Raw genomic sequence first — 42,663 nt, 5'->3', positions numbered from 1 at the left:
CGCACGGATCTAAATGAGAGGTGCTGTGGATAATACCACACATCGACTCAACCAACTGTTACCAAGACACCATCCTTAATTGGTCTGGAGGATAATGGTAAATCTCTTGCAGGCACATTTTTCTTTCCGTTATTTTTGAGAATAAAAATCAATACACTTATCATATGTATACCTCCATGAAGATATTTCAACTTTAATATTTCTCTTAAAGGCTGATTCAAAAACAAATACGTAAGTCCTATTTAAGAAAACGCTTGAGCTAGGACTTATTTATATTTCAACAATAAAACAAAATAATGAGAAACTTGTGAAGAAAATGTCCGAGATTTAACAAAATTCAGCTTGTTCAATATTTGCGCGAAAAAAATTACTGTATTTGTCTGTACCAAACCACCAACCTGCACTTATTCGAGAAGGAATTGTAAATCCTGCAAATGTCTTTTCTTCTAAAACTTCTCCACCGAAGGGAATATAAGTATGGCTACCATCCTCTGTTTGATCTCCCCAACGCAGCACAAACATTTTTAACAGCTTACCGTTTGAGTCAATAGTAAAAGTTAAAGTTATAGGTTCACCATCAATTTTCATGCTGGCTTCGATATTATTATCATCAATCACTCGCCAATTAACACCATTTTGCGGCAATAAAGCCGAAGGTAGCCAGAAAGATTCTCCTGCAAATCTGCCAATACCTGAACGAGTAATATCTTGATTATGAGCATTTACAACTCGGATAATTCCCCATATTGAAAAACGCATTCGAGCAAAATTATTAAAGCAATAATCACCACCGATAAACTTCATCAAACCGCTACCAATTTTGGCTTTCCAGACAAATCCTTTGAATACTCTGATAATTTGTTCGGCTTGCATGGGTAGCCAAGGTTTATCTGGAGATAACCTAAAACTACCATTCATTTTTAATTTTACGGAATTTGCTAAGGAAGTCCCTGGTTCAATTGCGTGGAGAAAGTAACGCTGTACGGGTTGCGGTAATTCTGCAACCATTTCGGTGGTGAAAATAGAATTGCTTGGACTTGTTTCTAAGGAATGCCAAATTTTATTTACTTCCTTACGCTCCGTTAAAAATTTAAGATAAAGAGCAATCAATGAGAAAGCAATTAATGCAGCAATAATTGGTAAAATTTTGAGACGCATTTCAACCTCCCGAACTCAATTTAAATCAATTAAACAATAATTCGACGTAATATTCTGTCGATTGGTTTACCGAACATACGAACAACAATTCCACAAACTACGAACGATATGATAAATGTAACGAGCAGCAACATGACAAACATCTTTTTTACCTCTATTTTTTAGTTTAGCAATGGCCGCAACCGGCACATTTTCTTTGTCGGGAAGGCAAAACGGGGTGTGGATTTTCCTTTCCCGTTATTGCCGTTGCTGTGACACTTTGACTAATTTAAAAGGTAGTAATAGGGTTTGTAGTGTCACGCACCGGCCGAGTATTGTGACAATTGCGGCCATTCCTGTAGTTAAATAATGCAGTTTGTCACACAATTTTTTCTCTCTTAATTACCTAATATTTTTCTATTTGTATCGCCATTATTATCTAATAGCAAAAACAAAAATGCCCCAAAACCAAAAATATTTGCTACCGACATCATTAATCCCCCTAATAACGGAATTAAACCGATTAAACCTAAAATTAGCATTCCCATCAAAAATTGTTGTACGGGCGTTTTTTCTCTATCTTTCATATTTTTTTCTCCCAACCAAAGAGCTACTCCCAGAGTTCCGATGATGACTGCAACATAAGTCATCAAGCCAACTAAGGGTAATAGCGGAATTCCAATTAAGGTAATTGTGAGCAAAATTATTGATACAATTATGGCAAGTAAACCGCATAAACCCCATATTCCACTTTGTAAGGGATATTGATTAATAGTAGTTGCCAATTTATGTAGAAAATTCGGTCGCCACTTAATAATTAAAACACCGACAATAGCACCTAGAATCATTTTAAAAACATGAAAAGCACTACCAAAGAAATAGCGAACTAAAAAGCTATTAATTCCTCTTCTTTTAGTACCATAAACTCCCCATCCGCTCAGCGTACCGGAGGAACCAGCAATAGTAGCTCCCTCCTCCGCAATCACTTCACCTGCAACTGCATAAGCATCACCATCTACGCGGGCATTTTTTTGTAAAATCACATCCCCATCAATGGCGATCGCCGTTTGTCTGACTCTGGCACCTTCTTCAATCGTTACGTCTCCCCCGATAGCATGAGCGTTATCTACAACTGTATTTTTAGCAACCCTAACATCACCACCCAATCGAATAATATTTTCGTGATTGATATCAATATCAGCTTGTGCTAAAGCTATTGTGGAAAATATTGGTGCAAATAAAATAGCGCTAAAAATTGATATTAGCGGTAAAGTTAACCATTTTATTTTTGAATATTTCATAGCTTATTCCTGAGTCATTGCTGTTTGAATTTCTGTAAAGCCCCTTATGGGGAGATGGGGAGATGGGGAGATAAGGGGTAGTGAGGGTAGATAATTATCAACTACTCCCATGCCCCATGCCCAATTCAACCACTACACCAAGAATCATACATCCGAGTTTCCATAGCTTCTGGAAATTCTTCGCAGTATTCTTCAAAGGCAGTTTTAGGAATTCTCTTTGCTTCTTGATGGGCAATTTCCGCTTGCAGTTCATCAACAATATCCCAAGCAATAGCACACTCTTCCGAACGAGGAGAGGTTTCACTACAAGCAATGCGGGCTTTTTGGATTGCATCTTGAAGTTCTTGTTCTAATACTACTATCCGAGGTAATTCCAGAAACTTACTTTCATTAATGATATCGACGAGTGAAATTATACCCAGTAATTCTCCTTGAATCACGGGTGCCCTAAGTAAACGATATTGGGCAAACAACCGTGCTACATATTCCACGCCTAAATCGGGATTGACTACTATGCATGGTTTACTCATAACTTCGTACACGCGCACTAAAGAGGGATCTTTACCAAAGGCAATTACTTTGTAAACTATATCGGCTTCAGTAATAATGCCGTAAGCATCTTGTTCGTGACGACGTTCTACAATCAATGCGTGCCAATCTCTGGCTTGCATTAATTTAACTGCTTCTGCCACAGTTGCAGAACTACGAACGGTAGCAACATCTGTAGTCATAATGTCTGCTGCTCTCAACATAATCCACCTCCGTGGTATTTAGAATAATGTCTCAAACGTGGTTTTAATAGCCAAACCAAAACGATACCTGTAATCGAACTAATGACAATTCCCATTACTGCACCTGTAGCTACCGCAATCAAAGATGCATGAATGTTGAGTCCAAGTGGTTTATCAATTCCCGCACCGATAAAAGCGATTACCATGCCTAACCCGAAAGCCACAGCATTAGCAAATACCCACCAGATTGCTTGCTTATTTACAGTTTGGAAAATTAGCCATTGAGCATATCCGATTACTGTTCCGACAGCAGCACCTAGTAAAGCGACTTCTTCTATTAGCGTTACCATGTTCTGATGGAGATTGGCTGCATAAACAAGTCCGATAACAGCGCTTACCGTCAATCCCATGAACCAAGATATAAGCACTCCGGCTATTGTAAAGAAAATCCAGTAACTTGCGTGTCGGATGTAGCGACGTAAAACCAACCATTGAGCAAAGCCTAATAAAAATCCTTCCAAAGTCCCCAATAACAGCAAAACTTGGTATGTATTTTGATTACCGAACTTATCGATTGTTTGACTAAGATAAGCAGCCATAAACCAGCCTAGACTTTGAGCAATGGTATTTGCTATTACCCATGTTTCCCATAACTTCAAGCTGTTATTTTCTTTAAGTTGATAATACTTGTGCATGATATTTTCCATCCACCTTCGGTTTGCTGTAAGGGTAAAAAGTCAAAATTAGACTTTAGAAGGTTTGATTTATCTGTTTTAGCCCTCGTAAGCGATATTTTGGTTATATATGAATAATTTGAGGAACTTGTGAGTATCTGATTAAACAGCAACCCAAATTAAGAATCAGTAATTATTCCATCAAATTTCCACGAATGCAAAGCGCGTAATTGGGATGTTTTTTTCGATTGATGTTCCTGCATTCTTTTAAGCACATCATCTTTTATTTATAGGTAATAAATTTGAGAAACTTGTGAGGGGTGTTGATATCTCAATATGCTCACAAGTTCCTCATTTTTTTTATTTACAACGGAAGAATCGTGAAATATTTAAGGTGCTTCTGGATTTACGAGGTAAAAAGTCAGAAAAAGCCGAAAAACATTTACTTATAGCTACATCAATATTATTAAACTCACCATGAAAATTAAACAACAAAATCTCCAAGCTTATCTACAATTAGTTGAACAACTGCTAGGTTGTCCCCACGGTGAAGAGTGGACATTATTAGAACACAACGAACAATTGGTTACTCCCGAATTGGTACAAGTACTCGAACAACTTGCAGTACAAATGGCAGGAGAGGGGAAAGCAGATGCAGCCAAGTATTTACACCATTGGGCGAAACAAATAAATCACTTGTTTGAAGTAGCAGTTCATCATCAAGGTAGTGACGAAAAATCCCAAGCCTATCTAAAGTTAATTCAATCCTTGTTAGATTGTCCTAGTGGTTCGGAAGTAGATATATTAGCTGCAAACGAACAGTTAATAGACGCTAGTTTAGTAAAAATGATGAAGCAAGTAGCGGCTCAAATGGCGACACGTGATGAAGCAGAAGCCGCTCGTTTTTTGAGTAATCTAGCAGCAGAAATCGGTCGCAATTTGGTTCCAGTTGATAATTTCAAAGCCAACTTACAGAAAGATGTTTCCTTGACTGGTTTAGATAAAAACAACCGCTTTGTAAACTTTGAAAGATTCAACCAGCCGGTGACAAAAATTCCTCAACAAAAGCCAGAAACTACACCAGGAGAACCACAACTAGATGATTTAACCAAGCTCCCGATTGATGAAAGCCTTGCAGAAATATCCCAGTCATTGAGAAACCTTGAAGATATTGTTTTTTCAAGACTGCAACCGTCAAATCCTCTTTGGTATATGGATATATTAGAACGCGCTCAGGACAATGGTTGGGTGCTAACTACTGAAGAAGTAGAAGATTTGATTGGTGTAAAACCCAGATGTGAAGCGGGTAAAAATTCTTATCAACGCGGCTGCTGGGTATTTGTGAAAGCCGGTAAGATGGGTTCTCATACGGGTTGGAGGGTGATGAAGGAAGAGGTTGAGATGTCGGAAGAGGTTAGAGCATAATAGGTTCATAAACGAAGTTTGTGATAGAGGAGTTTAAGAATGGGGGTTAAAAGACAAGTTTTTGGCAGTTTAGCAGAAAGGAATTTTGATTATCAACTTAGTAAACAGTGGTCTAAAAACAATCATATCTATCATAATCTTCCGTTCTTAAATATTTTTTATATTGACGACCAGCTAATAAAAAAAATAGAAATTACAGATAACCAAATTGATTATCTAAAAAAAACAAGTATTGATTTTACTTTATGTAATAATCAAGATGAGCCTTTGATTTGTATAGAATTTGATGGAATGCAGCAAGGCTTCAATGTTGGGAATAAATACTATTGCAACAATAATATTAATAACTTAAGGAAAAAAAGTTTTGAATTAAAACTGAAAATAGCTCATAGTTTATCTTTTCCTTTTGTTGTTGTGAGCAGTAATGAATTTCAATATTTATCGAATGATATAAAACTATGTATAGTTGATGGAATTATTGTTCAGGCAATATCTTATCAAGTATTCGAGTCTGAGATGAAGCAGGTTTTTAATCCGCATAAATATGGCATGACTGAAGAAGAGTTTTTAGAATTACCTCTAAAAGAACAATATTATTTTGTTAAGAAAGATTGTCTTCATATAGAAGTAGATACTTACTTTAACAATAATCCAGTTTTCCAAAAGGCTTCCAAGCTTCACGAATCTTTAGGTGATCCTAGTTACTCATTAAAACCAGTAAAAGGCATTAATTTTCATATTTACCACGGAAGACAGTCTACTATTAACTTAAAAGAATATGGCATAGTAGAAGCAGAAATTATTTTACCCAAGTTTGATGTGCCTAAACTCTATATGGGGTCACTTGTTGATGAAATTTCTCGACTACTTGCTTGTAATAAAGCAATAAAATTTATGCAAAACTTTTAAGAATAAATTTTTATTTAATTAATTAAGCCAATTATTTAAACCGATTAATTTATCGAACCTATTTTTTTGTATGCAGATTACAATATCAAAGTGCGATTGACTTAAAGCCAATCGCACTTGTAATTCATTCATAAGCAAACACCAAACTAAACTAACTCATCATTTAGAACCGATAACCTAATCCTCCTTGCAAACTAACAGCATCAGCAGAGCTATTTTCATAGGCATCAATACCCCATTTTGCATCACCATAAACGATAAGGCGATCGCTAACTTCAGATTCTGCGCCAAGAGTAATTACAGCCGCATTCCTATTACCCAGAGGGGTGTTGTCGCCTTCGTCTGTAATCCAGGAATAACCAGCACCGAAGTAAAGGTTAGTATTGTCGGCAATAGGTGAATCGATAGTTAACATTGGCATAATTGCCGCAGCATCTCCACCGAATAAAAGCGCACCTCTTGCAGAAACTGGAGTTTCAGGAATTGCATAACGTCCTTGAACGTTACCACCAAATACTTCACCATCGTTTCCTTGTCCGCCGCTAGTAACACCTCCTGCGACACCAACACCGATATAACTACCATTCATACCCGTTTGAGCAGCAGCAATGGAGCCTGAAAGAATAACGGAGGTTGCAGCAAACAGGCTGATTGCTAAATTAAGAAATCTCATATTATCCTCCCGATATAAACTAAGTTAATTCTTAGCTATATCAATTAAAAGATTTATCTTGATGTAGGATTTGTTCTACATTTTCTTGATTCGATAGAAAGGAATATTTGCTCTTATCTACTTTTAAGATAACGAAAAAATATGAGAAACTTGTGAGTATATAAAACTGTTGCTTTTTGTAATCAGCACCTCAACGGCTACAAAATTGCTAACCCGACAATTTTGTCTCGTATTTCACACGAAGAAATAGAAAATTTATTTAAGGGCTATGGCTACACCCCTTATTTTGTTGAAGGTTCTGACTCAGAAAGTATGCACCAGGCAATGGCTGCTACGGTGGAACAGTGCGTTCAAAATATTAGAAATATTCAACGAGAAGCTCGTGTTTTGATGGTTTTAAAATCAATTCCCTAAGAAGTCTTATAAGTATTCATCACGTTGGAACAAATTGTGTAGCTTCTGAGATTTAATTTATATATTTTTTGTGAGTGAATAAATATACGCTTTCGCTTGAAGTTGAATTTTTATTATTTTTGATGATGTGTATTGATTAATTTAAACTTTGTATTCTAATACTGACCACTGTTACACAAGAAATAGTCATTCCCCGAACAAAAAAATTATCATAGTTCGCTATTAACAGAAAAATTCACACTCAAAGCTAATCTAATATTTAATAGAAAGAGCGCCGTCACTATGCAAATCGAAACCGATAAAGAATTTTGGACAAGGCAACTTGAAGAATGGCGCGAACTTGTGCGCCAAAGGGAATTAAAGAAACTCAATTCCTGTAACAATTCGCTTGTCAACAATAATGCGACGAACAAACCTGTTTAATATTCGCTTCTTATCATCTGGTGTCCTAGTCTCCCAAAATTCGCGATCGCAAAACATTTGGGATAATTCTTCTCTTACCAATAAGCTGTGTGTCGTTACCTTTTCATTTAAGCTAAGAATACTAGCGATTTGTTCGCGAATACCATCTTTCGCTTTTTCTACGAAGGGATTAACAGGTAATTTCTCTAATCCGGCTAAAGTTTCTCTAAGTTCTTTAACTTCTGTAGGTTCTTCCCGCTTCTCTTCCCCTAAATTCACCATCCCAGCAAGTCTGGTAGCTTCTTTTACCAGTAAATCTGCAACTTGTTCGTCAAGATGATCGCTGCGAATCATTTCTTTACGGTTGCATCTTCCCAAGGGAAAATAGCTGCACTGATAATAGTGGATTAATTTACCTCCCCTGTTAAGTTGTCCGGATGTGCGAGTTAATGCTCCCCCACAGTTAGAGCATTTTAATAAATTGGCGAAAGGGTTAACTTTCTTACTACCAACCCAACGATTATTAGCATTAGAGCGAATAGTCTTTTTAACTTGTTCGTGCTGCTCGCGGCTGATAATTCCTTCATGAGTATCCCAGTTACAATCCCATTTATCGAAATGGTTTAATTGCTTTCCCGATGGACTTTTGGTTGTCACGTTAAAAGGAGTTCCCCCAGCGTTAACTGGGTTAACCAAAAAATTCTTTAATCCGGATGGGGACCATTGTAAACTTCCCCAAGGGTATCTTTTGAAAGTATTCTTCTTATTTGATGAAAAATTAGCTTTATCTAAATTTTCTCTATCAATTACTTGTTTGTTAGTTTTCTTACTACTTCGGGCTTCAACTTTACTGGAAGTCCCAAACTTTTTATTAAGAGTATCGCAAGTTTTACGGACGCTACCACATTGATTCAATACCTCAAAAACGAATAAAGCTAATTCCCAAACTCGAAAACATCGCTTCTCCTCTAATAAACAAACGCACCAACTTTCATCTTTAACGTAACTATCGTTAACTACTTTCCACCCTAAAGGAGCGAACCTATGGCTTTTCCTCTGTGCCATTCTGTGCTTCCGTTCGGCACTGACGCGGCTAGACAACATTTTTATCTCAAATTTAGATGCTGCAAGTAAAATATCGACTGTTAATTCCCCACCCAAACTTTCGGTATCAATAGTTTGGTCGAGAGCTATTAACTTAATATCTTTACTCCGCAATACTTCCATTAAGCCGTAAAATAATTTTGACGAACTACCGATGCGGTCAATTCTGGTTACAATCAAATCGCTAACTGTACCTTTTGGAGCGGCTTTCAAATCGTGAATAAGTTGTTGTAGCCCGTCGCGAACTTCAGTAGTACGACTTTGGATATCCCAATAAAAACGCGCACATCCAGCATTTTTACCTCTTTCTAACTGCTTTTTAAGCGCATCTCGGTCTTCTTGCTGCTCAATACTAGATACTCGACCGTAAAACCATCTTTCGTTCATGGCATTTTAATTTCTGTTCTATAGAGAATATACCATGTCATTTCTAAACGCTGAAGAACCCACGGCAGTTGATTTAGTAACTGACTTTGGCGTTAACGTCCTATGGCATCCATCTTTAGGAATGGAGTTGGGTATTGATTTACAGACAATGTTATGGGAATGTCTTTTAGGTAAAAAACCTCTCGACATTCTAGTTTTTGAAGGTTCTGTAATCAATGCTCCCAACGGTACGGGAGAATGGAATAGATTCGCCGATCGCCCGATGAAAGATTGGTTGAGCGACCTTGCTCACGTTGCCAATTTTGTTGTAGCGGTGGGAGACTGTGCTTGCTGGGGAGGAATTCCCGCAATGGCTCCAAATCCCACCGATTCAACCGGATTGCAATATCTCAAACGAGAAGAAGGCGGATTTTTAGGTAAAGATTTTCGGTCAAAGTCTGGTTTACCCGTGATAAATATTCCCGGCTGCCCAGCCCACCCTGACTGGATAACTCAAATTTTGGTCGCGATCGCAACTGGCAGAATCGGCGATATTGTTCTTGATGACCTGCATCGTCCGCAAACTTTCTTCAACACATATACACAGACAGGTTGCACGAGAAACATACATTTTGCTTACAAAGCATCCACCACAGAATTTGGTCAGCGTAAAGGATGCCTATTTTATGATATTGGGTGTCGCGGACCCATGACTCATTCTTCCTGCAATCGCATCTTATGGAATCGCGTCTCATCAAAAACCCGCGCCGGAGTACCTTGTTTGGGATGCACCGAACCAGAATTTCCCTTTTACGATCTTAAACCGGGAACTGTATTCAAAACTCAAACTGTATTAGGAGTTCCTAAAGATTTACCAACAGGAGTAAATAAGAAAGACTACGCTGTTTTAACAATGGCAGCAAAAGACTCAATGCCAGCTTGGGCAGAAGAAGACTTTTTTACAGTCTAAAATTTGGGAATTGGGCATGGGAGATAATGATTAATTTTTAACTCCCTACTAACTACTAACTACCAACAAAATTATGACAGTAGAAACATTAGACATTTCGCCTCTCGGAAGAGTTGAAGGCGATTTAGATGTAAGAGTTGATATCGATGATGGACAAGTCGTCAACGCTTGGACGCACGCGGAATTATTTCGCGGATTTGAAGTGATTTTGCGGGGTAAAGATCCACAGGCTGGGTTAATCGTGACACCCCGTGTTTGCGGTATCTGCGGCGCTTCACATTTGACTAGTGGAGCTTGGGCTTTAGATACTGCATGGAAAACTGAAGTTCCGCGCAATGCTATTTTGGCGAGAAACATCGGTCAGATTGTCGAGACTATACAGAGTATTCCCCGCTATTTCTATGGACTTTTTGCGATCGATCTAACTAATAAAAAGTATCGGCACAGCCATTTCTATCAAGAAGCTTGTCGCCGTTTTGCACCGTTTACGGGTAAGTCTTATGAAATTGGCATCACCATTTCTAGCAAACCCGTGGAAATTTACGCTTTGTTTGGCGGACAATGGCCCCACAGCAGTTATATGGTGCCTGGTGGGGTGATGTGCGCTCCGACTTTAACTGACGTAACCCGTGCTTGGTCAATTCTGGAATATTTTCGTACTAATTGGCTCGAACCAGTTTGGTTGGGTTGTTCTTTGGAACGTTACGAAGAAATCCAAACCTATGAAGATTTTATGAATTGGCTCGATGAAAGTCCAAATCATGCTAATTCGGATTTGGGTTTTTATTGGCGGATGGGTTTGGATATCGGGTTGCATAAATATGGTGCGGGTTTGGGTAAATACGTTACTTGGGGATATTTACCTCATGAAGTCAAATACCAAAATCCCACCGTTGAAGGACGAAATGCCGCTATGATTATGAAGAGTGGGGTGTATGACAGCTACAGCGATACTCACACTCCGATGAATCACGGCTTCGTCCGCGAAAACACCACGCATTCCTGGTATGACGAAGGTACGGGGGACGTTCACCCTTACGATCGCAATACTCGACCTACTCAAAACAATAAGAAAGATTTTGAGAATGCCTATTCCTGGGGAACTGCGGTAACTCACATCGATTACGGACGCTTAGAAGCTGGCCCGTTAGCGCGTCAATTGGTAGCAGGTGGTACTCACGGGGAAACTTGGCAACATTATGATGGATTTATCCTTGATGCTTTTAAGCAAATGGGTGGTGCTAGTATCCATATACGTCAGCTAGCAAGAGTCCACGAAGTTGTTAAGCTTTACCGTCAAGCCGAGCGTTGTTTGAAAGAATTTCGTTTAAATGATTCTTGGTATATCAAGCCAAAAGAACAAGACGGACGCGGTTGGGGTGCTACCGAAGCATCGCGAGGAGCTTTGTGTCACTGGATAGATATCGAAGGTGGCAAGATTAAAAATTATCAAATTATGGCTCCTTCGACTTGGAATATCGGCCCTCGTGACGGTGAAGGAAAACGCGGCCCCATCGAAGAAGCTTTGATAGGTACACCTGTTTTTGACTCAACAGATCCAGTGGAAATAGGTCATGTAGCTCGTTCGTTCGATTCTTGTTTGGTATGTACCGTACACGCTCACGACGCGAAAACGGGTGAAGAATTAGCGCGTTTTCGGACTGCATAATACCTAACCCCCAACCCCTTTCCCTTGCAGGGAAGGGGCAAGATTTTAACAATTAAAGCCTCTCTCCTGCTCCGGAGAGAGGTTTGGAGAGAGGTTTTTCTTTCTTATTCCCTACACAAATACAATTCATACAAAAATAAACCATGCCCAAAGCATTACACGAACATTTTGCCAATCTTCCCGAGGCAGCACTTCAAGAATTTACCCAGTGGTGCGTTACTCAACAAGCAAGGGAAGCGGGATACGAATTTACTCCTAATGAAACAAAATTAGGAGAATTACCAACAGAAGACTATATTCCTGAACTTGTCGGTCAATTTATGGATATGACAAGAAAGGATATCAGAACTGGATTGGTAGCAACATTTGCTGGAAAGCAAGCTGATAACCATTCCTTATCTGGCTTACCAGCAATGGTTGATTTTGTTTCACTTTACGTTAAGCATTTGTTTCCTGCTGAGGGAAATGACGAAAAACAAGCGGAAGAATTAATAACCAAAGCTTCCGAGCAGCAGTTTGAAAAGCTTTCTCAAATTGCTCAAGAACATAACGTTAAATTGTCGGCATAAGTAATAGTACTAGCCAAAGCTCTGTTCCATTAATTTTGACCTGTACTAATCGGTTCGTAGTAAGCGCTGTCTTCGCTCGGATTTAGGACTAAAGTCCCAACTACAAACCCATCAAAAAATAGTAGTCTTAAATAATTGAAAAATTATCAACCCGGTTTTGGCGAAAAACCGGGTTTTTTATGTAAAATCCGTATCTTTAACTAATCAATAAAAATTTCTCAAATAAAATTAGTTATTTTCTACACTTGTATGTATCGCTTAATTCATGTTAATCAATCGATAACATATATTAGCTAAACTAGTATATTTATAGATTTAATATAGTGAAAACCTTGCTCCCAAAGCATTTTAGGTAGATTTATTTTGAGTCCACAATCGGCTCAAAACGGTTATTCTCATCTATAATGCTGTTGGTAGAACTACTATAAGTAAATGTTTAAAGTTTTGTAAAATCGTTGACTATTTACACTGAAGTCAGTTACAACCAATAAAGAAATCATCACATTTAATCTGTTCCCTTTAAATCTACTTAAGCCACACAGTTTAAGCTATGAAGGCTAAGTGGAAAATTAACAGAATTAGCGCTTCTTGAAACAGAAATATTTCTTTCCAAGAAGATAAATGCAAATGTTATAAATGCTTATTGTTAATAGCTTCTGCTTAAGTTTAAATACTTATGAGCTATTAACTCCAGCTTTGCTGTATCTACTTACTCAATCTCAACCAACAATTTCAGCAATTTATCCACGGAGCGTAAATTAAGATGTCTAATTTAATTCAAAACGTACTAGATAGCCACGAAAAAAAGAATTTGCGTGAATTTACTAGTCTATTGCGTCAATCCGAAAAGCGTTATCTACTTCGTAACGACGTTTTGATTGCTTTTTATAAATATTGCGATATCGACGAAGATAATAAGGATTTATATAGCAACTCGGATTTAGGTAAGTTAGTTTACTCAACTCAAGAAATTATTTTAGACAACGAAAGTGTTTATTTAGTCATTCGTCCTAAAATCGCGACTCAAGAAGCTTATCGTCTGTTGGACGATCTAACGTTAGAACCTATAGATATTCAAGAGTTACTCAATTTACGAGACAAACTGCTTGATTCTAATTATTCTCAAGACGATGTATTAAAAATTGATTTTCAACCTTTGTTAGATTGCTCTCCGAGCCTCCGAGACTCAAACAAAATTGGTAATGGAGTTGATTATCTCAATCGCTATTTATCCAGTAAATTGTTTGATGGCAATTGCGGTACTTGCCAAGAAGCTTTGTTCAACTTTCTCAAGCTGCACAAATATAACAATCAACAGCTATTAATTAACGAACGCATCAACAATAAATCTCAGCTATCTGAAAAAGTAAAACGAGTAATTGACCTTTTAGACAAATATCCGGCTCATACATCCTTTGAAAACTTTCGCTTTGAATTACGCAGTTTTGGATTTGAACCTGGTTGGGGAAATACTGCTGCAAGGGCACGGGAAACTCTGGAATTACTCTCGCAATTAATTGATTCGGCAGACGATGAAATCTTAGAAAAATTCATGTCCCGAATTCCGTTGATTTTCAAGGTTTTGGTAACTTCTCCCCACGGATGGTTTGGACAACAAGTCGTTTATGTTCTCGATCGGGTAAAGGAATTAGAAAAACAAATCGAGGAAAATGCCAAACTTGGTGGACTTGATGTACTTGGTAAAATCGAACAGAAAATAATTGTACTTACACGTTTGATTCCAAATAGCGAAGATGCCAGTTGCGAACGAAGATTAGAAAAAATATACGGTAGTAAAAACTGCTGGATTTTACGAGTTCCTTTCCGCGAATCTCAACCAGAAATTACTCAAAATTGGATTTCTCGCTTTGAAATCTATCCTTATTTAGAATCTTTTGCTACTGATTCGGAAAGAGAATTATTAGCAGAGTTTGCAGGTAAGCCAGATTTAATCGTTGGTAATTACACTAACGGTAAACTAAATCGAAAAGCTTTATCAAATTATCGATAAGTACAATTTACAAGGTAAAATCCGCTGGTTGGAAGTGCGGTTAACAAAAAGCGACTCCGGAGAAATAAGCAGGATAATCGGCGATCGCCAAGGTATTTTTGTTCAACCAGCGTTGTTTGAAGCTTTCGGTTTAACAGTACTCGAAGCAATGATTAACGGACTTCCCATTTTCGCAACTCGCTTTGGAGGACTTTTAGAAATCATCCAAGACAAAGTTAACTGGAATGAATTTTCCCAAAAAGGTATCTAGCGAGTTTACGATAACTACACCTGGAAGATTCACTCCAACCGCTTACTATCTCTCGCAAAAACCTTTAGTTTGTACAATTATATTTCTGGAGACAACTGCGAAAATATGTTGCGCTATGTAGAGTCATTATTCCACTGACTTTACAAGCCCCGCGCTAAAGCTTTGTTAGAAGAGCATACCACCAGCGTTGGTTAATACGTTAATTCATATCTAATAATGTAGAGAGGTAGCAGTGCTACGCCTCCTTTTAATATTCCCTATTCTCTATTCCCTATTCCCTGTTCCCTACTCTCTTTAATACCCAACTTTTGTAAATCTGCATACTAAAAAATATCTTTATAGATGTTAATCGAAATGTTAATAAATTATTTTTATTTTATTTTTCTTTCAAAATAAAAAAATATTGTTCAAAAAGTATGTAGAATAGGAAAACAAACAAAATGGCTGAACTGATAAATCTAGCTTCTTAAGGGTTATTTATATAATTCTGTGTAAATCTGGCAATAAGGCGCGTAAACCTGTTTTGTCCCGCTCCACGTCTATATGTTCGTCGATCGTTCTGGCGGTAAAGAATTTACCTATAAGAACGATGGAATTCAAAAATAATAATTGTAGATGATTAATGACCAAAAAAACCTCACAATTATTGGTTGCGGAAACCTTAACCGCAATGATGATGCCGTAGGCGTAATTATAGCTCAACGCCTACAGCAATATCTCGCCACATATCCTCATCCCCATGTGAAAGTTTATGACTGCGGAACCGCAGGGATGGAAGTCATGTTCAAAGCAAGAGGTAGCAAACACCTAATAATTATTGATGCGAGTTCGACTAATTCCGAACCAGGTGCTGTATTTAAAGTTCCAGGCAAAGAGTTGGAAGCTCTATCAGAACCCAGTTACAACTTACATGATTTTCGCTGGGATAATGCAATAGCTGCTGGAAAAAAAATATATCAAGACGATTTTCCCCTTTTTGTCACTGTCTATTTAATTGAAGCAGCAAATCTTGATTTTGGTTGGGAGTTGAGTCATGCCGTAAAGCATTCAGCCGATGTCGTGTTTGAACAAATTAAGGTAATCATTGGGAAATAGCAGGTCGTGTGATGGCACTGTTTCAAGCTGAGTCTTGGTGATAAACAGATAATTCATCTACCCTCATTTCAAAAGGCATTCCTTCGCTACTGGGGGGACAAACGCGAATTTTGGCATTGCTAGTAATATTGTCTAGTAATGATGCCATTGCTACCATTTTTTGTAAAACCCGCCAGTTGGTAACTTGATCCGGACATTCAATCACCAGAGTCATTGCAGAGGTATGGGTACTAACATACCAGCGACAGACAGATAACAAATCGCGAATTTTGCGATCGCAGTTTTCGTAGAAGAACTTACTTAAAGATTTTTCCAACTGCTGACGCAATATAATATCTGCCGATGAAGGTTGAAATGGCCCCAAATCATCATTCTGAAAGAAATACTTATTGTTCATTTGTTTAGAGTGTTTATTGATTCTTTCAAACTCAAATTACAATAGCATAGATCGAATATTGAACTGTAGCCAAATATTCTATATTTTCTCTTGGCATAAAATACTGCTATACAAGCAATAATCAAAAACCAAAAAATTAGCTAAATACATATTTAGCCAAAGAATATTTACTTACAATCAATATTTCTATAATCGAATACTCCCTCAACTATTATAATCACATACAATCAATAGAGTTAGTATATGATTAAAAAAAATGTTCAGTTACGGATAAATAACCTATCCTTTAACCTTTTAACATTCAATTCACTTGCTTAACTTAATCCTTACCTTTATGTAAAAAATGGTTAGATTTTCCACATAGTTGATGATAGAAGCATTATTAGTTATTTTTTGTTCATCGCGTAAAATACACAAATAAATTGATGTAATAAATAAACGATTGCAGTCATGAAGGGTAAAAAATTATAGGAAAAACAACCCTTGCGTCGATCGCATTTTGGGGATAATCCTATTGTTTGGTCGATGGAAAGATTCCTCTGTAAGGGTTTTCCAATGTTTGTCAAAGGCAGATGCGAGCTTTGTTAGCGGTAATATTAATTACTACTACTCACTCCCTTCAGGTCGGATTCTCTTAAGGATATTATTTTTGAGAGTTATCCAACAAGTCAAACAATTTTTACTGTAGCTGCCTAAATTGATATCAATACTAAATTGATGACAATCGAAAAACAAATGTAAATATCTGTTCCGAACATAAATTGAAGTAGTAATTGTACTTAGATAGTGTCCGCTATAAAAAAAGCAATATCTCACGCTTAGGGAATCTATGTTTTGAGCTAGACCTATAATAAACACAACAAATAAAAAAAAAGAATCCACCGATACTATTTTTTTGTAACATATAAATTTGTCAGCTAATTAACGATAATTATTCGCAATATTTATAGCGGTAAGAGAAGAGTAGAAAGTGGAATAAAGGCTTTAATTGCTGATTGAATTTTTGCCTACAGCAAAGCTGCCTCGTCACAATTACAATTTATTTTTTACGTGCGACAATGTGAAAAATATGCCAATGCTTTTCCTTGCCTAAAGCAGTTTTGCCCAGATGATCTTCTTCCTTGAGTAATTCGATTTCAAAAGGTTTTAAAAATAATTTGACATCCGATAAGGTATGATGGTTCATAGTAGAATCAGTTGCCCATGAATCGCGATCGCCAAACAAATGACCGCTGAAACGACCGCCGCGAGCTAAACTACAGACGATTTTGCTCCATAAATCGGGAAAACTTTTCGGTTCGCAAAATGGAAGGCTAAAGCTAGCGTTGATTAAATTAACAGCAAAAGATAACTGAATATTTTCAAACTGAGCAACATGAGTTTGTAAAAGCTCCGTATTGATATCGGAACGCTGTAACAACTCGGTAATAGCTTCTTGTTCGCCGTCAATAGCCATAACATTCCAACCCCGACGCAGCAATTCCACCGTATCTCGCCCTTCTCCACAGCCCAAATCAACAGCTATTTTCGATTCAGCTTGAGGAGTATCTCGTTCAAAATTTGTCAAAGCAGTGAGTAGAGTTTCTCTGGGTGGACGATTCGCAACAGCTTTGTAATAATCCGACCAACTCCGAGGAGCAACATCATTCATAGATTGATCATCCTTTGATTTTGACATTTTGTTAAAGTTAATACACGTAAATTAAAGTAAAGAATGATTGAATAATCATGAAGAAAAGTTGAAATAAATCATATGAAAAATCTTGTTTTGATAAGATAATAAAGTATAAAATTACTAAACAAAAATAAAACCATGAAAGTGAGCGCTCGCAATAACTTAAAAGGAACTGTCAAAAAGATTATACCTGGAGTTGTTAGCACTGAGGTAACTTTAGAAATAGCACCTGGAGTAGAAGTAGTTTCAGTTATTACTAAATCATCCGCAGACCAAATGCATCTTTCTTTAGGGAAAGAGGCTTATATTGTAGTTAAAGCAACAGACGTTATGGTTGGTATTGATTAATTAATTTAGGTAATGGGTAATGGGTAATGGGTAATGGGTAATGGGTAATGGGTAATGGGTAAAACTAATTTCTTAATTCTTTTTGAGTGAGATTTTATAGTTTTGAGTTTCTGATTCCAAAGTTGTGATATTTTAGAATCGAGTAGAAAAATCTACATTACCAATGTCCAATGCCCAATTCTTAATTACCAATTACCAATTACCAAATAAAAAAGCCATAGCTAATTAAAGCTATGACTAAAAATTAAACTATTTTGTAATTGTTAAATCAAAACTTTATACCAAGTAAGGTTCTTGATGAGTTTTAATTGTGCAGTTAGAGCGGGGATAGGTGACGCAAAGTAAAGCGAATCCTTTGGACATTTGCTCGTCATCCAAAAAGATTTGGTCGGATTGATCGATTTCACCTTCAACTACTTTACCAACACAGCTTGAGCAAGAACCACTTGAGCAACTGAAAGGTAATTCAATACCAGCTTCTTCTGCTCCTTCTAAAATGGTGGTTTCTTCGTCAATTTCTACTGTGGTGTCTAAATCTTCCTTTTTGTTGATCAATCTAACTTCGTAACTAGCCATGTTTCTGTTCTCCTCAAACTACGTATAAGTTTTGGTTGTTAATTGTTAGTTGTTAGTTATTAGTTAAAAGTTGTTAGTTAATGAAGGGCAACCGATCTAAAACAGCTTACTGTGAAGAAGTTATAAGCTCTTAGATATTTGACTAATGCGTGGGAGCCACGAACTATTAACTACTAACCACTAACCACTAACCACTAATTAACAATTTATTGATTGCAAGGTGTACCGCCAGGGGTACCGTCACCAGCTTCAAATGACTTGCCACAACCGCAGGTGCTGGTTGCATTGGGATTAGTAAACTTAAAGCCGCTTTCCATCATGCCTTCGATAAAATCGATTACCATCCCTTCCAATAACGGCGCACTTTTTGCATCAACATAAATGGTTATGTCGTCTTGTTTAACCACCAAATCATCAGCAGCAGGCTTACTGGTAGTGTTCATTGCATATTCGTAGCCGTTACAACCACCATCTTTAGCGGAGACTCGGATACCTTTAGGCTTTTCGTTTTCCGAAGTTGAGGTACTTTGTAAAAACGAGCTTAAACGTTGTGCTGCTGTTTCTGTCAAACTAATGGTCATGGCTGTTTCTCCGTATTTGTAGATGATGATTGCTTTTGCTTGAGGAATGAAAAATCAATCTTTCTGCATTGATGCTGGAATTTTGGATTTTGGATTAACTGTTTTTGACTTAGTTGAAATTAACACTCAACCAAGTTAACGATCGTAAGGAGGCTTAAAACCGATAAAAAATCCAAAATTAAAACTTGATGTTACCAGTGGCTTCCACAGGTTGAGAGTGGGAATACCTCCAAGGAGCGCTATTACCGCATACCGGACATTCGCGATCGCGATAAGAGCGACGTTTAGCAAAGTCCATTCTGGTAAAATCTATCGTTAGTAATTGCGATAATAGAGGCTGACTAAACCCGGTAATTAACTTGATAGCTTCTAGAGCTGTTAGACAAGCTAAAGTACCCGAAACTACACCTAACACTGAAAATGCACGTCTATCCCAATCAGGTTTCTCTGGAAATAGGCATGATAGGCAGGGAGTTACACCAGGAATAATTGTAGTTAAATAAGCCTCCATTGAATCCATAGCGGCTTCTACCATTGGCTTTCGCCAGCGAACGCAAGCTTCATTTAACAAGTTACGCTCTGTAAAGTTGTGAGCGCAATCCAAAGCCATATCGGCTTGCTGTACTAACGAGTCTACATTATCCGGATTGATGTAATCGTGAATTGTTTCTATCTCAATGTCAGGATTGATAGCTTGTAGGGTTTCCTTAGCTTTAATAACTCTAGGATTTCCTACCCAATCGTGAGTCATGAGAATTTGACGATTCATATCATCAAGCCGCAAGTCACCTCCTCTAACGAGGATTAGTCTTCCTACGCCTGCAACCGCAAGGTAAAGTGCAGCCGTACCGCCTAATCCTCCCACACCCGTAACCAGAACCGTAGCTGACTTTAAACGCTTTTGCGCTAATTCACCAAAATTAGGGAGTGACATCTGGCGACTATAGCGTTCCAACTCGGTAGGTGTTAGGTTTACCACAATATTTACCTCCTAATCCGAATCAATTTCTGTCAGCTTGACTACATTTTTTGGCTTCTGGTGAAACACTTTGAAAAGTTTTTGTTCTTGGGGTGTTGACTCTATAAATAGCTGATAAGCATTCTCTAATGCTTCACGATATTTACCTAATAATTCTGAGTCTTTAAGTTCGGAATTATTCTTGTCAATTTCTTCGATAAATTTAGAAAACTTTTGTAAGATATGCAGACGATTAACGTGTACGACTTGTTGGTCGTATTCCAATTCAAAAAATTTGAAATAATCTTCTGCATCTACTAACTTCTTGAATTCTGAGAAGCTTTGAGCCATTATAAGTTACTCCATTGTTTTCAATTGTTGTTTAAGTTCGTTTAATTCACAATATATTTTGTAAGTAGCCTCAGCTACTCCCATCAGGTTTTCGTAATCAGTAGGTAAACCTTCCGCCAAATCGTGCAAGTCCATTTTCATTTGACCTGCTTTACTATTAAGACGCTTGATCTTTTTTTTTAACTCTTCAATATTTGTTGTTTCTTCGGTTTGAGCCATAGACATCTCCTAATGTTGGGCATAGGGCATGGGGCATGGGGAGATAGGGGGATGGGGTGATGGGGAGACAAGGAGACTTTGGAGAGACAAGACTAACTAACTCGCAAATCGCTAGTTACTACTCCCTACTCTCTACTCCCTACTCCCTACTCCCTAAGAATTATTTATAGTTCTCCTACTTCGCGAAATCGCTGAGCTAATTCAACGCCTTTCTGCACTAAAATATCTCCTTCTTCTGCTAATTTTTCTAAAGAATTAAAACCAAATCTATGGACATCCCGCATAGTCTTTTTAACTAACAAAAGACGACCGGAAAATACTAATACCCATCCGAAACCTTCATGATTCAAATCGGCAACAACCTGCGATAGCAAACCAGTTTCCTGTTCGATGCGAATTGCTATAGCGCGGTAAAAAGCATTGATTCGCGATATTGTTCTAGGATCTACTTCATCCTCAACAGAAATTTTGCGTTTGTCTTGTTTGGTAACAATGTAAGGTTTAAGAAGTAAATCATCCGACCACTTCTTATAAGTTCCGTAAGTATCTAAGCCTCGAATTTGCTGCACTAATGCCTTAATAAAAGCAGAACTTAAGACATCGCTAGTCGCCGTACCGTTCACACTATTATTTGGGTTCATACAGTTGCATCCTCTTCTAATTCATCTTCAAAGTTACGGTCTTGTTTTTGTAAAGCTTTACGCAACCAAGGTGGGGGACTTCCTTTGAGAGTTTGCACCAATCTTTCTAACAGTTCTTTGATTTCATCTTGTTCGGAACGCGCTTTAACTGGAGTTACACCCTTTTTAATTAAGCGAGCAGCAGCGCTACCTCCGATTGCTGTAACATAAATGATGGTGCAATCTTCTAAGGCTTTTAATTTCGGTACTAATTTATCTTCATTACCATCTTCTTTCAGTTCGCCACCAAAGGAAAGAGTTTCTAAAAAATGATAACCTTCGTCCGAGATTTCATAAACATCAATCGCTTTTGCTGAACCAAAATGAGCATTAATATGAACGTTATCGTTCGTCGTAAAGGCAATTTTCATACGTATTACTCCTTTAAATTAGGTCAAAGGTTAAAGGTCAAAAGTCAAAATTCAAAAGTGAAAGGCTAAAGGTCAAATAATTTTTAACTCTTAATTCCTAACTCATAACCATTAACAACTAACAACTAAGCACTAACCATAATTAGTGTTTTACACTCATTTCCTCTTGCTCTAAAAAGATATTGCCAATGTCAAACAAAATTCGCATAGTTCCCCGATAGCCAACTTTATTAAATTGACCTATACCTAAACGGTCAAATATAGGAATACCTTGGCGATAAAGAGGAATATTTAACTTATGAGAAACTGTTTTGACGTTAGAGTTACCTATTAATAAATCAGAACCCGTGGCAACTTGCTCAAAATCTTCTAAGTCACCAATAATCACTTTTTCCATCTTGAGTTTTTCCAATAAAGGAGAACGTGTAGTGGTGACTGCGGCTTGAATTTCTGCTCCCATTGATTGCATAAAATTAGCCGTTGTGTAAAGCAAATCGGGTTCTAATGCTAAGGATACCCGCTTGCGACCAAAGAAAAAGTGAGTATCGAGCATCGCGTCTTGTAATTGACGACGTTGGCGACGATATTTTTCTGGAACGCTAACACCACTAACATCTGATAGGGCTTGTAAAAAGTTATCTACAGCATCTAATCCAGTTAGCTCTGTAAATAATTCGTAAGGAATTGCAAAGCGTTTATCTAAAATTTCTGCCGCACCTCGCATACTTTCACCGATCCCAATAGTAAAAGCCGAACTGCCCATTTTACGCAGTTGCGCCAAAGTGGTACCACCGCCCGTGATCGGACTATACGAATCATCTAGATGTCCATCTAATGAAGCCGAAAGATCGGGTACAACAATAGGAATTAATCCAAAAGCACTAACGATTTCTTTGACTTCCTGTAAATCCCCTGGGGTAAAAGCAGAACCGATCAAGATATTAACTTGATTCGGTCTAATTTCACCTTTTTGAGGAAGTTCGCGAACCATGCTTTCTACGGCAGCAGCATATCCATCTTGCAGCGCTCCTTTAAAATCTGGCGAGGAGACTAACAAAATTGGTAACTCGTCTAAATGAGGATGACTTTTACGGAAATCTCTGAGGATTTTTTCCATATCATCCCCTCTAGTTTCCGTCAGCCCCGTAGTACAAAGCCCAATAATTTCAGGGTGTACCTTTTCGACTAAAGTTAATATTGCTTGCTCGACATTATCCTCTCCACCCAAAATAGTAGAGACTTCCGTCATCGCCGTAGTAGAAAGAGGAATACTCTCTCGAAAATGCCGTACTAATACAACTTTAGCGAAAGCCGTACATCCTTGTGAACCGTGGACTAGAGGTATCATACCTTTCAATCCTAAAAAGGCTAAAGTTGCACCCAAGGTTTGGCTTTGCTTAAGAGGATTTACTATAACTGGTTTATTTTGAGTCGCGACAATAGCCATAATTTATAGGTTAAAGGTTAAAGGTTAATAGTTTTGGGTTTTAAATTGGGGAATGGGGAGTAGGGAACAGGGAATTTGTAAAAATAATTATCTAAGTATTTTTTTATAGGGAGCGAGACGCTCCCACTGCCCCAAATCTCCGTTTAATTACTGCTAACTGTTTACTGTTTACTGTTTACTGGCAACTGCTCACTGATTTCCCAAGGAGCGGGTTGACGTATCTGCTGCCAAACTGGACTGTAAAGAGCTTCATCTAATTCTCGCGCCATATTAACCATGCCGTCATAACCTGCATAAGCGTGATGTCGTTCTTGGTTGATGTCGAGGAAAGGAATTCTGGCTTTGAGAGCAGTGTATTGATTTCTACCGCCTGCAATCAGCATATCTGCTTTGGTTTCGCCAATTACTCGGATCAATTCCTGGGGGTTGCCTTTGGACATCATAATGCCGTCTTTACCGAGCAAGTCCTTAATTTTGGCTTTATCTTCTTCGGTACTTTTCTTTGTACTAGTAGCAACAACTTCCATTCCCAAATCTTTAGCAGCCGAAATAATCGACCAGCTTTTCACGCCTCCGGTATAAAGTACAACGCGCTTGCCTTTCAACCGGGCACGATAGGGAGCTAATTTTTCATCTAACTTTGCAGTTTCTTCTGCAATTAATTTTTCAGTCCGCTCCTGTAAATCGGCATCTCCTAACTTACTTGCTACAGTTCTTAAAAAGCGGTTCATATCAGCTACGCCGTAAAAAGATTCTTCTATATAAGGAATGCCGTAACGCTCCTCCATTTTCCGCGCCATATTAATCATGGCTTTGGAGCAAATCATTACGTTCAGCTTGGCACGATGGGCATAACTAACCTCTTTGTAACGAGCATCACCTGTAATTTTACTTAAAACGCGAACGCCTAATTTTTCTAAAATTGGCGTAACATTCCACATTTCGCCAGCGATATTATATTCACCAATTAGATTAATATCGTATGGTGTGGTGTGTTCCGGTTCAGAAGTACCGACAACATACTCTAATAAAGTTTCTCCAGCCAGACGATTTCCCAGATTTTTACTACCAATAAAACCTGGTGCGTTGACGGGAATAATAGGAATACCAACTTTCTTGGCGGCAGCTTTGCAAACTGCATCTATATCTTCGCCTGTTAATGCTGTTACACAGGTGGAGTAAACAAATATGGCTGCGGGGTTATGATTTTGTTGTACGTGTTGAATAGCTTTGTAGAGCTTTTTCTCGCTACCGAAGATGACATCATTTTCGTTTAAATCGGTAGTAAAGCCTGTTTTGTAAAGCATGGGACCAGAGGAAAGGCTACCGCGACTACCCCAAGAATTACCAGCGCAAGCTATAGGTCCGTGTACCAAATGAGCAGCATCGGTAATCGGAACTAAAGCAATCATTGCTCCATCAAAAGAACAACCCCCTTGGGCTGCTCCGGGTTGCGCTTGTTGCTTACAAGCTTTATTTTTCTTCTCTCCATTTTTTTGGTTATTGTGTTCGCACCCTGGTTCGGTTAGTAGTTCGTTGATTTTACTTTGAGTCATTTTCATTTTTTAAGCCTAATAGTAAAGTATGATTAATTGGTAATTGGTAATTGGTAATTGGTAATTGGTAATTGGTATTTGGGCATGGGGCATTGGAAACAGGTTACGAGCTAAAAATATTTTAATTTGTAGATTCAAATTTTGTGAACTAATTGTAGTGCGGGCATCTTGTCCGCTAGTAAAATACAAATTAATGCGCGATCTAAATGGTTGATATTACTAACATTATTTAATAGCTTTATTTGTTTATTTCTATTCCCAATTAGCAATTAGCAATTAGCAATACCCAATGCTTAATGCTTAATGCTTAATGCTTAATGCCCCTTAAAAAAAGAAAAAGGTAAAAAAGGAAGTCAGAAGTATAAAGGATGAAGGATGAAAATACTACTTCATACTTGAGCCTTTATACCTCATCCTTAATTACCATTTCCTATTTTTCAAAATACCAGCGATATTCGCTGGTTAACTCAATTTCTAACGAATTAAGTCGAAGGAAATATCTGTCTTGGAAGGAATATTGGTGCTGCGATCAATTTCTTCAAAGATAGCGTTTACAACCCAGGTAATTAGGTTGATTGTACCTTCATAACCAATAGTAGAGTAGCGGTGTAGATTGTGACGATCCATGATAGGATAACCAACTCTGATTAAAGGAGTCTTGGTATCGCGCTCCAAGTACTTACCGTAGGAGTTACCGATCATGAAGTCTACAGGCTCGGTGAACAGTAAAGAACTAATATGCTTACTATCGGGTAAAATATAAGATAAGAACAAATATTGCTGTAAGGTTTGCTGTATGGACGTTTGGGGATATGCTCGCGTTAGCACGGATGAGCAAGCAGACGATGAAGGAGCTTTGATTAAACAAATGCGCCGTTTGCGGAGTGCGGGAGCGACGAAGTTATATTATGACGTTGAAAGTCGTACTAGCGACAAGCGCAAAGGACTTTTACGGTTAATTGAAGATATTAATGCATTAGGAAAAGGCAAAGTTTCAAAGTTATTATTTATTAGAATTGATCGTTTAACTTCATCATCCATGACTTTTTATCGGTTAATGGATGCTTTGAAAAAAAAAGGTATTGAGCCGACTGCAATTGATGAGCCTTTTGATATTTCAAGTATTGGTGGAGAATTGACAATTGATGTCAGATTGGCAGCGAGTAAATATGAAGTCAAAATGTTAGGAATGCGAGTCAAAAAAGAACGAGATACTCGCAAAGCAAATAAAAAAGCTCACTGGAATTCTCCACTAGGATATGAGGTTGAAAATGATAAATATAAAAGAGATGATAGCCCCTGTGTTTGTATTATTGAAGGAGAAGTTGAACTATCGCGATCGCAATTAATGAGAATGGTATTTGACACGTTTTTTGCAGTAGGTACGGTATCCCAAACTGTGAAAAAACTACACGAGATTTTTGGGATTCAAGCAAATGCTGTTCCCAAATCCCGCAACGAGAAAATTAACGTTTTAGGGGAAGAAGATGAAATTATTTTGAAAAATATCAATAAATCCCGTGGAAGCGGCTTAAATCTGCGCTATCCCCACACAAGTTTAAAATGGTCGGTTTCTGGTTTGCGTTCAATTCTTGTTAATCCTATCTATGCAGGAGGAACGCTATATAATACTGTTGTTAGCTCCAAAGGACATCGCAAACCCTTCGATGAATGGGAAGTTACATGGGGAACACATGAGGATGAAGCAATTATTACTCATGAAGAACACGAACGCATTAAAACGATAATTCGCTCAAATCGCAATAACCGATGGGCTAGCGAACAAAAATATACGAATCCGTTCGCAAACTTAGTGAAATGCCAGCGTTGCGGTGCAGCTTACAGTCGTCAGTGCAAAAAATTGGTTAAGAAAAAAAATTTTATCAGACACCATTATCAATGTAGTTTTTATCGCACGGGTGCTTGTGATAACAAACAGATGATTTCTTCCGATAGCTTAGAAAAAGAAGTCATCGAACATTTAGTTAAAGAAGCCGAACGGTTAGCGGGATTGGTTGAGCAAGAAACGAAAGTAATATCAGAACCAGCATCCGTGAAAACCCTTAGAGCATCTTTAAATACTCTCGAAGCACTACCATCAAACCCAGCCATTGAAAAAGCCAAAGAAGATATGAGGATGCAGATAGCCAATCTTTTAGCTACACAAAGCAATGATTCCGTGCAGTATCTGATTGCTAAAGAGCGAATTATTCGAGCATTTTCCAATCCAGAATTTTGGCAAGGATTGCTCTTAGAGGATAAAAAAGCTTTATTGCAAGGATGTATTCAGAAAATAGCAGTAGATGGTAATCGGGTTACGAAAGTTGAATTAATGCATCTTTCGTCTTAGTTTGATTATAAAAAACTTACCTGAACGTAAAATAGACATCTCCGGAAAACATTTCTATGGTTTCAAATTACACGCAAACCGCGAGCCCCCCTACCCCCCTTCCCTATGAGGGAATGGGGGTTTTTTAAGCCTCTCTCAAGCGTGGGGGAGAGGTTTGGAGAGGGGTATTTTTCATTTCCGGAGATGTCTAATATATTGTTTAGGACTTACGCAGCAATAACGGAAAATATAGTATTCCAGACATTTTAGATCCCCCCAACCCCCCCATGAATTGGGGGGCTTTGCGTAAGTCCTGATATTGTTTAGGAAAATATTACCCCTTTGTGTACCAAAAGCTTTTCGTAATCCGATTGCAGAGAGTTGATGAATTCATTAGTAAACAAAATCAGGGTAAAGATTATAACCGTTGCGACAAGCAATCAACTCAAAAAGCGAGTACTTAAAGTAAATTTAGATTCTACACTCAGGATATTCGCTTACTGCATAAGTTGATTTCCTTGTTTTCTACTACATAACAGAAAGAATTGATAAAAAGCATTACCTAAAACAACTGCATAAGTCAATTCTTTCAAAATCTATAACCAATCAACAAACAATTAATTATCAACAGGAGTACTTTCAAATGTCTTACGCTCAAAATCATACCAACCAAAACTACTGTGAATGTGAATTCACCATTCCGATTAAATTAAATATTCCCATCACCATCGATTCTCCGGTTTACATAAATCCAGTACCTGTTACCAAGCAAAAATTGGCTGTTGTAATTGAACCAGATTTACTGTTAGTACCAGAAGTTAGAGGAAAAGCTCCTCAATGCTATCCTCAGCAGGAATTACCATGTTCTAACCAAGAATCTTTACCAGCAAGCTATTAAGAAATAGGAAGAATTGATAAAAAGCATTACCTAAAACAACTGCATAAGTCAATTCTTTCAAAATCTATAACCAATCAACAAACAATTAATTATCAACAGGAGTCTTTCAAAATGTCTTACGCTCAAAATCATACCAACCAAAACTACTGTGAATGTGAATTCACCATTCCGATTAAATTAAATATTCCCATCACCATCGATTCTCCGGTTTACATAAATCCAGTACCTGTTACCAAGCAAAAATTGGCTGTTGTAATTGAACCAGATTTACTGTTAGTACCAGAAGTTAGAGGAAAAGCTCCTCAATGCTACCCTCAACAGCAACTACCTTGTTCAAACCAAGAATCTTTACCAGCAAGCTATTAAGAAATAGGAAGAATTGATAAAAAGCATTACCTAAAACAACTGCATAAGTCAATTCTTTCAAAATCTATAACCAATCAACAAACAATTAATTATCAACAGGAGTCTTTCAAAATGTCTTACGCTCAAAATCATACCAACCAAAACTACTGTGAATGTGAATTCACCATTCCGATTAAATTAAATATTCCCATCACCATCGATTCTCCGGTTTACATAAATCCAGTACCTGTTACTAAGCAAAAATTAGCTGTTGTAATTGAACCAGATTTACTTTTAGCACCCGAAGTTAGAGGAAAAGCTCCTGAATGCTACCCTCAAAATGGCTACGGAGATAAGAATTTACAGAATAAAGATGTGATGGAATCAGCAGAAATCAATTAGTCTGTCATTTATTTGTGGATTGTGCTTAAGTCAATATTCACACTATTCATAGCTCCAATGGTGTGAATATTAACTACCAAATATGTAAGATTTATAAATAAAAACCCCCAAATAGCAATTATGTCTACCACACCAAAATCAAATTATAAATTAGAAGGCAATAAGATAGTAGTTTTTTTAACGTTAAACTTTCCTTTAGAATTTGAGATTGAGTTAGAAGGAACCCAATATCCAAAAATTTTAGAATCTGCCATCAGCGCAAATTCAGATATAATTATTAACGAAATAAAGAAAACTCAACTGGATGAAAAAATACAGGTTTTATCTAACAAGTTAGCAACTGAGATATTAGATAAATCTAATAGCGAAGAAAAGTTAAATTCTCTGATGGCTCAAGATATTTTAAATACATCATTGGATAATACCAATGAACCACAAAGCAATTTACAAGTAACATCTACTCCGAAAAAAACAAAAGTACGTTTCCCCGATTCAGTCAATGATAGTTTAACTTTAGCAGTAAATATTGTTGGGAATATCCTCTTTTTGGGCAAATTAGCTAATTATAGTTGGGAATAATATTTGGCTCTATATTCTATCGACGAACTAACTCAAGAAAGGATTGCTCTTAGAGGATAAAAAAGCTTGATTGCAAGGATGTATTCAGAAAATATTAGTAGATGGTAATCGGGTTACGAAAGTCGAATTAATCCATCTTTCGTCTGGGTAGATAAAAAAAAAGATGACATCATCAATATTTATTTATGCCGACTTACTGAGTAGAAAAAATCTCTAAGTACAAGTATTGTTATATTCTGTATATCTACAATATTATTTCCGATTCAAATCTATTTCTTGAACTGCCTTAAGACAAATTTCTTGTAAAAACTTATGGCTGGTTTTAGCTAGCAGCACCATTGCAAAACACCAAATAGATATTACTATCATCGATATCAAAACGGGTTTAGCTGTAGATTCAGATTTTTCTTTGACAGTGTTTGTATTGATATATTGCCTAAATTCTGGTTTTAACGGATAAACATTATTTTTAGAATGTCTGACTCTGAATTTTTGATGATATCTCATTAAATCAATTATGTTTTGATGCGATTTCATTTTTGATTCACCTAATTTATTGATGTCAACTCAGTTATTTATAACTAATTTTTATCAGCGGATAGTACTATCTTCTTGTGGAATCGAATTGTATATGAATTTTTGTTGAGTCCTATTTTTAATTAAATGACTACCCCCAAAACCTATTAATAAAAGAATCAAAATCAAACATGATGCGAATATTTCGTTACCTGAAAATCTCTAATTTAATTTTGTTTGATTTTTATTCTTCTCTAAATCAACTCTGCCAATATCATATTCCCACATAGGATAAAAATATCCCTCGTTCTTACCATACAGAATATTTGTTGTTTCTTTACACGGTTTTTTCTGATTGATATTTCGCATAACAGATAAATCCCTCACTGTAAATTATCGCAAAATGATTTTGATTCTTTAGTACTTGATATGGTACAGTTGACCTTTTTTTTGAATGTTTACTTTTATCTCCTCGTTAAAGCCGTTAGTCTATTCTATTTATCTTATGGGGAAGCTTTTGTTCAGTTATGCAGGTTATACAAAAATTTACTATTTTCTTAACACTTTTTAATTAAGATTTGTAATTTGGTTCCTAATCGCGATCAATATTTAATCGTGTTATTTCTCTTCTTGTTTGTAGCGAATATTTATCACCTGATGATAAGAGTTAAAACACTTAGGACAAACTTTTTGATGATGGAGTACTAAATCAATCTCTTAAAGGGTGTTTATAAATAAAAAATAAAATTATCCAGCTTTGAGCTTTTAGCGGGTTTAATACCGAAGCCGTCTTGTTGGGGTTTAAATCCCAGCCCTTTCAACGCGAACATACGAACTACTTTAGCGAAGACTGAAACTCTCTCCCAGCATAGGTTATTAATGATTAATTCAAGGTATTCTGGGCAATATGAGTACCAGGGTGGTTGAGAATGTGATTAGCGGAGCTAAACGCCTTCGGCGTAACGCGATGAAATGTCCAAAATGTACATCAACTCATATCCGGCCATATTGGAAAAAAGACAAGTAAGCAAAATTACATTTGTGCTGACTGTGGTCGTCAGTTCATTGATTCTTATGACTTACAAGGCTACTCAGAAGAAACTAAGCGTGAATGTGCCCGAAATGTACGTCAATGGTTTAGGATTTCGAGCTATAGAACGGCTTAAAAAAGTACATCATACAACTATAATTACTTGGGTAAAGAGAACAGGTAAAACCATTACAGATGCGCCGTTAGATGAAGAAATACCTGTTAGCGAAGCGTGTCCGAAGGACATAGTTACACAGATAGATGAATTAGAAACTTTTGTTGGTTCAAAAAAAACAAAATATGGCTGTGGACGGTAGTTAATAAGCACAAAGCAGGGATATTAAGATGGGTTATAGGGGACAGAAGTTCTAAAACATTTAAAATTCTATGGTCAACTATAAAATGCTGGCATTCTTACTTTTATGTGACAGATGGTTATCCAGTTTACCCCTGTTTTATCAACAATGAAGATCATATTGTTAGTAAAACATATATGACAAGAGTTGAAGGTGAAAACAGCCGTTTAAGACATTACTTAGCTCGACTTCATCGTAAAACTTTCTGTTATTCTAAGTCCGAATAAATGCTTAAACTATCAATTCGATTGGTAATACATTATCTCAAATACGGTTCCGTGGCGCTTGAGGGCGCTACGCGCCCCAAGCTTAAGGTGATCGCGTAATTCATACTTGGATTCAGCAACGCCGCCATTCGCATATAGTCAGCAAGACTATCAGCGCAGGCTCGTTATTCTCTTGGAAGATTTCGTTGGAGAATCTATCGAAAGATGGATGCGGCAGCAACCAAACTTTTGTAATATATTCTTATCTAATTTATTGCGATTAGCAATCAATATCACAGATATTTTGGGAATTGTATCGCTCTCTGGTGCTTTTGAGCCTACCGCTCGATGCTTCAAACTCCCAAAAAGTAGGTTGGCTCAATTGTGTTAACATCAACCAAGAAAATATGCAGAAATGGGCAGAACACGCACCCATGAATTATCTATCTACATAAATTTCATCTAGTCGAGGCAGAAAAAGCGCGAGTCTTGTCTTAGGGCAATTTTTTAAGGCTGAAGAATTTTACAAGCGAGCGATCGCGGGGGCTGCTGAAAATGAGTTTATCCAGGAAGAAGCACTCGCCTATGAATGCTCAGGCAGCAATTTCACTAGAAAATGCTCGGTTGTATGAACGGTTAGCAGACTATACTAAAACGCTGGAAAGGGAAGTAGAAGAGCGAACTCAAGCCTTACAGCAGGAGATCGCTGAACGTCAACAAACCGAAGCTGCATTACGACAAAGTGAAGCAAATTATCGCAACCTGCTACAAACCGCGAATTCCGTCATCATTCGCTATGACACGCAAGGACGAATTCGATACATCAACGATTATGGGGTGAAACTCCTGGGCTATGAAGAACATCAGATTGTAGGGCGAACCCTATTTGAAACGATCGTTCCAGAAACCAATACCTATGGACGCGATCTCAAACCCTTTATCCACGATTTACTTCGCAATCCTCAATCTTACCCGCAAGTCGAGGGTGAAAATCTGTGTCGAGACGGTCGGCGAGTTTGGATGGCCTGGTCGAATCAAGCCATCTTCAATGAACAGGGAGATGTTGTTGAAATCTTATCGGTGGGCAATGACACCACCCAGCGTAAACAAGCAGAAGAGGCTTTACAACGCAGTGAAACCAAGTTCCGCAATATCTTTGAAAACTCGCAGGTCGGCATCTTCCGAACTCGCCTCTCGGATGCATTATTTCTCGATGCCAATCAACGCCTTGCCAATCTGTTGGGCTTTGATTCACCAGAGGAGATCATTGGGCTAGAACACAGCATCGACTATTTTGTAAATCCCAGCGATCGCCAATACGCCATTGAGGTGATGAAGCGGGATGGGGAACTGCGAAGCTATGAAGTCCAGATGCGAAAACGAGATGGGACACTGTTCTGGGGACTTACCTCTACTTATCTGAATGCAGCCGATGGATACGTCGAAGGGGTGGTTGCGGATATTAGCGATCGCAAGCAGGCAGAAGCCGCATTACGGCAAAGTGAAGCAAATTATCGCAACTTGGTAAAAACCGCGAATTCAATCATCAATCGATTCGATACGCAGGGGCGAATTCGATACATGAACGATTATGGGCTGAAATTCTTTGGCTATGAAGAGCACCAGATTCTAGGGCGTACCCTCCTCGAAACGATCATTCCCGAAACCGAAAGCTCCGGACGCGATCTCAAACCCTTTGTTCAAGAATTACTTCGCAACCCTGAAACTTACCTGCAAACCGAGAATGAAAATCTATGTCGAGATGGTGGGCGAGTTTGGGTTGCCTGGTCAAATCAAGCGATTTTGAACGAACAGGGAGATTTAGTTGAAATTTTATCGGTTGGACATGACATCACCCAGCGTAGACAAGCAGAAGAGGCATTACAACGCAGTGAAACCAAGTTCCGCAATATTTTTGAAAACTCCCAGGTCGGCATTTTCCGAACTCGTTTCTCGGATGCATTAATTCTCGATGCCAATCAGCGCCTTGCCGATCTGTTTGGCTTTGATTCACCCGATGAGGTAATTGGGCTTAAACACAGCACAGACTGTTATGTAAATCCTAGCGATCGCCAACAAGCGATTGAATTGCTGAGGCTTCATGGCGAACTGCAAAACTTTGAAGTGCAACTGCAAAAACGAAATGGTACATTGTTTTGGGGGCTTTACTCTACTCGTCTGAATGCAGCCGATGAATGTATGGAAGGGGTAATTGCAGATATTAGCGATCGCAAACAGGCAGAAGAAGCCCTACAAGCCTCAGAGACAAAGCTACGGACTCTAATTGAGGCAATTCCCGATCCGCTGTATGTATTAACTGCTGAAGGGCAAGTACTCGATGCAGTCGAGAGAGATCCCAATCTGTCATGTAGACCAATCGAGGAGCAGATTGGTAAAACACTGCATCAACTCCTTGCCAAGGAAAAAGCCGATGAATTCCTGAGTTGCATACAGCAGGTACTGAGAACCCAACAAGTTCTCACTGTTGAATACAGCCACTGGATAGCTGGACGAGAAATGTGGTTTTCGGTTCGCATTGCTCCAATCGACCACGACCAGGTGATTTGGTTAGTGCGAGATATTACGGCGCTGAAGCAAGCAGAAGAAGCCTCAATTTTAGAGGAGCGCAACCGCATGGCACGCGAAATTCACGATACACTTGCTCAGGCGTTTACAGGCATTCTGGCTCAGGTAGGAGCTGCAAACCAGGTGCTCATGGATGATGTAGAAGCAGCTCAGGCACACCTAGATTTGATCAAAGAATTGGCACGCACTGGACTGACTGAAGCGCGGCGATCGGTCGTCGCGCTCCGTCCTCAGCTTCTAGAGGAGGGCAGTTTACAGAGCGCTCTGCACCGTCTCATCGCTCAAATCAGAACTGCCGCAATGGATACCACTTTATATTATGAGATTGAAGGTACGGTGTATTCTCTACCGACTGAAGTTGAGAGTAACCTACTGCGGATGGGGCAGGAGGCATTAACCAATGCGATTAGACACGCCAATGCTGACGAAATTCGAGTGCAGCTAGTCTACGATCGCGATCAGGTTTGCTTGCGCGTGCAAGACAATGGGCAGGGCTTTGGAGTCGGGAATATTCCAGCCTCTGAGGGTTTTGGCTTACTCGGCATGAGCGAACGGGCAGAGCGCATCGGCGCACAACTCACAATTGGGAGTCAACCTGGACAAGGAACAGAAATTATTGTCACCGTCGATCGGGAGGCATCACAATGAGCCAAGCCATTCGGGTTCTGATTGCAGACGATCATGCCATTTTTCGGCAAGGATTAGCTACGATTATTAACCGTGACCCAGATATGCAGGTGATTGCCCAAGCCGAAAATGGGGAACAGGCGATCGCTCTATTTGGAGAACACCAACCGGATGTCACGCTCATGGATCTGCGAATGCCTAAAGTGAAAGGAGTTGCCGCCATCGGTGCAATTTGTGCGACGGCTAAATCTGCTCGGATTATTGTACTGACCACGTATGATAGTGACGAAGATATCTATCGGGGATTGCAGGCAGGCGCAAAAGGATATCTGTTGAAAGAAACTGAACCTGACGAGCTTCTGAATGCGATTCGTACCGTTCATCGGAATCAGAAGTATATTCCGCCCGATGTGGGAGCAAAGTTGGTACAGCGCCTCAGCAATCCAGAACTGAGTGAAAGAGAACTAGAAGTACTCCGCTCACTGGCACAGGGAATGAGCAATGCCGATATTGCGGCTGCTTTGAGTATCGGTGAAGGCACTGTTAAATCTCATGTCAATCGGATTTTGAATAAGTTAGATGTTAGCGATCGCACCCAAGCTGTAATTGTTGCCGTTAAACGCGGCATTGTTAATTTATAGGATGTACTTTCGATAGAATTGGGATTCTAACTTGAGTTATAGCCAGCCTTATACTTTGCGATGGCATGGTTGCTCTATCAATTTGTACTGTAAAAGTTTTAACTTGCTATAGACGACAGCTTGAAGGCGATCACCTATATTGAACTTATTCTGAAAGAAGCTAAGTATTAGAGCTGGCCACACTTCAGATAGCTAGGAAAGAATGACATCGACTGAATTTAAATGAAAAAGGAGACAAACCCATGAGCAACACCATCGACACAATGATCGATCCCAACGACGCCGTGCTGCTGCTGATTGATCATCAGAGCGGACTCTTCCAACTTGTGCGTGACATCGAACTCCCAGCCCTCCGCTCCAATGTCACGGCACTCGCCAAGATTTCCCGACTCGCCAAGATTCCGACCTTCACAACTGCTTCGGTGCCCGATGGGCCCAATGGGCCCCTGATTCCCGAAATCCACCAGCACAATCCTGAGGCGGTTTACATTCCGCGCACAGGACAGATTAACGCCTGGGATAACCCAGCTTGGGTAGATGCTATCGAGAAGACCGGGCGACGGACTCTCCTCATCGCCGGAACTCTCACCAGTGTGTGCATGGCGTTTCCGACGCTGAGCGCACTGGCCGCTGGTTACAAGGTCTTCACGATCATTGATGCTTCCGGCAACTGGAGCCAGATGGCGACCGACCTCACTCTGGCCCGCGTCGCCCAGGCGGGAGCCATGCCCATCGACACTTACGCAGTAATCGGGGAACTCATGAACACGTGGAACCGTCCGGACGCAATGGAGTTTGCCACTGTCATGGTTGACCTCATGCCGATTTACCGCGCCCTGATGGAGAGCTATGACAAAGCTCAATCCGTACAACGAGATGGACTAGAGACCAACCTCGATCAGCAAATGGCACATGTGTAAAAGCACCTAGTTACAACGCGCACGCACAAAATAAGGGAAGGGAAGGCGAGGAGTTGGTTATCCGTTCCTCGCCCTGCATTCCCGATAAGAATGTCCGTAACACCCTAGCAAGCGGGTTCTTTTGATCGAGTTTGGATTCTAGCTTAGAAGAAGGAATTTACGTTGATTGGCTACGGATTGTTGCGATCGCGCAGCGTGTGCATAGCACGTATCGCCTTTTCCAACCAATCTAAATAAGTCTGTTCCCGTTGCTTCACTAAGTCCAAAACTAGTCGATGCAGTTTTTGTTCACGCGATGCAGTCGGATTACTCAAAGATAGAGTCTCGATCGCCTCACACTGGGCTAGCTTTTCTTGCCGTGCTTCCAGTTCCTGCTCTAGCAGATACACGATCTCCTCGTTAAGCAACTGAGCCGCAAAATAGAGTTGCGCCAGCAACGGCTCTCGTAACACGGGCAACGGATGATGCGTCTGGAGCCAGTGGGTTAACTCTGCTTCACCTGCTTCAGTAATCCGGTAAACCTTGCGATTGGGGCGATCGTGCTGAATCTCGACGGTACAGGTAATCCACCCCTGTGACTCCAGTTTGTCTAAAGTCCGATAAATCTGTGCCTGATCTGCTTTCCACAGATGGGAAATGCAATCGTCAAAGCACTCGGTTTTGAGGTCGTAGCCTGTCCGCTCCTGTTGTTGGAGCAGACCCAGAATCACATGGGCAAGAGACATAGGCGGTTTACCGAAGGAATAAGGAGGACAAGCCCTACCTATAGAATTGATATACTTCTATGCTAATATGTGATTAATCATATATAGGATAAGTTTTATAAACTGTTTGCCTGGAGGCAACTGTATGACAACTCAAACTCAAACACTCCGAACCGTTGCTGGAATCATTAATAGTGTAGAAACGCTTGAAGGAGGGGGCTTCTTGGTGCGTCGTCCTTTTCCCAAGAGTAGCTTTTCCGAGTTTGACCCCTTTCTCCTCCTCGATGAATTGGGTCCCGTGAATCAGAAGCCCGGTCAAGCAAAGGGCGCACCGGATCATCCCCATCGTGGCTTTGAAATCGTCAGCTACGTCCTGGATGGACGGCTGGAACACAAGGACTCGGTCGGTCATGCCGGACTGCTCAATCCCGGTGATGTGCAGTGGATGACCGCTGGGGCAGGCGTAGTGCATTCCGAAATGCCAGAAGCTGAGTTTACCCGCACGGGTGGACGACTGCACGGCATTCAACTCTGGATCAACTTGCCGCAGCGGGACAAGATGATTGCTCCTCGCTATCAGGAAATTCCATCAGCGCAGATTCCGGTGGCTCAGACCAAAGACGGGTCTGTGACGGTGCGAGTGATTGCGGGAGAAGCGTTGGGGGCGAAAGCGGTGATTGAAACCCGCACCCCGATTATCTACCTGCACTTCACGCTACAACCGAGAGCAAGCATTGTTCAATCGGTACCGAAAGAGTACAACACCTTTACCTATGTCCTCGATGGGTCTGGTTTGTTTGGCACTGAGCAAGAACGGGGTGAGGATGGGCAAATGGTGATTTTTGCATCGGATGGGGAGGAAGTGGCGATCTCCAATCCTGCGGATGCCACCCAACCCCTCGATCTACTGCTGATTGCTGGAGTGCCGCTGAATGAACCTGTGGTGCGGTATGGTCCTTTTGTGATGAACTCTGAAGCCGAAATACTGCAAGCGATCGACGATTACCGAAATGGAAGGATGGGACATATTCATGCTTAACACGCTTCAACACCGCATCACCCAACATCAACTGCTGACCGATATACGCATCAAGCTATTGCATCTACATAAACTGTTGTTGGATACAGAACGTATTCGTTACGAACAAGTGCGCGGACAGGTCTCTAATGGTGAATTGCTGCAACTGCTGGTCAATCACGATCAATTTGCCTGGTTGCATCACCTCTCAGAATTGATTGTGCAAATTGATGAGTTAATCCACTCTGATGAGACTATCACCTCCAAGGCGATCGCTTCTCTCATTGCTGATGTTCGGATTCTACTCACACCTGATGAAGCTGGAAATGACTTTGCTGTGAAGTATGATGCGGCGTTTCAACGCAACCCCGATGTGGTGTTAGCTCATGCTGATTTGGTCACACTGCTAGCGACTAAAGTTCAACTATAAATTGAGCAGTTCGTCCAGATTAAATTTGATCTGGACGAACTGCTTTTATGAACCTATCCCACTAATAATATTCTATGAATCCAGATATGGATGGTGGCAAGGTCTATGAATGAGTTAAAATAGACACTTCTACGTTCCCATCTAACTGCAAGACGACGGTATTTGCGTTGGAACCAAGCAAAACAACGTTCTTGTTGAAATCTAGGAACTGCTATTTTGATTGGTCTCCCCTTATTTTTCCGATTTTTCCAAACTCTTTTTGGTATTTGAGGTCTGATACCACGCTTGCGTAAAATGGCACGTTTTTCTTTTGAGTCATAGCCTTTGTCAGTAGCCAACACCTTAAGTTTCTTACGTGGTCTACCAGGTTTCAAGGTTTTAAGTTTTACTTTATCAAGTAAGGGAATAATTTGTTCTCTTTCGCTACCGTTAGATGGAGTTGTAGAATTCGCTAAGGGCATTCCATTACCCTCGGTTAATGTATGAATTAAAACTCCCTTCCCTTTACCACCATACGCAACTTCCTCACCTCCCCCTTTCCCAGGGGGAAAAAGAGCCGTCTATAGCTCCAAAGTCCCAGTTTATAAGTCCTCTTTCATTGGCGATCGCCAGTATGCGTGCTTGTAAATGTTCAAATGTACCATTTGAGCGCCATCGCTTTAACCATCGGTGTGATGCGCTTTTTGAAGCCCATATATTGCCTCGTGGTAAGTCACACCATCGGCACCCAGTAATCAGAATATACAACAGACTATTTAATATATGCCGATACGGAGCATGAGGCATCCCTTTTCCGCGTTTTTCTAGCTCTGGAGGAAATATATCTTCAAATAGTTTCCATTCAAGGTCGCTTAATCCCTCAAAACGTCCTGCCATAATACGATACACTCTTCTGAATAAAGACTAGATTATCATATTTTGCCATTAGTGGGATAGGTTCATGCATTGTATTTGCCGAATCGTAAGCATTCGCGGCGTGTTCAGATGCTTATTGATTTCCTAATTCAGCGATTTGGGAATCCGCCCTATTGAGAAAGAAACGTTTGACGGACGATACTGCCTACTCTGACAATTAATCTGCGAACTGATGTATTTCCTAAACGAATCGATGCGCCTGATTCTAACTTAAGTTATAGCTAGGCTTCTACTCTACGATAGCATGGTTACTCTATCATTTTGTACTGTAAAAATTTTAACTTGCTATAGACGACAGCTTGAAGGCGATCTCCTATACTGAATATGACTCTGGAAATTAAATCAATGGCAGTTTTGAAACATTAGCCTTTTGCTGGCAAGATTTGTCTAAGCTTTTTTCTAAAGCGATTTCATGATTATTCCAAGAGAGAACAACCGGACTTAGATTTTAGGAGAAACACAATGATACTTCAAGATAAAGTGGCGTTAGTCACTGGTGGCACATCGGGAATTGGTAGAGCAACCGCGATCGCTTATGCCCAACAACAAGCAAAGGTGGTGGTGGTGGGTCGTCGAATGGATGAAGGTGAAGAAACTGTTCGATTGATCAAGGAAGCTGGCGGAGAGGCGATTTTTGTGCAAGCAGATGTCACGAAAGAAGCCGATGTTAAAGCAATGGTTGATAAAGCGGTTGGCGTTTTTGGTCGGTTAGATGTTGCCTTTAATAATGCAGGAACTTTCGGTGAAAATCCCTCATTGATTGAGCAAACAGAAGCTGAATATGATCGCATTATGAACGTCAATGTCAAAGGCGTTTGGTTGTCGATGAAATATGAAATCGCTCAGATGTTGAAACAGGGAAGTGGTTCTATCGTCAATACGGCATCTGCGAATGGAGTCGTTGCACTTTCTGGCGTACCCCTCTACACCGCGAGTAAACATGCGGTAGTAGGCTTAACAAAAGCTGCTGCGCTCCAATATGCCAAAGCGGGGATTCGCATCAATGTCGTTGCACCAGCGGTAATCGAAACAGATATGTTTGAAGCAGCTACAGGTGGGCAGGATGAAGCCAAAGCTTACATGACAGGACTTCACCCGATCGGACGAATTGGAACACCGCTTGAAGTTGCAAATGCAGTCCTGTTTTTATCATCTGACCTGGCATCGTTTGTAACAGGTGAAACGTTGATGGTAGATGGTGGGTATGTAGCGCAGTAGTCGCTCGGCAGTGCGAGATGACAACACTTGCAGACAAAGTTGCACTGGTATAGCTGTAGCCAATTAGATTAGGACACAGACTATAAGTCAAGATAGTCGCCGTAAAACAACCATCATTAATCACGTAACTAAAAAGGAGTTTGATCATGCAGAACATCACAATTGACACTATCACTGAAGCCGTCATTAATCATGGCGATCGCGACAAATCTCACCCGCGACTCTATGAAATTTACACGAGCTTGGTTCGACATTTGCATGACTTTGTGCGTGAGGTGAATCTGACAGAATCAGAATTGCAGCAGGGACGTAATTTTCTCAACCGGGTCAGTCATCACACTCAGGAGATCCCCGCTGGAGAAATGCAGGCGTTAACAGATCTACTCGGAATCTCAGAGTTGGTAGAATTACTGCACGATGCCCATCACGGTACAGAAAGCAATTTAGAAGGACCATTGTATGTGCCGAATGCACCAGAACGGCAGATGGGCGATCGCTTGGGTATTGATACAGAAGGAGATTCGCTTTTCCTGTCAGGCAGGGTTTTAGATTTGAACGGTCAACCGATCGCCAATGCTCTGATTGATGTTTGGCAACCCAATTCCAAAGGATTATATGATGTCCAAGAGCCATCTCAGCCGTTGGGGAATTTTCGCGGACGTTTCAAAACGAACAAGAGTGGAAAGTATATGTTGGAAACCGTCGTGCCACTAGGTTACAAAGTGCCAAGCAGTGGTCCATGTGGCGAGTTGCTGGGACTCTTGGGACGGCATCCCTGGCGGGCGGCTCACATCCATTTCAAAGTCAGTGCCCCAGAGTACACGTCGCTGACAACACAAATTTTTATTGCTGGTGATCCTCACCTGAATTCAGATACAACCTTTGCAGTGCGATCAATGATCATTGAATTACAAAAGCACGAAGCGCTAGACGAACTCAAGGCACGGAATCAAAGTAAACAGTTTTACACAACGGAATTTGATTTTGTGTTGAAACCCGCTACTCTCTAGCGGAGAATCATCAAGCAATGGTTGCACATTATGTCTACACCATCAATCCAGAACAATCTGCTAATTGGCATTTGGAAGTTAATTTCTGCAACTGCTATTTACGCTGATGGAACGGTGACTCCAGACGTGTATGGAACTCATCCGGTTGGCTACATCACTTACACATCAGATGGTCACATGATGGTGATGTTTTCTAGGAGCGATCGCTCACCGCTGAGTCAGGAGGTCAGATCACCGCTGACTCCCCAGATGCAATCTTTACCCGTGGAAGAGCTTGCTCAAGCATTTACAACATTCAATGCTTACGCTGGAACTTATACGTTGAGTGGCAACACAGTAACTCACCAGATCAAAATTGCATCAATTCCTAATCGCGTTGGTACAACGTTAGTTCGCACCTTTACTCTTAATGAGAGCCGACTAACGCTCGTGACGCCGCCAGTCTTGAGTGATGGTGTTGAAGCGGTTTTTGAGGTGCTGTGGGAACGCATTATAGCAAGGGGAGTTCATTGTCGATAACGAAGTAGAGGCAAGTACGATCACTTTTCACTCACTGAAAACGTCGCTATCCTCGGTTATCTCAACGGACGAAACTGGCTCACTGGCGAACGATCGATTGCCGGGTATGTAGCGCAGTAGTCGATCAGCAGTGCGAAACGTTGCGACCAAGTAGCGATCGACACCGATATGAATCCCGCAGATAAAAACGTTGCCGCAGTCATGATCAAGATGATTGCCTTTGGTCGCTACGGACAGCGAGGTAGCTGGTATGGTCTCTTATCTCGCCAGTCCTGAAGCCGCCTTTGTCAACGGTTCGAGCCTCAAAATTGATGGCGGTTTTACCGCTTGAACGATCTGTAATCAAATTTGTAATCCCTAAACTCGACCAGGAAAACACGATGTCACAAAAACTCTCAGGCAAAGTCGCCCAAAAATAGTTCCTTTGGCATCAGGCTAAAATTAATGCACCTAACTAGATATTTTGGTCTTGTTTCTATCAATAAATATCTCAAACACCTATTTTATCGTATAAACCAGCTAGTTTACGATCCTTGCACTTACATCTTATTAGCT

The 42,663-nt window shown here is 39.8% G+C and carries 41 protein-coding genes and 5 pseudogenes; 24 read left to right on the top strand and 22 right to left on the bottom strand.

All coding sequences use genetic code 11. From position 1 onward, the window contains the following. Window positions 1–327: 327 nt before the first annotated feature. The 4 genes from ACM03V_RS31335 to ACM03V_RS31320 form a co-directional block, all read right to left on the bottom strand. Entirely contained in the window at window positions 328–1,158 is an 831-nt protein-coding gene (locus ACM03V_RS31335) for a DUF6920 family protein (RefSeq protein WP_414624717.1), read from the bottom strand. 377 nt (window positions 1,159–1,535) lie between these two features. After that, window positions 1,536–2,438 carry a hypothetical protein gene (locus tag ACM03V_RS31330; RefSeq protein ID WP_414624716.1) on the bottom strand — a complete coding sequence of 301 codons (903 nt, stop codon included), beginning with the start codon at window positions 2,436–2,438 and terminating at the stop codon, window positions 1,536–1,538. Window positions 2,439–2,563: 125 nt separating this feature from the next. Further along, on the bottom strand, window positions 2,564–3,190 hold the full coding sequence (locus ACM03V_RS31325; RefSeq protein ID WP_414624715.1) for a CP12 domain-containing protein: 627 nt from the start codon (window positions 3,188–3,190) through the stop codon (window positions 2,564–2,566). Beyond that, window positions 3,184–3,864 (bottom strand): hypothetical protein, encoded by a 681-nt coding sequence (locus tag ACM03V_RS31320; protein ID WP_414624714.1) that lies wholly within the window; start codon window positions 3,862–3,864, stop codon window positions 3,184–3,186. Before ACM03V_RS31320 ends, ACM03V_RS31325 begins: the two co-directional genes overlap by 7 nt. A 456-nt stretch (window positions 3,865–4,320) precedes the next feature. On the opposite strand from ACM03V_RS31320, the gene ACM03V_RS31315 reads away from it, so the two are divergent. Both ACM03V_RS31315 and ACM03V_RS31310 read left to right on the top strand, forming a co-directional pair. Beyond that, window positions 4,321–5,268: a hypothetical protein gene (locus tag ACM03V_RS31315; protein WP_414624713.1), complete on the top strand. Its 948-nt coding sequence runs from the start codon at window positions 4,321–4,323 to the stop codon at window positions 5,266–5,268. A gap of 39 nt (window positions 5,269–5,307) precedes the next feature. Beyond that, complete coding sequence (locus tag ACM03V_RS31310) at window positions 5,308–6,177, top strand: hypothetical protein (RefSeq protein ID WP_414624712.1); 870 nt, start codon at window positions 5,308–5,310, stop codon at window positions 6,175–6,177. Window positions 6,178–6,340: 163 nt separating this feature from the next. Here the strand turns inward: ACM03V_RS31310 and ACM03V_RS31305 are convergent, their stop codons facing one another. Beyond that, a complete protein-coding gene (locus ACM03V_RS31305; protein ID WP_414624711.1) occupies window positions 6,341–6,850 on the bottom strand; it encodes an outer membrane beta-barrel protein in 510 nt (169 codons plus the stop codon). 186 nt (window positions 6,851–7,036) lie between these two features. On the opposite strand from ACM03V_RS31305, the pseudogene ACM03V_RS31300 reads away from it, so the two are divergent. After that, window positions 7,037–7,234: pseudogene (locus ACM03V_RS31300) on the top strand (hypothetical protein); the annotation flags it as partial. Window positions 7,235–7,621: 387 nt separating this feature from the next. Here the strand turns inward: ACM03V_RS31300 and xisF (ACM03V_RS31295) are convergent. Continuing rightward, window positions 7,622–9,157 (bottom strand): fdxN element excision recombinase XisF, encoded by a 1,536-nt coding sequence (gene xisF, locus ACM03V_RS31295; protein ID WP_414624710.1) that lies wholly within the window; start codon window positions 9,155–9,157, stop codon window positions 7,622–7,624. Between the two features lie 34 nt (window positions 9,158–9,191). On the opposite strand from xisF (ACM03V_RS31295), the gene ACM03V_RS31290 reads away from it, so the two are divergent. The 5 genes and pseudogenes from ACM03V_RS31290 (at window position 9,192) to ACM03V_RS31270 (ending at window position 15,700) form a co-directional block, all read left to right on the top strand. After that, complete coding sequence (locus ACM03V_RS31290; RefSeq protein WP_414624709.1) at window positions 9,192–10,106, top strand: hydrogenase; 915 nt, start codon at window positions 9,192–9,194, stop codon at window positions 10,104–10,106. 73 nt (window positions 10,107–10,179) lie between these two features. After that, window positions 10,180–11,775, top strand: a complete 1,596-nt coding sequence (locus ACM03V_RS31285; RefSeq protein WP_414624708.1) for a nickel-dependent hydrogenase large subunit — start codon at window positions 10,180–10,182, stop codon at window positions 11,773–11,775. 143 nt (window positions 11,776–11,918) lie between these two features. Then, window positions 11,919–12,344 carry a hypothetical protein gene (locus ACM03V_RS31280; protein ID WP_414624707.1) on the top strand — a complete coding sequence of 142 codons (426 nt, stop codon included), beginning with the start codon at window positions 11,919–11,921 and terminating at the stop codon, window positions 12,342–12,344. Window positions 12,345–13,107: 763 nt separating this feature from the next. Then, a pseudogene (locus tag ACM03V_RS31275) lies at window positions 13,108–14,743 on the top strand (glycosyltransferase). 477 nt (window positions 14,744–15,220) lie between these two features. Further along, window positions 15,221–15,700: a hydrogenase maturation protease gene (locus tag ACM03V_RS31270; RefSeq protein WP_414624706.1), complete on the top strand. Its 480-nt coding sequence runs from the start codon at window positions 15,221–15,223 to the stop codon at window positions 15,698–15,700. Window positions 15,701–15,722: 22 nt separating this feature from the next. Here the strand turns inward: ACM03V_RS31270 and ACM03V_RS31265 are convergent, their stop codons facing one another. Both ACM03V_RS31265 and ACM03V_RS31260 read right to left on the bottom strand, forming a co-directional pair. Continuing rightward, window positions 15,723–16,097, bottom strand: a complete 375-nt coding sequence (locus ACM03V_RS31265) for a hypothetical protein (RefSeq protein ID WP_414624705.1) — start codon at window positions 16,095–16,097, stop codon at window positions 15,723–15,725. 1,039 nt (window positions 16,098–17,136) lie between these two features. Further along, complete coding sequence (locus ACM03V_RS31260; protein ID WP_414624704.1) at window positions 17,137–17,775, bottom strand: class I SAM-dependent methyltransferase; 639 nt, start codon at window positions 17,773–17,775, stop codon at window positions 17,137–17,139. Between the two features lie 135 nt (window positions 17,776–17,910). Between ACM03V_RS31260 and ACM03V_RS31255 the strand changes: the two genes are divergently transcribed. After that, on the top strand, window positions 17,911–18,120 hold the full coding sequence (locus tag ACM03V_RS31255) for a TOBE domain-containing protein (protein ID WP_414624703.1): 210 nt from the start codon (window positions 17,911–17,913) through the stop codon (window positions 18,118–18,120). 276 nt (window positions 18,121–18,396) lie between these two features. On the opposite strand, the gene ACM03V_RS31250 is transcribed toward ACM03V_RS31255, so the two are convergent. The 10 genes and pseudogenes from ACM03V_RS31250 to ACM03V_RS31205 form a co-directional block, all read right to left on the bottom strand. Continuing rightward, window positions 18,397–18,696, bottom strand: coding sequence for a 2Fe-2S iron-sulfur cluster-binding protein (locus ACM03V_RS31250; protein ID WP_414624702.1), 300 nt, complete (start codon window positions 18,694–18,696; stop codon window positions 18,397–18,399). A 206-nt stretch (window positions 18,697–18,902) separates the two neighbouring features. Beyond that, a complete protein-coding gene (locus ACM03V_RS31245; RefSeq protein ID WP_414624701.1) occupies window positions 18,903–19,277 on the bottom strand; it encodes a HesB/IscA family protein in 375 nt (124 codons plus the stop codon). Window positions 19,278–19,455: 178 nt separating this feature from the next. Further along, window positions 19,456–20,256 (bottom strand): HesA/MoeB/ThiF family protein, encoded by an 801-nt coding sequence (locus ACM03V_RS31240; RefSeq protein ID WP_414624700.1) that lies wholly within the window; start codon window positions 20,254–20,256, stop codon window positions 19,456–19,458. Window positions 20,257–20,268: 12 nt separating this feature from the next. Continuing rightward, a complete protein-coding gene (gene nifW, locus ACM03V_RS31235) occupies window positions 20,269–20,586 on the bottom strand; it encodes a nitrogenase-stabilizing/protective protein NifW (protein WP_414624699.1) in 318 nt (105 codons plus the stop codon). A 6-nt stretch (window positions 20,587–20,592) separates the two neighbouring features. Then, complete coding sequence (locus tag ACM03V_RS31230) at window positions 20,593–20,805, bottom strand: CCE_0567 family metalloprotein (protein WP_414624698.1); 213 nt, start codon at window positions 20,803–20,805, stop codon at window positions 20,593–20,595. Window positions 20,806–20,969: 164 nt separating this feature from the next. Continuing rightward, window positions 20,970–21,446, bottom strand: coding sequence for a NifX-associated nitrogen fixation protein (locus ACM03V_RS31225; protein ID WP_414624697.1), 477 nt, complete (start codon window positions 21,444–21,446; stop codon window positions 20,970–20,972). Next, the gene (nifX, locus tag ACM03V_RS31220) at window positions 21,443–21,856 is read right to left on the bottom strand and encodes a nitrogen fixation protein NifX (RefSeq protein ID WP_414624696.1); all 414 of its coding nucleotides are present in this window, start codon (window positions 21,854–21,856) and stop codon (window positions 21,443–21,445) included. Before nifX ends, ACM03V_RS31225 begins: the two co-directional genes overlap by 4 nt. A gap of 142 nt (window positions 21,857–21,998) precedes the next feature. Further along, window positions 21,999–23,303 carry a nitrogenase iron-molybdenum cofactor biosynthesis protein NifN gene (gene nifN, locus ACM03V_RS31215; protein ID WP_414624695.1) on the bottom strand — a complete coding sequence of 435 codons (1,305 nt, stop codon included), beginning with the start codon at window positions 23,301–23,303 and terminating at the stop codon, window positions 21,999–22,001. 161 nt (window positions 23,304–23,464) lie between these two features. After that, entirely contained in the window at window positions 23,465–24,865 is a 1,401-nt protein-coding gene (gene nifE / locus ACM03V_RS31210; RefSeq protein WP_414624694.1) for a nitrogenase iron-molybdenum cofactor biosynthesis protein NifE, read from the bottom strand. Window positions 24,866–25,333: 468 nt separating this feature from the next. After that, window positions 25,334–25,609: pseudogene (locus ACM03V_RS31205) on the bottom strand (nitrogenase component 1); the annotation flags it as partial. Window positions 25,610–25,655: 46 nt separating this feature from the next. On the opposite strand from ACM03V_RS31205, the gene xisF (ACM03V_RS31200) reads away from it, so the two are divergent. The 5 genes from xisF (ACM03V_RS31200) (at window position 25,656) to ACM03V_RS31180 (ending at window position 29,412) form a co-directional block, all read left to right on the top strand. Continuing rightward, entirely contained in the window at window positions 25,656–27,209 is a 1,554-nt protein-coding gene (gene xisF, locus ACM03V_RS31200; RefSeq protein WP_414624693.1) for a fdxN element excision recombinase XisF, read from the top strand. A 622-nt stretch (window positions 27,210–27,831) separates the two neighbouring features. Next, window positions 27,832–28,086 carry a hypothetical protein gene (locus tag ACM03V_RS31195; protein ID WP_414624692.1) on the top strand — a complete coding sequence of 85 codons (255 nt, stop codon included), beginning with the start codon at window positions 27,832–27,834 and terminating at the stop codon, window positions 28,084–28,086. 111 nt (window positions 28,087–28,197) lie between these two features. After that, window positions 28,198–28,452: a hypothetical protein gene (locus tag ACM03V_RS31190; protein WP_414624691.1), complete on the top strand. Its 255-nt coding sequence runs from the start codon at window positions 28,198–28,200 to the stop codon at window positions 28,450–28,452. Window positions 28,453–28,563: 111 nt separating this feature from the next. Next, window positions 28,564–28,833: a hypothetical protein gene (locus ACM03V_RS31185; RefSeq protein WP_414624690.1), complete on the top strand. Its 270-nt coding sequence runs from the start codon at window positions 28,564–28,566 to the stop codon at window positions 28,831–28,833. A gap of 120 nt (window positions 28,834–28,953) precedes the next feature. Beyond that, window positions 28,954–29,412, top strand: a complete 459-nt coding sequence (locus tag ACM03V_RS31180) for a hypothetical protein (RefSeq protein ID WP_414624689.1) — start codon at window positions 28,954–28,956, stop codon at window positions 29,410–29,412. A 252-nt stretch (window positions 29,413–29,664) separates the two neighbouring features. On the opposite strand, the gene ACM03V_RS31175 is transcribed toward ACM03V_RS31180, so the two are convergent. Next, the gene (locus tag ACM03V_RS31175; protein ID WP_414624688.1) at window positions 29,665–29,949 is read right to left on the bottom strand and encodes a hypothetical protein; all 285 of its coding nucleotides are present in this window, start codon (window positions 29,947–29,949) and stop codon (window positions 29,665–29,667) included. A gap of 946 nt (window positions 29,950–30,895) precedes the next feature. On the opposite strand from ACM03V_RS31175, the pseudogene ACM03V_RS31170 reads away from it, so the two are divergent. The 4 genes and pseudogenes from ACM03V_RS31170 to ACM03V_RS31155 all read left to right on the top strand — a co-directional run bounded on the left by ACM03V_RS31170 (window position 30,896) and on the right by ACM03V_RS31155 (window position 36,294). Then, window positions 30,896–31,640: pseudogene (locus tag ACM03V_RS31170) on the top strand (IS1 family transposase). 465 nt (window positions 31,641–32,105) lie between these two features. Continuing rightward, entirely contained in the window at window positions 32,106–34,754 is a 2,649-nt protein-coding gene (locus ACM03V_RS31165; protein ID WP_414624687.1) for a PAS domain S-box protein, read from the top strand. Further along, on the top strand, window positions 34,751–35,374 hold the full coding sequence (locus tag ACM03V_RS31160) for a response regulator (RefSeq protein ID WP_414624686.1): 624 nt from the start codon (window positions 34,751–34,753) through the stop codon (window positions 35,372–35,374). The genes ACM03V_RS31165 and ACM03V_RS31160 overlap by 4 nt, the downstream gene beginning before the upstream one ends. 242 nt (window positions 35,375–35,616) lie before the next feature. Continuing rightward, a complete protein-coding gene (locus ACM03V_RS31155) occupies window positions 35,617–36,294 on the top strand; it encodes an isochorismatase family protein (protein WP_414624685.1) in 678 nt (225 codons plus the stop codon). Window positions 36,295–36,464: 170 nt separating this feature from the next. On the opposite strand, the gene ACM03V_RS31150 is transcribed toward ACM03V_RS31155, so the two are convergent. After that, window positions 36,465–37,019 (bottom strand): PadR family transcriptional regulator, encoded by a 555-nt coding sequence (locus tag ACM03V_RS31150; protein WP_414624684.1) that lies wholly within the window; start codon window positions 37,017–37,019, stop codon window positions 36,465–36,467. A 124-nt stretch (window positions 37,020–37,143) separates the two neighbouring features. Between ACM03V_RS31150 and ACM03V_RS31145 the strand changes: the two genes are divergently transcribed. Continuing rightward, complete coding sequence (locus ACM03V_RS31145) at window positions 37,144–38,037, top strand: pirin family protein (RefSeq protein WP_414624683.1); 894 nt, start codon at window positions 37,144–37,146, stop codon at window positions 38,035–38,037. After that, complete coding sequence (locus ACM03V_RS31140) at window positions 38,030–38,446, top strand: hypothetical protein (protein ID WP_414624682.1); 417 nt, start codon at window positions 38,030–38,032, stop codon at window positions 38,444–38,446. The genes ACM03V_RS31145 and ACM03V_RS31140 overlap by 8 nt, the downstream gene beginning before the upstream one ends. Before the next feature lie 53 nt (window positions 38,447–38,499). Here ACM03V_RS31140 and ACM03V_RS31135 read toward each other — a convergent pair. Beyond that, window positions 38,500–38,949: pseudogene (locus ACM03V_RS31135) on the bottom strand (transposase); the annotation flags it as partial. A gap of 22 nt (window positions 38,950–38,971) precedes the next feature. Beyond that, window positions 38,972–39,322 (bottom strand): transposase, encoded by a 351-nt coding sequence (locus ACM03V_RS31130; protein ID WP_414624681.1) that lies wholly within the window; start codon window positions 39,320–39,322, stop codon window positions 38,972–38,974. Window positions 39,323–39,823: 501 nt separating this feature from the next. Here ACM03V_RS31130 and ACM03V_RS31125 point away from each other — a divergent pair. The 4 genes from ACM03V_RS31125 (at window position 39,824) to ACM03V_RS31110 (ending at window position 42,439) form a co-directional block, all read left to right on the top strand. Beyond that, window positions 39,824–40,579, top strand: coding sequence for an SDR family oxidoreductase (locus ACM03V_RS31125; RefSeq protein ID WP_414624680.1), 756 nt, complete (start codon window positions 39,824–39,826; stop codon window positions 40,577–40,579). Window positions 40,580–40,725: 146 nt separating this feature from the next. Then, window positions 40,726–41,589, top strand: a complete 864-nt coding sequence (locus ACM03V_RS31120) for a dioxygenase (RefSeq protein ID WP_414624679.1) — start codon at window positions 40,726–40,728, stop codon at window positions 41,587–41,589. 30 nt (window positions 41,590–41,619) lie between these two features. Next, a complete protein-coding gene (locus ACM03V_RS31115) occupies window positions 41,620–42,108 on the top strand; it encodes a lipocalin-like domain-containing protein (protein ID WP_414624678.1) in 489 nt (162 codons plus the stop codon). Between the two features lie 250 nt (window positions 42,109–42,358). Beyond that, complete coding sequence (locus ACM03V_RS31110) at window positions 42,359–42,439, top strand: hypothetical protein (RefSeq protein ID WP_414624718.1); 81 nt, start codon at window positions 42,359–42,361, stop codon at window positions 42,437–42,439. Window positions 42,440–42,663: the final 224 nt, after the last annotated feature.

Origin of the sequence: Calothrix sp. CCY 0018 (assembly GCF_963920925.1) — a bacterium.
Lineage (GTDB): Bacteria > Cyanobacteriota > Cyanobacteriia > Cyanobacteriales > Nostocaceae > Rivularia.
The sequence above is the reverse complement of the archived record's forward strand: the minus strand, read 5'-3'. Positions and strand labels throughout refer to the sequence as shown.

Bases quoted from the DNA above. Each gene is read 5' to 3' on its own strand.
- ACM03V_RS31335 (WP_414624717.1), bottom strand. From the start codon at position 1,158: ATGCGTCTCAAAATTTTACCAATTATTGCTGCATTAATTGCTTTCTCA.
- ACM03V_RS31330 (WP_414624716.1), bottom strand. From the start codon at position 2,438: ATGAAATATTCAAAAATAAAATGGTTAACTTTACCGCTAATATCAATT.
- ACM03V_RS31325 (WP_414624715.1), bottom strand. From the start codon at position 3,190: ATGTTGAGAGCAGCAGACATTATGACTACAGATGTTGCTACCGTTCGT.
- ACM03V_RS31320 (WP_414624714.1), bottom strand. From the start codon at position 3,864: ATGCACAAGTATTATCAACTTAAAGAAAATAACAGCTTGAAGTTATGG.
- ACM03V_RS31315 (WP_414624713.1), top strand. From the start codon at position 4,321: ATGAAAATTAAACAACAAAATCTCCAAGCTTATCTACAATTAGTTGAA.
- ACM03V_RS31310 (WP_414624712.1), top strand. From the start codon at position 5,308: ATGGGGGTTAAAAGACAAGTTTTTGGCAGTTTAGCAGAAAGGAATTTT.
- ACM03V_RS31305 (WP_414624711.1), bottom strand. From the start codon at position 6,850: ATGAGATTTCTTAATTTAGCAATCAGCCTGTTTGCTGCAACCTCCGTT.
- xisF (WP_414624710.1), bottom strand. From the start codon at position 9,157: ATGAACGAAAGATGGTTTTACGGTCGAGTATCTAGTATTGAGCAGCAA.
- ACM03V_RS31290 (WP_414624709.1), top strand. From the start codon at position 9,192: ATGTCATTTCTAAACGCTGAAGAACCCACGGCAGTTGATTTAGTAACT.
- ACM03V_RS31285 (WP_414624708.1), top strand. From the start codon at position 10,180: ATGACAGTAGAAACATTAGACATTTCGCCTCTCGGAAGAGTTGAAGGC.
- ACM03V_RS31280 (WP_414624707.1), top strand. From the start codon at position 11,919: ATGCCCAAAGCATTACACGAACATTTTGCCAATCTTCCCGAGGCAGCA.
- ACM03V_RS31270 (WP_414624706.1), top strand. From the start codon at position 15,221: ATGATTAATGACCAAAAAAACCTCACAATTATTGGTTGCGGAAACCTT.
- ACM03V_RS31265 (WP_414624705.1), bottom strand. From the start codon at position 16,097: ATGAACAATAAGTATTTCTTTCAGAATGATGATTTGGGGCCATTTCAA.
- ACM03V_RS31260 (WP_414624704.1), bottom strand. From the start codon at position 17,775: ATGTCAAAATCAAAGGATGATCAATCTATGAATGATGTTGCTCCTCGG.
- ACM03V_RS31255 (WP_414624703.1), top strand. From the start codon at position 17,911: ATGAAAGTGAGCGCTCGCAATAACTTAAAAGGAACTGTCAAAAAGATT.
- ACM03V_RS31250 (WP_414624702.1), bottom strand. From the start codon at position 18,696: ATGGCTAGTTACGAAGTTAGATTGATCAACAAAAAGGAAGATTTAGAC.
- ACM03V_RS31245 (WP_414624701.1), bottom strand. From the start codon at position 19,277: ATGACCATTAGTTTGACAGAAACAGCAGCACAACGTTTAAGCTCGTTT.
- nifW (WP_414624699.1), bottom strand. From the start codon at position 20,586: ATGGCTCAAAGCTTCTCAGAATTCAAGAAGTTAGTAGATGCAGAAGAT.
- ACM03V_RS31230 (WP_414624698.1), bottom strand. From the start codon at position 20,805: ATGGCTCAAACCGAAGAAACAACAAATATTGAAGAGTTAAAAAAAAAG.
- ACM03V_RS31225 (WP_414624697.1), bottom strand. From the start codon at position 21,446: ATGAACCCAAATAATAGTGTGAACGGTACGGCGACTAGCGATGTCTTA.
- nifX (WP_414624696.1), bottom strand. From the start codon at position 21,856: ATGAAAATTGCCTTTACGACGAACGATAACGTTCATATTAATGCTCAT.
- nifN (WP_414624695.1), bottom strand. From the start codon at position 23,303: ATGGCTATTGTCGCGACTCAAAATAAACCAGTTATAGTAAATCCTCTT.
- nifE (WP_414624694.1), bottom strand. From the start codon at position 24,865: ATGAAAATGACTCAAAGTAAAATCAACGAACTACTAACCGAACCAGGG.
- xisF (WP_414624693.1), top strand. From the start codon at position 25,656: ATGGACGTTTGGGGATATGCTCGCGTTAGCACGGATGAGCAAGCAGAC.
- ACM03V_RS31195 (WP_414624692.1), top strand. From the start codon at position 27,832: ATGTCTTACGCTCAAAATCATACCAACCAAAACTACTGTGAATGTGAA.
- ACM03V_RS31190 (WP_414624691.1), top strand. From the start codon at position 28,198: ATGTCTTACGCTCAAAATCATACCAACCAAAACTACTGTGAATGTGAA.
- ACM03V_RS31185 (WP_414624690.1), top strand. From the start codon at position 28,564: ATGTCTTACGCTCAAAATCATACCAACCAAAACTACTGTGAATGTGAA.
- ACM03V_RS31180 (WP_414624689.1), top strand. From the start codon at position 28,954: ATGTCTACCACACCAAAATCAAATTATAAATTAGAAGGCAATAAGATA.
- ACM03V_RS31175 (WP_414624688.1), bottom strand. From the start codon at position 29,949: ATGAAATCGCATCAAAACATAATTGATTTAATGAGATATCATCAAAAA.
- ACM03V_RS31165 (WP_414624687.1), top strand. From the start codon at position 32,106: ATGAATGCTCAGGCAGCAATTTCACTAGAAAATGCTCGGTTGTATGAA.
- ACM03V_RS31160 (WP_414624686.1), top strand. From the start codon at position 34,751: ATGAGCCAAGCCATTCGGGTTCTGATTGCAGACGATCATGCCATTTTT.
- ACM03V_RS31155 (WP_414624685.1), top strand. From the start codon at position 35,617: ATGAGCAACACCATCGACACAATGATCGATCCCAACGACGCCGTGCTG.
- ACM03V_RS31150 (WP_414624684.1), bottom strand. From the start codon at position 37,019: ATGTCTCTTGCCCATGTGATTCTGGGTCTGCTCCAACAACAGGAGCGG.
- ACM03V_RS31145 (WP_414624683.1), top strand. From the start codon at position 37,144: ATGACAACTCAAACTCAAACACTCCGAACCGTTGCTGGAATCATTAAT.
- ACM03V_RS31140 (WP_414624682.1), top strand. From the start codon at position 38,030: ATGCTTAACACGCTTCAACACCGCATCACCCAACATCAACTGCTGACC.
- ACM03V_RS31130 (WP_414624681.1), bottom strand. From the start codon at position 39,322: ATGGCAGGACGTTTTGAGGGATTAAGCGACCTTGAATGGAAACTATTT.
- ACM03V_RS31125 (WP_414624680.1), top strand. From the start codon at position 39,824: ATGATACTTCAAGATAAAGTGGCGTTAGTCACTGGTGGCACATCGGGA.
- ACM03V_RS31120 (WP_414624679.1), top strand. From the start codon at position 40,726: ATGCAGAACATCACAATTGACACTATCACTGAAGCCGTCATTAATCAT.
- ACM03V_RS31115 (WP_414624678.1), top strand. From the start codon at position 41,620: ATGTCTACACCATCAATCCAGAACAATCTGCTAATTGGCATTTGGAAG.
- ACM03V_RS31110 (WP_414624718.1), top strand. From the start codon at position 42,359: ATGGTCTCTTATCTCGCCAGTCCTGAAGCCGCCTTTGTCAACGGTTCG.